Source organism: Streptosporangium sp. NPDC023825, from assembly GCF_040639575.1.
Lineage (GTDB): Bacteria > Actinomycetota > Actinomycetes > Streptosporangiales > Streptosporangiaceae > Streptosporangium.
Window position 1 is genome coordinate 57,672 of the sequence record NZ_JBFAAE010000028.1, and the last position, 45,755, is coordinate 103,426.

Annotated in this window: 45 protein-coding genes (1 of these 45 only partly in view); 26 read left to right on the forward strand and 19 right to left on the reverse strand. The window is 71.7% G+C overall.

Annotated features, from left to right (window positions below):
• Positions 1–398, forward strand: partial view of a hypothetical protein gene (locus AB0G15_RS23890; RefSeq protein ID WP_362843541.1) — the 3' portion only. It extends 235 nt beyond the left edge of the window; only the last 398 of its 633 coding nucleotides appear in the window; the start codon falls outside the window, past its left edge; it ends in the stop codon at positions 396–398.
• Between the two features lie 137 nt (positions 399–535).
• On the opposite strand, the gene AB0G15_RS23895 is transcribed toward AB0G15_RS23890, so the two are convergent.
• Positions 536–940: a RidA family protein gene (locus tag AB0G15_RS23895; RefSeq protein WP_362843544.1), complete on the reverse strand. Its 405-nt coding sequence runs from the start codon at positions 938–940 to the stop codon at positions 536–538.
• Between the two features lie 160 nt (positions 941–1,100).
• Between AB0G15_RS23895 and AB0G15_RS23900 the strand changes: the two genes are divergently transcribed.
• The 4 genes from AB0G15_RS23900 (at position 1,101) to AB0G15_RS23915 (ending at position 4,024) form a co-directional block, all read left to right on the forward strand.
• Complete coding sequence (locus AB0G15_RS23900) at positions 1,101–1,496, forward strand: metalloregulator ArsR/SmtB family transcription factor (protein WP_362843547.1); 396 nt, start codon at positions 1,101–1,103, stop codon at positions 1,494–1,496.
• Positions 1,429–1,911 (forward strand): SRPBCC family protein, encoded by a 483-nt coding sequence (locus tag AB0G15_RS23905; protein ID WP_362843550.1) that lies wholly within the window; start codon positions 1,429–1,431, stop codon positions 1,909–1,911. Before AB0G15_RS23900 ends, AB0G15_RS23905 begins: the two co-directional genes overlap by 68 nt.
• Positions 1,898–2,470 carry a TIGR03086 family metal-binding protein gene (locus AB0G15_RS23910; protein WP_362843553.1) on the forward strand — a complete coding sequence of 191 codons (573 nt, stop codon included), beginning with the start codon at positions 1,898–1,900 and terminating at the stop codon, positions 2,468–2,470. Before AB0G15_RS23905 ends, AB0G15_RS23910 begins: the two co-directional genes overlap by 14 nt.
• Positions 2,471–2,569: 99 nt before the next feature.
• Entirely contained in the window at positions 2,570–4,024 is a 1,455-nt protein-coding gene (locus tag AB0G15_RS23915) for a glycosyltransferase family 39 protein (protein ID WP_362843556.1), read from the forward strand.
• Positions 4,025–4,066: 42 nt separating this feature from the next.
• Here AB0G15_RS23915 and AB0G15_RS23920 read toward each other — a convergent pair whose 3' ends face one another.
• Both AB0G15_RS23920 and arfB read right to left on the reverse strand, forming a co-directional pair.
• Positions 4,067–4,510, reverse strand: coding sequence for an NUDIX hydrolase (locus AB0G15_RS23920; RefSeq protein WP_362843559.1), 444 nt, complete (start codon positions 4,508–4,510; stop codon positions 4,067–4,069).
• A 102-nt stretch (positions 4,511–4,612) separates the two neighbouring features.
• A complete protein-coding gene (gene arfB, locus AB0G15_RS23925; RefSeq protein WP_362683289.1) occupies positions 4,613–5,035 on the reverse strand; it encodes an alternative ribosome rescue aminoacyl-tRNA hydrolase ArfB in 423 nt (140 codons plus the stop codon).
• Positions 5,036–5,284: 249 nt separating this feature from the next.
• On the opposite strand from arfB, the gene AB0G15_RS23930 reads away from it, so the two are divergent.
• From AB0G15_RS23930 to AB0G15_RS23940, 3 genes are all read left to right on the forward strand, one after another.
• Complete coding sequence (locus AB0G15_RS23930; protein ID WP_362843562.1) at positions 5,285–6,118, forward strand: hypothetical protein; 834 nt, start codon at positions 5,285–5,287, stop codon at positions 6,116–6,118.
• A gap of 185 nt (positions 6,119–6,303) precedes the next feature.
• Positions 6,304–7,875: an alkaline phosphatase D family protein gene (locus tag AB0G15_RS23935; protein WP_362843565.1), complete on the forward strand. Its 1,572-nt coding sequence runs from the start codon at positions 6,304–6,306 to the stop codon at positions 7,873–7,875.
• A 176-nt stretch (positions 7,876–8,051) separates the two neighbouring features.
• Positions 8,052–8,582 (forward strand): hypothetical protein, encoded by a 531-nt coding sequence (locus AB0G15_RS23940; protein WP_362843568.1) that lies wholly within the window; start codon positions 8,052–8,054, stop codon positions 8,580–8,582.
• Positions 8,583–8,615: 33 nt separating this feature from the next.
• Here AB0G15_RS23940 and AB0G15_RS23945 read toward each other — a convergent pair whose 3' ends face one another.
• A complete protein-coding gene (locus tag AB0G15_RS23945) occupies positions 8,616–9,830 on the reverse strand; it encodes an ROK family transcriptional regulator (RefSeq protein WP_362843571.1) in 1,215 nt (404 codons plus the stop codon).
• Positions 9,831–9,960: 130 nt separating this feature from the next.
• Entirely contained in the window at positions 9,961–11,061 is a 1,101-nt protein-coding gene (locus AB0G15_RS23950) for an amidohydrolase family protein (protein ID WP_362843574.1), read from the reverse strand.
• Positions 11,062–11,153: 92 nt separating this feature from the next.
• Between AB0G15_RS23950 and AB0G15_RS23955 the strand changes: the two genes are divergently transcribed.
• Positions 11,154–11,906: a helix-turn-helix domain-containing protein gene (locus AB0G15_RS23955; RefSeq protein ID WP_362843577.1), complete on the forward strand. Its 753-nt coding sequence runs from the start codon at positions 11,154–11,156 to the stop codon at positions 11,904–11,906.
• Between the two features lie 81 nt (positions 11,907–11,987).
• Here AB0G15_RS23955 and AB0G15_RS23960 read toward each other — a convergent pair whose 3' ends face one another.
• From AB0G15_RS23960 to AB0G15_RS23970, 3 genes are all read right to left on the reverse strand, one after another.
• Positions 11,988–13,409: an FG-GAP repeat protein gene (locus AB0G15_RS23960; RefSeq protein WP_362843580.1), complete on the reverse strand. Its 1,422-nt coding sequence runs from the start codon at positions 13,407–13,409 to the stop codon at positions 11,988–11,990.
• 131 nt (positions 13,410–13,540) lie between these two features.
• Positions 13,541–14,725, reverse strand: a complete 1,185-nt coding sequence (locus AB0G15_RS23965) for a transposase (protein ID WP_362843583.1) — start codon at positions 14,723–14,725, stop codon at positions 13,541–13,543.
• Entirely contained in the window at positions 14,668–15,141 is a 474-nt protein-coding gene (locus AB0G15_RS23970; protein ID WP_362843586.1) for a transposase, read from the reverse strand. Before AB0G15_RS23970 ends, AB0G15_RS23965 begins: the two co-directional genes overlap by 58 nt.
• Before the next feature lie 151 nt (positions 15,142–15,292).
• On the opposite strand from AB0G15_RS23970, the gene AB0G15_RS23975 reads away from it, so the two are divergent.
• Positions 15,293–16,522, forward strand: a complete 1,230-nt coding sequence (locus AB0G15_RS23975; protein WP_362843589.1) for a cytochrome P450 — start codon at positions 15,293–15,295, stop codon at positions 16,520–16,522.
• A gap of 3 nt (positions 16,523–16,525) precedes the next feature.
• Here the strand turns inward: AB0G15_RS23975 and AB0G15_RS23980 are convergent, their stop codons facing one another.
• A complete protein-coding gene (locus AB0G15_RS23980) occupies positions 16,526–17,953 on the reverse strand; it encodes an MFS transporter (protein WP_362843591.1) in 1,428 nt (475 codons plus the stop codon).
• A gap of 254 nt (positions 17,954–18,207) precedes the next feature.
• On the opposite strand from AB0G15_RS23980, the gene AB0G15_RS23985 reads away from it, so the two are divergent.
• The 5 genes from AB0G15_RS23985 to AB0G15_RS24005 are packed head-to-tail and all read left to right on the forward strand — an operon-like array spanning position 18,208 to position 23,557.
• The gene (locus tag AB0G15_RS23985) at positions 18,208–19,179 is read left to right on the forward strand and encodes an STM4015 family protein (protein ID WP_362843594.1); all 972 of its coding nucleotides are present in this window, start codon (positions 18,208–18,210) and stop codon (positions 19,177–19,179) included.
• Entirely contained in the window at positions 19,176–20,468 is a 1,293-nt protein-coding gene (locus tag AB0G15_RS23990; RefSeq protein ID WP_362843597.1) for an STM4014 family protein, read from the forward strand. The genes AB0G15_RS23985 and AB0G15_RS23990 overlap by 4 nt, the downstream gene beginning before the upstream one ends.
• Before the next feature lies 1 nt (position 20,469).
• Positions 20,470–21,276: an STM4013/SEN3800 family hydrolase gene (locus AB0G15_RS23995; protein ID WP_362684352.1), complete on the forward strand. Its 807-nt coding sequence runs from the start codon at positions 20,470–20,472 to the stop codon at positions 21,274–21,276.
• Entirely contained in the window at positions 21,267–22,700 is a 1,434-nt protein-coding gene (locus AB0G15_RS24000; RefSeq protein WP_362843600.1) for an STM4012 family radical SAM protein, read from the forward strand. The genes AB0G15_RS23995 and AB0G15_RS24000 overlap by 10 nt, the downstream gene beginning before the upstream one ends.
• Positions 22,697–23,557 (forward strand): STM4011 family radical SAM protein, encoded by an 861-nt coding sequence (locus tag AB0G15_RS24005; RefSeq protein WP_362843602.1) that lies wholly within the window; start codon positions 22,697–22,699, stop codon positions 23,555–23,557. Before AB0G15_RS24000 ends, AB0G15_RS24005 begins: the two co-directional genes overlap by 4 nt.
• 29 nt (positions 23,558–23,586) lie before the next feature.
• Here AB0G15_RS24005 and AB0G15_RS24010 read toward each other — a convergent pair whose 3' ends face one another.
• Complete coding sequence (locus AB0G15_RS24010) at positions 23,587–24,213, reverse strand: helix-turn-helix domain-containing protein (RefSeq protein WP_362843605.1); 627 nt, start codon at positions 24,211–24,213, stop codon at positions 23,587–23,589.
• 41 nt (positions 24,214–24,254) lie between these two features.
• On the opposite strand from AB0G15_RS24010, the gene AB0G15_RS24015 reads away from it, so the two are divergent.
• Positions 24,255–24,977 carry a hypothetical protein gene (locus AB0G15_RS24015; RefSeq protein WP_362843608.1) on the forward strand — a complete coding sequence of 241 codons (723 nt, stop codon included), beginning with the start codon at positions 24,255–24,257 and terminating at the stop codon, positions 24,975–24,977.
• 81 nt (positions 24,978–25,058) lie between these two features.
• Here AB0G15_RS24015 and AB0G15_RS24020 read toward each other — a convergent pair whose 3' ends face one another.
• The 3 genes from AB0G15_RS24020 to AB0G15_RS24030 form a co-directional block, all read right to left on the reverse strand.
• Entirely contained in the window at positions 25,059–25,991 is a 933-nt protein-coding gene (locus AB0G15_RS24020; protein WP_362843611.1) for a class I SAM-dependent methyltransferase, read from the reverse strand.
• A 264-nt stretch (positions 25,992–26,255) separates the two neighbouring features.
• A complete protein-coding gene (locus AB0G15_RS24025) occupies positions 26,256–26,870 on the reverse strand; it encodes a TetR/AcrR family transcriptional regulator (RefSeq protein WP_362843614.1) in 615 nt (204 codons plus the stop codon).
• 53 nt (positions 26,871–26,923) lie between these two features.
• Positions 26,924–27,580 (reverse strand): helix-turn-helix domain-containing protein, encoded by a 657-nt coding sequence (locus AB0G15_RS24030; protein WP_362843617.1) that lies wholly within the window; start codon positions 27,578–27,580, stop codon positions 26,924–26,926.
• Between the two features lie 94 nt (positions 27,581–27,674).
• Here AB0G15_RS24030 and AB0G15_RS24035 point away from each other — a divergent pair, with 94 nt between their 5' ends.
• Entirely contained in the window at positions 27,675–28,046 is a 372-nt protein-coding gene (locus AB0G15_RS24035) for a DoxX family protein (protein ID WP_362843620.1), read from the forward strand.
• Between the two features lie 66 nt (positions 28,047–28,112).
• On the opposite strand, the gene AB0G15_RS24040 is transcribed toward AB0G15_RS24035, so the two are convergent.
• From AB0G15_RS24040 to AB0G15_RS24050, 3 genes are read right to left on the reverse strand one after another with little or no spacing between them, the layout of a single operon-like run.
• Positions 28,113–28,766: a biliverdin-producing heme oxygenase gene (locus tag AB0G15_RS24040; RefSeq protein ID WP_362843623.1), complete on the reverse strand. Its 654-nt coding sequence runs from the start codon at positions 28,764–28,766 to the stop codon at positions 28,113–28,115.
• A gap of 60 nt (positions 28,767–28,826) precedes the next feature.
• Positions 28,827–30,068: an acyltransferase family protein gene (locus AB0G15_RS24045; protein WP_362843626.1), complete on the reverse strand. Its 1,242-nt coding sequence runs from the start codon at positions 30,066–30,068 to the stop codon at positions 28,827–28,829.
• Positions 30,061–30,801 carry an alpha/beta hydrolase gene (locus tag AB0G15_RS24050; RefSeq protein ID WP_362843629.1) on the reverse strand — a complete coding sequence of 247 codons (741 nt, stop codon included), beginning with the start codon at positions 30,799–30,801 and terminating at the stop codon, positions 30,061–30,063. Before AB0G15_RS24050 ends, AB0G15_RS24045 begins: the two co-directional genes overlap by 8 nt.
• Before the next feature lie 258 nt (positions 30,802–31,059).
• Here AB0G15_RS24050 and AB0G15_RS24055 point away from each other — a divergent pair, with 258 nt between their 5' ends.
• On the forward strand, positions 31,060–31,587 hold the full coding sequence (locus tag AB0G15_RS24055; RefSeq protein WP_362843632.1) for a GNAT family N-acetyltransferase: 528 nt from the start codon (positions 31,060–31,062) through the stop codon (positions 31,585–31,587).
• Positions 31,588–31,753: 166 nt separating this feature from the next.
• On the opposite strand, the gene AB0G15_RS24060 is transcribed toward AB0G15_RS24055, so the two are convergent.
• Together AB0G15_RS24060 and AB0G15_RS24065 are read right to left on the reverse strand one after the other, a co-directional pair.
• On the reverse strand, positions 31,754–32,410 hold the full coding sequence (locus AB0G15_RS24060; protein WP_362843635.1) for a response regulator transcription factor: 657 nt from the start codon (positions 32,408–32,410) through the stop codon (positions 31,754–31,756).
• A gap of 25 nt (positions 32,411–32,435) precedes the next feature.
• Entirely contained in the window at positions 32,436–33,785 is a 1,350-nt protein-coding gene (locus AB0G15_RS24065) for a histidine kinase (protein ID WP_362843638.1), read from the reverse strand.
• Positions 33,786–34,154: 369 nt separating this feature from the next.
• Here AB0G15_RS24065 and AB0G15_RS24070 point away from each other — a divergent pair, with 369 nt between their 5' ends.
• From AB0G15_RS24070 to AB0G15_RS24095, 6 genes are all read left to right on the forward strand, one after another.
• Positions 34,155–34,964 carry a cellulose-binding domain-containing protein gene (locus AB0G15_RS24070; protein ID WP_362843640.1) on the forward strand — a complete coding sequence of 270 codons (810 nt, stop codon included), beginning with the start codon at positions 34,155–34,157 and terminating at the stop codon, positions 34,962–34,964.
• Between the two features lie 281 nt (positions 34,965–35,245).
• Entirely contained in the window at positions 35,246–37,615 is a 2,370-nt protein-coding gene (lon, locus tag AB0G15_RS24075; protein WP_362843643.1) for an endopeptidase La, read from the forward strand.
• 413 nt (positions 37,616–38,028) lie between these two features.
• The gene (locus AB0G15_RS24080; RefSeq protein ID WP_362843645.1) at positions 38,029–38,991 is read left to right on the forward strand and encodes an ATP-binding cassette domain-containing protein; all 963 of its coding nucleotides are present in this window, start codon (positions 38,029–38,031) and stop codon (positions 38,989–38,991) included.
• Complete coding sequence (locus AB0G15_RS24085; protein ID WP_362843648.1) at positions 38,988–39,644, forward strand: methionine ABC transporter permease; 657 nt, start codon at positions 38,988–38,990, stop codon at positions 39,642–39,644. Before AB0G15_RS24080 ends, AB0G15_RS24085 begins: the two co-directional genes overlap by 4 nt.
• Positions 39,645–39,813: 169 nt before the next feature.
• Positions 39,814–40,407, forward strand: a complete 594-nt coding sequence (locus tag AB0G15_RS24090) for a hypothetical protein (RefSeq protein ID WP_362843651.1) — start codon at positions 39,814–39,816, stop codon at positions 40,405–40,407.
• Between the two features lie 237 nt (positions 40,408–40,644).
• A complete protein-coding gene (locus AB0G15_RS24095) occupies positions 40,645–42,180 on the forward strand; it encodes an acyl-CoA synthetase (protein WP_362843653.1) in 1,536 nt (511 codons plus the stop codon).
• 121 nt (positions 42,181–42,301) lie between these two features.
• On the opposite strand, the gene AB0G15_RS24100 is transcribed toward AB0G15_RS24095, so the two are convergent.
• Positions 42,302–42,772, reverse strand: a complete 471-nt coding sequence (locus tag AB0G15_RS24100) for a MarR family winged helix-turn-helix transcriptional regulator (protein ID WP_362843656.1) — start codon at positions 42,770–42,772, stop codon at positions 42,302–42,304.
• A gap of 243 nt (positions 42,773–43,015) precedes the next feature.
• Here AB0G15_RS24100 and AB0G15_RS24105 point away from each other — a divergent pair, with 243 nt between their 5' ends.
• The gene (locus AB0G15_RS24105; RefSeq protein WP_362843659.1) at positions 43,016–44,125 is read left to right on the forward strand and encodes an FAD-dependent oxidoreductase; all 1,110 of its coding nucleotides are present in this window, start codon (positions 43,016–43,018) and stop codon (positions 44,123–44,125) included.
• Between the two features lie 199 nt (positions 44,126–44,324).
• Positions 44,325–45,695 (forward strand): trypsin-like peptidase domain-containing protein, encoded by a 1,371-nt coding sequence (locus AB0G15_RS24110; protein ID WP_362843662.1) that lies wholly within the window; start codon positions 44,325–44,327, stop codon positions 45,693–45,695.
• Positions 45,696–45,755: the final 60 nt, after the last annotated feature.

The window sequence follows — 45,755 nt, forward strand, 5'->3', positions numbered from 1 at the left end:
CGATCCCCTCGCTCGACGCCGAGCCGGTGGACGAGGCCGAGGCGGGCCGCACCGTCGCGCTGCTGAGGGCGGCCTGGGAGCTCTTCGGCGAGACCGCCGCCACCTCGCCGGAGGAGTTGCGCAAGGGCCCGCGCGGCGGCGGCAGGGACCGCGACAAGATGGCCGCCCACGTCGTCAACGCCGAGCGCGCGTACGCACGCAAGATCGGTGTCCGCCACAAGCCGATCCGCGAGCCCTCGGCCCTGGCGGCGATGCGCGCCGACCTCGTCGAGGTGCTGTCCCTGCCCTCCGACGGCCGTCCGCCGGTCCCCGGCGGCTGGCCCGCCCGCTACGCCGCCCGCCGGATCGCCTGGCACGTCGTCGACCACCTGTGGGAGATGGAGGATCGCCGCGCCTAGCGGGTGTTCGATCCCGCGAGTTCCGTCCGGCCGTGGTTTCCGGCACCTCGCCAGGCCGGAGGGTCTCGCGGGTGAGCGGTGGTGGCCATGAGCGCGATCGGCGGGCCGAGGGCGTCGGTGGCCGTACCGCGCCCGGATCAGCCCGCGGCCGTCACCTCGATCTCCACCAGCCATTCGCTGACGAGCGTATGCGCGACGATCGCGGTGGTGGGAACGACACGACCGTTCAGCGCCCTCACCCGGGCCGCCGCGTTCGCCTCGGCGTAGGAGGCGTCGCGCAGATAGCTGGTGAGCCGGACGATGTTGTCCACGGTCATGCCGGCCGAGGCCAGGATCGCGCGCAGGTTGGCCCAGACGAGGTCGAGCTGTTCGTCGAGCGTGGCTCCGGCGGCACCCGCGGGATCCAGCCCCATCGTTCCGGAGACGAACAGCAGCCGTTGCGCGTCGCGGACCTCCATCGCGTGCACATAGTCATCGGTGCTGGCGTACACCCCGTCCGTCGGGTCGTGCGTGACGATCTCGATCCTCGGGTTCGCTGTCATGGAGGGGATCTTGTCAGCATCCGGCCGTCCTTGCCAGGCGATATCCAGCCATGAGCGCCCGGCGTGCGTCGGTGAGCAGCACTTTCAACCGGGAGGTTGACGAATGGATGATCTCCGGACTACCGTTCTTTCAACCATTGGGTTGAAAGGGAGAGGGTCAATGACCGCGGACGCGCTGTCCCAGGTCTTCGCCGCCCTCGCGGATCCGACCCGGCGCGACATGGTGGCCCGGCTCTCGGAGGGCGACGCGACCGTGAGCGAGCTGGCCGAGCCCTACCGGATGACGCTGCAGGCCGTCTACAAGCACCTGCGGGTGCTTGAGGACGCCGGGCTCGTCAGCCGGCCGCGAGGGCCGCAGCCCCGGTCGGTGCGCCTGGAGGTCCAGGTCCTCGACCTGATGGACACCTGGATCGAGCGCCACCGGGCCCGCGCCGAGCAGCGCTACCGCCGCCTTGACGCCGTCCTGGAGACGATGAAGGGAGACGAGCATGAACAGGATCACGGAGACGGTCATCGAGGCCGATCCGAGGTTGCCGATCATCCGGACGACCCGTGACTTCGCGGCGACGCCCGGGCAACTCTTCCGGGCCCACACCGATCCCGTGGTGTTCGCCCGTTGGGTGGGTCCCGACGCCATGGACACCCGGATCGAGCACTGGGACGCGTCCACCGGCGGCAGCTGGCGGTACGTCTCGACGCGCGACGGCACGGAGTACGGGTTCCACGGCTGCTTCCACGAGGTGCGGCCGGACCGTATCGTGCAGACCTTCACGTTCGAGGGCGACCCCGACGGAGTCGCGCTGACGACGTTGTGGCTGGAGGACCTGGGCGGCGGCCGTACGCGGCTGCGGACGCAGTCGCTGGTGGACAGCTTCGAAGGCCGCGACGCGTGGCTGCGCTCCGGCATGGAGGCCGGTGTCGAGGAGGGGTACGCGAAGCTGGAGAGGATGGCCGCCGATGGCGCTGTCTGACCGCCCGGCGGAGCGGCACCGGCAGGTCGCCGCGCTGTTCACGGACCGCGTCCGCGGTACCGGGTCCTGGGACGCGCCGTCCCCGGTCGACGGCTGGGCCGCCCGCGACGTCGTGCGGCACCTGACCGGATGGTTCCCCGGGTTTCTCGCCTCCGGCACCGGCATCGACCTGCCCCGCGGACCGTCGGTGGACGAGAACCCGGTCCTCGCGTGGCAGGTTCACCGCGACGGCGTGCAGGCGATCCTGGACGATCCGGAGACGGCACACCGGGAGTTCACCAACCCGCGCATCGGCCGCCTGTCCCTGGAGAGCGCGGTCGACCGGTTCTACACCGCCGACGTGTTCATGCACACCTGGGATCTCTCCCGGGCCACCGGTCAGGACGACCGGCTGGACCCCGGCCTCTGCGCCCGGCTCCTCGGCGAGATGGAGCAGATGGAGCAGGTCATCCGCTCCTCCGGCCATTACGGCGCCCGGGTCGAGGTGCCCGGCGACGCGGACGTCCAGACCAGGCTGCTGGGTTTCATCGGCCGGGACCCGTTCTGGACGGGGCGGTGAGATCGGGGCGGTGACGGTGGCGATGGCGGTGACGGTGGCCGTGACGCCGCGCCGGGCTGTCGCGTCGGCCGCGTTCATGGTGTGAAATAGCGCGATGTGATGGGTGTTGCGGAAAAGGACAGGGTTCGGCCCCGTGAGCGGTCCCGCCTGCCGGAGGCGACACCGGCGGTGGCGGCGATGCTGGTCGGGCTCTGGGGCATCACCACGCCCTCGTTCTGGCGTGACGAGTCGGTCAGCACGCTGGCCGCCGCGATGCCCATCGGCGACCTGTGGCACCTGCTCGGCAGCATCGACCGGGTGCACGCGCTCTACTACCTCATCCTCCGGCCGGTCGCCGCGGTCTCGACCGGCGAGCTGGCCATGCGCCTGCCCTCGGTCGTCGCCACGGCCGCCGCCGCGTACGGCATCACGGTCCTGGGCAGGACGCTCGCCACCCCGGGGGCGGGCCTTCTCGCCGGACTGCTCTACGTCGCGCTGCCGATGGTGAGCCGGTACGCCCAGGAGGCGCGCAGCTACGCGATCGTGACGGCGGTGGCCGTCCTGGCCACCTGGGTGCTGGTCGAGGCGACGCGGCGGTCGGGCCGCCGGTGGTATCTGGCATACGGGGCCTGCCTGGTGCTGCTCGGCTGGTTCCACGTCTACGCGCTGCTCCTGATCCTCGCGCACGTGGTGACGGTGCTGTGGTGGCGTGTGTCGTCGCCGTCGCCGTCGCCGTCGCCGTCGCCGTCGTTCCGGCCCGATGTGGCGTGGTTCGCCGGAGGGCTGGCCGTGGCCGTGGCCGGGATCGCCCCGCTCGCGTTCCTGGCGGCCGGTCAGCGCGAGGCGCAGCTGTCGTGGTTGAAGCCGTCGAAGCTCACCGACGTCGCCTGGTTCGGCGAGGAGGTGGCGGGCACCGTGGGGGTGGCGCTGCTCCTGGTCGCCCTCGTGCTCCTCGGGACGTTCGCCGACAGGCGGCTGACGGCGGTCGCGCTGCCCTGGGCGCTGCTGCCGTTCGTGTCCATGGCGATCTCCACCGTCCATCCCGTCTTCAACCCGAGATACGTGCTCTTCGCCGTCCCCGCGACGGCGCTGCTGGCGGGAGCGGGCCTGAGCGCCGTGCGACCCCGGGCCCTGGGCTGGATCGGGCTGGTCCTCGTCGCGGCGCTGACCGTCCCGACGCACCTGACGATCCGCGAGCCGGACAGGCGGCCCGACAACCTGCGCGACATGGCGGCCACGCTGCTGGCCAGGCAGCGCCCCGGCGACGCGGTGCTCTACGTGGGGGAGAACCGGCGCCTGTTCGCCGCCGTGTACGAGGACGCGTACCGGAACCTGCGCGACCTCACCCACGCTCCCGGCCGGCGCACGCCGAGGACCGCCGCGCAGTTCACGGCCGCCCTGGAAGGTGTCGAGCGCGTCTGGCTGGTCACCGGCGGCAGGAAGCACAAGAGCAGGGACTTCGTGGAGGACGACGAGCGCTATCTGGCCCTGATGGCCAACCGCGACTTCACCCTGGAATCCACCGATGACTTCGGCTACTCGTGGTTCGGCCTCTACGTCCGCAAACGGCGCTGATCCCGGTCCCGGTCCCGGTCCCGGGCCTTCGGGCGCGGAGGGTCAGGCGATCAGGCCGGGCAGGCGGGTGGCGGCGTCGGCGAGGTAGGCGCCGAGCTCCGGGGGGACGATGTTGATGGCGGAGATCTCGGCCGGGTCGAGCGGGAGCCGCACCACCTCGTACTCGCCGCGGGCCGGGTCGTCGAACTCGGGGCCGCAGCGCAGCGCGGGGTCCATCGAGACCAGGCGGCAGCCGTAGACGTGCTGGGTCTTGACCCCCTCGTCGCGCAGGCACTCCAGGGTGGTCAGCGGGGTGACACCGGAGACGACGGCGCCCAGCTCCTCCATGACCTCGCGGTGCAGGGTGTGTTCCAGGGAGGCGTCCTCGGGCTCGACGTGGCCGCCGGGAATGGACCAGTAGAGCTCCTTGCCGGGAACCGTGCGCCGGAACACCACCAGCTGGTCGTCGTCGAGGAGGACGGCGCGGACGCTCGGCACGGCAGACATGGGGCCATTGTGTCACCGCCGCGGCGGCACGACCCTCATCCGGGCAGGGGGATCCGGGATTCCCCTACGGCACGGGCCCCCGGGGGAGGCGGAGACGAGGCTCTAGTGGTGGTCCCTGCGCAGCCGCTTGAGGTCGGAACGCTGCTTCTTGGCGGCGATCCGCCGCTCGACCGCGCCCCTGCTCGGCTTGGTCGGGCGGCGCTTCTTGGGCGGCGGGGCGATCGCCTCGCGCAGGATCTGGGCCAGGCGCATCTCCGCGGCCTCGCGGTTGCGCAGCTGGGAGCGGAACTCCGAGGCGGCGATGGTGATCACCCCGTTCACCAGGCGGGGACCGAGGCGTTCGAGGGCGCGGGCCTTGAAGACGGGGCCCAGCGTCTCGGTGGCGGCCAGGTCGAAGCTGAGCTCGACCCGGCTGTCGGTGGTGTTGACCCCCTGACCGCCGGGGCCGGAGGAGCGGGAGAACCGCCAGCCGAGCTCGGCCTCGGGGACCGAGACCGAGCCGCTGATCTGGAGCGGACCGGGCATGGCGGTGACTTCCTTCTCACGGGGGTGTGCGTGTCTCCAGGGTACCGAGGAGCCAGGAGCGTGGATCAAATGGTTTTATGCCCAGTTTGGTCCAGATTGATGATTTTCGAGTCGTGGCCGGAGCCGCCTCGGCCTTGTGGCGCGAGGTTCCCTTCCGCCACAGTTGCCCGGGGGGCACACATCTGCCCGAAGGCACATGTGGTCAAGCATCCGCGATGGCAGGGCATCCGAAGCAGGAGGCGGGGGCGTATGAACACGATCGTCGGCGTGCACGGTATCGGCAAGTACCGCTACTACCGCGACGCGGGTAACTCGGTCGGCGGCGCCGCCCTCGCGATGCGCGACAAGTGGGACCGCTACCTGCACAAGGGCCTGACCGGCGGCAGGCCGCACGCCAAGGAGCGCTACGTCACCGAGATCGCCTACTACGCCCACCTGCTGGGCGAGAGCAAGGACGACTCCGTACGCGCCGTGCGGAGCATGGACGTCGGAGCCCAGGAGGTCTTCGTCGCCTGGGCCAAGCAGCTCGACACGGTGGGGGAGGGGCTGACCGGCGCCCTGCACCGGATGACCGGCTGGCTGCTGGACCGGCTGGAGGTCAACGCCGCCGACTTCGCCGCGTTCTTCTGCCCCGAGGTCGCCGCCTACCTGGCCGCCGGGGGCGAGACGCGCGCGAAGTGCCGGGCGGCCGTGGCCGAGGTGATCAGGCGGAACCGCCCCAAGGTGGTGATCGCGCACTCGCTGGGCAGCGTGGTGACGTACGAGACGCTCTGGGCCAACCCCGACCTGGAGGTCGATCTGCTGATCACCCTCGGCAGCCCGCTCGGCATGCGCAACGTGATCTTCGAGCGCCTGGTGCCCGCCCCGGTCAACGGCTGGGGCGAGCGCCCCCGCAAGGTCAAGAGGTGGGTCAACATCGCCGACAAGGACGACATCGCGGCGATCCCGCCGGGCCTGAGGGCCTGCTTCACCGGGGTGGACCAGGAGGCCCTGGTCGATCTCGACTGGATCGACTTCCACACCGTGGAGAAATACCTGGGCTGCGGCGCCCTCACCCCGCACCTCAAGCCCTACCTGGGCTGACCCCGCCGCGCCCGCCTCCCCGCCGCGCGGTCACCGGCGGGAGGCCGGTCCTTCGCCGTGACGTCGCCCGGAGGTCGGCCGTTGTTCAATCACCCTGGGTAAGGCACTCGTCTGTGTGGCGGCTGTTCACCTCGCCTTGATGCGCAGGCCACGGCCAGGAAAGCTGGAACGGCTGCACTGATGGCGTGGAGCAGAAGCCGTCACGCAGAGTGTTCCTTTCCGTCGCCGCCGCGGGTGCGGGCGGCCTGTTGCTGACCGGGGCGGGGCTCGGCCCCTCCCGGATGCCCTCCCGGGCCCTCGCCCGTGACCCGTTCACCCTCGGCATCGCCTCCGGCGACCCGTCGCAGGACGGCGTCGTGCTGTGGACCAGGCTCGCCCTCGACCCGCTCGGCCCGAACGGCCGGGGCGGCATGCCGGTCAGGGACGTGGACGTCGAATGGCAGCTCGCCACCGACGAGCGGTTCTCCCAGGTGGTCCGCGAGGGCACCGAGACCGCGCGCTGGAAGCGGGCGCACAGCGTCCACGCCGAGATCGACGGGCTGGAGCCCGGCCGGGAGTACTTCTACCGCTTCCGCGCCGAGGGCCACCTGTCGCCGACCGGCCGCACCCGTACGGCCCCGTCCGCTGTGTCCTCGTTGGCCTCGTCGTCCTCGCTGACCTTCGCCGTCGCCGCCTGCGCCCACTACGAGCACGGCTTCTACACGGCGTACCGGCGGCTGGCCGAGCAGGACCCGGAGCTGGTCGTGCACCTGGGCGACTACATGTACGAGTACGCCCCCCAGGGGTACACGGCGCTGGGCGGCAGCGTACGGCAGCACACCTGGGGCAAGTGCGCCACGCTGGCCGACTACCGGATGCGCCACGCGCAGTACAAGAGCGACCCCGACCTGCAGGCGGCGCACGCGGTCGCGCCGTGGCTGGTGGCCTTCGACGACCACGAGATCGAGAACAACTGGGCGGGGGACGTCTCCAGTTCCGGCGCCCCGGCGTTCGCCCGGCGCAGGGCCAACGCCTTCCAGGCGTACTACGAGAACATGCCGCTGCGCAGGACGAGCGTGCCCGGCGGGGCGTCGATGCGGGTGCACCGCCGGGTCGACTGGGGACCGCTGGCCCGTTTCCACCTGCTCGACACCCGGCAGTTCCGCGACGACCAGGCGTGCGAGGACGGGCTCAGGTCCGGTTGCGACGACCGGCTCGCGACCGGCCGCACCCTGCTCGGCGAGGACCAGCGGCGCTGGCTGCTGGACGGCCTCGCGAGCTCGGACGCCCACTGGAACCTGGTCGGCCAGCAGATCCTGATGGCCCAGCGCGACTCCAAGGTCGGGCCGGGCACCGAGGTCAACATGGACTCCTGGGACGGCTACGCCGCCGAGCGCACCCGCCTGCTGACGGGTTTCCGCGATTCGGGCGCCTCCAACCCGGTCGTGCTGACCGGTGACGCGCACATGCACCACGCGGCGGACCTGAGGCTCGACTTCGACGATCCCGACTCGCCCCGTGTGGCGGTGGAACTCGTCACCTCCTCGATCGCCAGCGACGGCGACGGCTACCGGGACGAGGGCCGCATCGCAGAGACGGTCGCGGAGAATCCGCACATCTCCTATCTCGACCAGCGGCGCGGCTACGTCGTCTGCCGGGTCACCCAGGAGGAGTTGCGCGCGGACTTCCGCACGCTCGACTACATCAGCAGGCGCGGCGCCCCCGCGAAGACCGGCGCCCGCTTCACCGTGCCGTCGGGGCACGCGGCCCTGACCTGAAAACGAGTCGCCCAGGCACGCGGTTCTGAGCTGAAACGAGTCGCCGGGGCACGCGGCCCTGGCCTGGAAACGAGTCGCCCGGGCACACGGCCCTGAGCTGGAACGTCCCGTCGGACAGGCGGCTCTGACCTGAAACGTGAGAGGAATTCTGGAAGATTTATTGGATGATGCCGCTTATGAGTCCCCTCGCCACGAGGCTCACCGCCGCGGCACTCGCCGCGGCGCTGGGCGGTACCCTCCTCTCCCCGACCCCTGCGACAGCCGCCGGATCCGCTTCATCCGCCGCACCCGCGGTCGCGCCCGCCGCCGCGGCGTCCTCCGACTTCGGATACGTGATCACCTTCCCCAAGCACGTCCACCGGGGCGGATCCCTCGTCTACTCCGTCAAGGTCCGCAACAGGAAGGCCCGCGGCCAGCACTACGTGGCGCTCGTCGGGGACTTCTCGAAACGCTTCCGCAAGATCCGGGTGATCTCCAAGCCGCGCAGCGTCAAATGCTCCGTCAAGGGCCGCAGCCTGTCCTGCTGGATCACCTCCCTCGACCGGGGCGACTCGACGACCGTGCGGATCCGGGCCTGGGCCGGTTCGCGCCGGGGCACCGCCACCGCCACGTTCGGCGTGATCGCCACGTCCGACGCGGACGCCGACATCCGCAAGCTCCGCAAGGAGATCAAGCGCAAGATCAAGGCCAGTACGCGCATCCGCTGACCGGGCCCCGCCCCTTGTCCCGGGAGCCGGGGGTCAGATCCCGGCCCGGTTCCGGGGGCGCGGGGCGGCGCCGTTCGGCCTCGCGGCCGGGTTCGCCTGCAGGAGATCCTCGATCACGAGGGTGGCGGCGCCCAGTGCCACCGAGTCGACGCCGAGACGGCCCAGGCCGATGGAGACCGTCTTGTACGGCTGCGCCAGGCAGTTGTCCGCGACGACCTTCCTGATCCTCGTCAGCAGGTGCTCGCCGAGCAGCACGCCGGCCCAGCCGCCGATGATGATCCGCTCGGGGTTGAACAGGTTGATCAGGTTGGCCAGTCCCACGCCCAGGTAGGTGACGGTCTCGTCGATGACGGGGGAGCCCGCGGCCACCAGCGCGGCCAGCGCGGCCTGCTCGTCGACGGCCTCCGTCCAGACCCCGGCACGTTCCAGGATGCCCCTGGCCCCCACGTACGCCTCCAGGCAGCCCTCCCCGCCGCAGCGGCACCGGTGCCCGCCGATCATGATCTTCGTGTGGCCCCACTCGCCGGCGCTGCTGTTGGCCCCCAGGTAGGTGGCTCCGTCGGTGATGATGCTCGCCCCGACCCCCGAGCCGATCAGCACCACCACGGCGTGCCTGGCCCTGCGCCCGACGCCGAACCACAACTCGGCCTGTCCCATCGACGTGGCGCCGTTGTCCACGAAGAGCGGCAGGTCGGTGCCCGCCCGCAGCAGCCTGCCGAGCGGGACCGCGTCCCACCCGAGGGTCGGGGCGTGGATCAGGGCGTCGGGCCCCGTCTCGACGACTCCCGGAACCCCCACCCCCACGCCGAGCACCCGCTCCCTGGGCACGCCGCTCTCGCCGAGGACCACGTCGATGCCCGCGAGGATGTGGCGGACGACCTGATCGACGTCGTGCCCGGCCGGGCGCAGCGGATACTCGGCCCTGGCCTGCCGGTTCATGTCCAGGTCGAAGAGTTCGACGCGCACGTGCGTCTCGCCGACGTCGACGCCGACGGCGTAGCCGTGGGTGGTGTTGACCCGCAGCAGCACCCGGGGCCTGCCCCCGTCGGAGTCCGCCAGACCGGCCTCGACGATGATCCCGCTCGCGAGCAGGTCCCCCGTCACGTTGCTCACGGTGGCGGGGCTGAGCCCGATGGTCTCGCTGAGCTCCTGGCGGCTGGCGGGCCCCTCGAAGTAGAGGGCGCGCAGCACGATCGCCCGATTCCCCCGGCGCAGATCGCGGACGGTCCTCTGCTGTGCGTCGAACATGCCCATCATCTTAGGTAGCGGCGTGAATCAAGCGGCCGGCATCCTTCTCCCGCCTTCTCCCGCCGGTGGAGGCTCATGTCGATCAGGCCGGTCCGAGCCTCTCCCCGCGCACCTCGGCCGGTCGTCGTGGTCAGCGGCCGGTCGAGGCGGACCGCCGGGCCGGGCCGTGCTCGCCGCGCGCCGTGACCGCCCTGACGTGCCCGGTCAGTTTCTCCCAGTTGCCGGACCCGATCGCGGCCTTCTCCTCGTGGCTGAAGGGAGCCTGTTCGAGGAACGAGCGGGCGACCCCGCCGGCCGTGTCGAGGAAGGGGAATCCGCCGGGCCGGGTCCCGAAGGTGTAGGGGTAGTCGGTCGAGTACATCATGCGCTCGGTCCCGACGACCTCCGACGTCCACCTCATGTAGCGCTCGCTGACCGTCCCGCTGCCGCATACCCAGAAGTTCCGCGTGAAGTAGTCGGCGAGCGGGCGCTCCAGCTTGGCGTTGTGCGCCATGACCCCGGTGTGGTCGAGGTAGAACAGGACGACCTCGCCCCAGTGCCCCGCGATCACCTGCAATCCGGGATGCCGGTCGAAGACGCCGGAGAAGATCATCCGTAGATACTGGACACCCAGGTCGTAGTACCAGCCCAGGCCCGCCGTCGCGAGCCCCATCCCAGTACTGCGGCCCGGCCCGGCTCCGTCGTCGAAGCCCGAGTAGTAGGCCTTGAGAACCTCGGGGACCGGAGTCTGGGGATGGAAGTGCAGCGGCACCCGGAGGCGCTCGGCCGTGGCGTACAGGTCGTCGAACTCCGGGGCGTCGGCCAGCTTGTCCCCCGTGCGGCCGTACAGCATCGCACCGGGGAGGCCGAGCCGGGTCACCGCGCGTTCCAGCTCGGCCGCGGCGGCCTCGGGAGCCGCGGTGGGGATGGCGGCGAAGGCCTGGAACCGGTCGGGCCGCCCGGTGACGATCTCGGCCAGCGTGTCGTTGACCTCTCGGGCCACGCCGACGGCGTCCTCGGGCGCGAGGTTCTGCACGCCCGGCGAGGCCAGGGACAGGACCGCGACATCGATGCCCTGGTCGTCCATGTCGGCGAGACGCGCCTCCCCGACGTCCCGCAGCCGCCGCGCGAAGGGCTCGTCGCCGAAGCCGAGCTGCGGGATTCGCGGCACACCCGCCCTGGCCCACGCGTCGAGCAGCGAGGGCAGGGCGACGTGTTCCTCAAGTGCCACGATCTTTATCTTGTCCGGCATTCCGTACCTCTTCACCTGTTGTTTCCATTGGAATCACTATTACCGTATCACTGAAATTATCAATGGAACCACCGGTGCGGTATCGTTGGAAAATGGCATCGAGTTCACAAGGCGAGGACGGCGGGGCCGCCGCCGGGTCCGACACCGCGGCCCTGGGCCGCGAGCAGCTCCGGCAGCGGATCATCGAGGCCGCCGCCGGCCTGCTGGCGCGCGAGGGGCGCGACGCGGTCACCACCCGCGCGGTCGCGGTCGCGGCGGGAGTGCAACCACCGGCCATCTACCGCCTCTTCGGCGACAAGGACGGGCTGCTCGACGCGGTGGCCGAGCACGGCTTCGCCGCGTTTCTCAAGACCAAGCACGTCGATCCGGAGCCGCGTCATCCCGTCGAGGACCTGAGGGCCGGCTGGGACCTGGCGGTCGAGTTCGGCCTGGCCAATCCCGCGCTGTACACGCTGATGTACAGCGAGCCCGCGAAAGAGACGTCGGCCGCCTTCAAGGCCGGCATGGAGATCCTGATGGGCCGTATCCGGCGCCTCGCCGTCGGCGGCTGGCTCCGCGTCGACGAGGAACTCGCGGTCACGCTCATCCACGCCACGGCGCGCGGTGCCGTGCTCACCTGGCTGACCCTGCCCGAAGACCGGCGCGACCCGGCCCTGCTGACCACTCTCCGGGAATCCATGATCGCCGCCGTGACCACCCGGGAGCCCGCCGTGCGGGACCCGGGCCCGGCCGGCGCGGCCCGCGCCCTGCGCGCCGCGCTGCCCGAACAGACGGTCCTCAGCGGCGCGGAACAGCGTCTGCTGACCGAGTGGCTGGACCGCCTCGCCGCCGTCCAGGCGAGGTAGCCCGGGTCGTCCGGGACGTGGAGGTCCCGCCACCGCGGGCCTCCGCCGTTGCGGGCCTCTGTCACCGGGAGTTGCGGGCCTCTACCGCCGGGAGGACGGGCCCGCGAAGGCGTAGCCGAACAGGGTGTCGCCGGGAGCGCCGGTCAGGGGCTTCGCCGACGACGGGCGGACTCCCGGGTAGGAGCCCTTCCGCACGGTCCCGCGCAGCAGGGTGAGCCTGCCGTCGCCCGGGGCGGCGACGACCAGGCCGCGGCCCGCGACCGTGGCCAGGGCCGCGCCGAAGTCGCCGCCCTTCCCGGTGACCAGCAGGTTGTGGTTCCGGGTGAGGCCGCCGGAGCGGGTTCCCGCGAGCACCTGGACGGCGTTCTCGCCCGGCACCCCGATCGCCAGCTCGTCGTCGCCGTCGCCGTTCAGATCCCCGGCGGCGAGGGCGGCGCCGAAGCGGTCGAAGTAGCGCGGCTCCCCCTTCAGGGAGCGCTGCGACCAGGACTCGGAGCCCGCCGTGCGCAGCCCCGAGCCGGAGCCGTAGACGACGTGCACGGTGCCGTCGCCGTAGTCCATCGCCCGCTGGTTGTCGCTGAGGCCCTCGCCCGGCACGCCGATCGCCAGGTCGTCGCGGCCGTCGGCGTCGAAGTCGCCGGTGGTCAGGGCGGTGCCGAAGAAGTCCCAGACCTCGGCGAGGCCGCCGATCCCGGGGGTGTCCTGGGTGAGCACGGTCGCCCTGCGGCTCCGGACGTCGAGGACGGTGACCGAGCCCTGACCGTTCTTCAGCAGCGTGTCCGCGGGCGCGCCCACGGCGATCTCTGCCCGGCCGTTCCCGTCGAAGTCGCCGGTGGCGAGCACCGCGCCGAACTGGTCGGTCTCGCGCTCGCGCTGCCCCACCCAGCCGGTCTCCTGCGTGATCATGTACGGCTCGCGCCCCTTGAGCCCGTACACCCCGACCGCGCCGCCGCCCAGCCCGGGAGCGCCGATCACCAGCTCGTCGTCGCCGTCGCCGTCCAGGTCCCCGGCCGCGAGCGCGGCGCCGAACCGCCCAGGCTCGCGCTTACGGCCCAGGTCCCCGGCGTCGATCAGCTCGCCGGGCCGCAGGCCGCCGGGCGAGCCGTGGAACAGCTGCACGGCGCCGTCGCCGTCCTCTCCCGGCCGGGAGCGGTCCTCCTCGGAGACGCCCACGGCCAGGTCGGCGCAGCGGTCGCCGTCGAAGTCGCCGGTCGCCAGCGCCGAGCCGAACGAGTCCCCGGTCTCGGCCTCACCGGGCACCCCGGGGTCGTCCTGGGTCAGCTTCCCGGCGGTGCGCATGCCGTACAGCACGGTGACCGACCCCGCGCGGGCGTGGCCGCCGGTGCGGGTGTAGGGAGCGGCGACCGCGAGATCGGCCCGCCCGTCGCCGTCGAGGTCGGAGGGCACGCCGGAGCACGCGGCGGCCGAGGCATGGGACGGGAAGGGGGAGGCGGGGACCAGCAGGAACGCGAGGACCGCGGAGGTGAGGAGCGAGGCTCTCATACCTGTCATGGTTTCCGGTGATTCGGACACGCGGCCCACCGGGACATGAAATCCACATGGCCGGTACGCATAAAGAGCATGCCAGGATTGACGACGTGACTCTTCCGCTCCCTGAAGGGAGCGGCTTCTCGCTAAGCCGCTTTCGCAGCCTGACGAAGGGCAAGCCCTGCCCTGAGGATGTTGGTCGCCGCGTTCACGTCGGCGTGCGCGACGTGTGCGCACCGCTGACAGTGAAACCCGGCTTGGGTGGGGCGGTTCTCCTTCGCACAATGCCCGCATCGGGCACAGATGCGGGAGGTGTTGGCGGGATTCACCGCGATCAGCTCTCGACCGGCGCTTTCAGCCTTGTGCGACAAGATCGTCAGGAACACCCCCCAACCCGCGTCCAGGATGCTGCGATTGAGACCGGACTTGGCCGCCACGTTGGTGCCGGGCGCTTGGAGCGTGCCAGACGCCGAGCGGGTCATGTTCGCGATCCGCAGGTCCTCGCAGGCGATGACGTCGTAGTCGCGGACCAGGGCGAGTGCGGCCTTGTGCGCGCCGTCGAGGCGTTGACGGCGGACCGTGCCGTGCAGGGCGGTGACGCGGGCCACCGCCTTACGGCGCCGTGTGGAGCCGCGTTTCTTACGGGCGAGGTCCCGCTGGGCGGCGGCGAGACGCTCGGCGGACGCGGAGAGGTGGCGGGGGTTGGTCAGGTGCTCGCCGGTGCTGGTGGTGATCAGCGAGGCCACGCCCAGGTCGATCCCGACGGATGCGCCGGTGGCGGGCAGCGCCTCGGCGGGCACGTCGTCACACGACAAGATCACGTACCAGCGGGGGCCTTCTCGCTTCACGCCGATCGTCTTGAGGGTGCCGCGCACGGCGCGATGCCGGTGGACACGGACGTGGCCGATGCCCTGCAGGCGGACGAACGTCGCTGTGGGGTGTTCGGGCTGGGAGTCCCACCGGCAGCCGTCGCCGTCCTTGGGCCATTCGACGGTGTTGAACCGTCCCTTGCCCTTGAAGCGGGGAAACCCCGGTGTGCGCCCGGCCTTGACGCGGGCGAAGAACGCCGCGAACGCCTTGTCCAGACGGCGCAGGGTGGCCTGCTGGGAGGAGAACGACCACCGGCCCTGGCCGTCGGGGTCGTCGGCGCGGATGTGCTTGAGGTCGGCGGACTGGTCGCCGTAGCGGATGCTCACCTTCGCCTTGGCATAGGCGGTGCGGCGGTGCTCCAGCGCGGCGTTGTACAGGGCGCGGTGATCGTCCGGGCATGCCGTCAGCGCGGCGGCCTGCCTGGAGGTCGGGCGCAGCAGGAACGTGAACGACCTACGCATGGCCGATGCCCTTGGGAGCGCGCTCGTGGTGCGTGTCGAGGCAGCGCCGCACCGTCTGGGCCGACATCGCGCCGACCGCGGCCACAGCATACGACCGCGGCCACAAGGTGGGCAGATGGGAGCGCGGGTGCAAAAACTCGGTGCGCGGGTGGCGGGAGGTGAGGCCCCTGAACCCGCCGGCCACGAAATGAGGGCACGTTCTTTGGGGGCGGCGTGGCGAACAAGTGCACGTGGTCGGGCCTCACCTCCAGCGCCACGACCTCCCGGCCGTGCTCGGCGGCTTGGGCGTTGATCAACTTCTCCGGGCGGTCTTTGACCCGGACGCCCGGAACGGGGCGGCGGTACTTCGGGCACCACAGCACGTGGTATCCGAGGTCGTACGCCGCACCGGGGGAGGTGCGCACCTGACGAGTCACACCGGCATTACAACAGCATCATCTATCTGACACGCGATGAACGGAGAACTCTGATGCGCGGACCCGACCGGTCAAGGCACGCGCGGGCCTTGGAGGCCCTTCCGCCCCCGATTCCGTCGCCTGAAGGCGACAGTCCCCTCGGGAGAATTTGATGGAAATCGACCTGGCCGACCTGGGATTCTGGCGGCGGCCGCTCAAGGAGCGGCATGAGGCGTTCGCGCGGCTTCGGGATCTCGACAAGCCGGTGTTCTTCGAGGAGAAGCGGGTCCCGCTGCTCCGCTCGGGCAAGGGTTTCTACGCGCTGGTCCGGCACGCCGACGTGGTGGAGGCCAGCCGCAACGCCAAGGTGTTCTCCAGCGAGCCCGGCGTGACCAGTCCCGAGCCGCCCGGCTGGGTCAAACACGTGTTCGGCGAGTCCATGGTCAACATGGACGACCCCCGGCACGCCCGGCTGCGCCGCATCGTCTCCCGCGCGTTCAGCCCGAAGATGCTGGCCAACCTGCAGGGCGACATCGACGCCGCGTGCGCGCGGATCGTCGACGACGTGATCGCCTCGGGGCCCGGCGACTTCGTCGGCCAGGTGGCCGCCAAGCTGCCCATCCACGTCATCTGCGACATGATGGGCGTCCCCGACGACGTGCGGGCCAAGGTCCACCAGCACGTCGACATCTCCACCGCCTACTCCGGCGTGCGGCCCAGCCTGGCGCACACCGTCAGGATGGCCGCCCAGAACACGCTCGCGCTGCTCGCCCTGCAGCGCCTGGTGATCGACCTGGGCAAGGAGCGCGCGCGGGAGCCGCGGGGCGACCTCGTCTCGGCGCTCGTCACCGCCAACGTCGACGGCGAGCGGCTGACCGACCGCGAGCTGGGGTCGTTCTTCACGCTGCTGCTCGTGGCGGGCAACGAGACGGCCCGCAACACCATGGCGCACGGCATCAAGCTGCTGACCGACAACCCCGAGCAGCGGAGCCTGCTGGCCGGAGACTTCGACGCGCACATCGGCGGCGCGATCGAGGAGATGGTCCGCCACGTCTCGCCCATCATGCAGTTCCGCCGTACCGTCACCGAGGACTACGACCTGCGCGGCCTGCACCTGAAGGCGGGCGACAAGGTCGTGCTCTTCTACGGTTCGGCCAACCGCGACGAGACGGTCTTCCCCGACGCCGACCGGTTCGACATCACCCGCGACACCAAGCCCCACGTGGGCTTCGGCGGCCCCGGGCCGCACTTCTGCCTGGGCGCCAACCTCGCCAGGCAGGAGATCAAGGCGATGTTCCGCGCGCTGTTCACCCGGCTGCCGGAGATCCGCTCGGTCGGCGAGCCCGAGCTGCTGGTGTCCAACTTCGACAACAGCGTCAGGAGCCAGGCGTTCACCTTCTGAGGTTCACTTGCCCGGCTGCGGGGCCGTCACCGGGCAGCCCAGCTTCGTCTCCTCCTGGATCAGCACGTTCTCCCGGATGGTGAGGAAGGTGATCAGCGCGGCGACGCCCAGCATCGCCGCGCTGATCAGCATCGTCGTGTGGAATCCGGCGGTGAAGATCTCGGGGGAGTCGAAGGCGTCGCCGGTCAGCCCGGCCAGCGGGGGGATCGCGGCCACCGCGAGCAGCCCGCCGGTCCTGGCGACGGCGTTGTTGACGCCGCTGGCCACCCCCGCATGGCGCTCGGCGGCGGTGGCCAGCACCGTCGCGGTGAGCGGCGCGACCGCCGCCGACAGGCCCAGCCCGAACAGGGTCGCCGGAAGCAGCACGTCCACCACGTACGACGAGCCGGGGCCGATCCGCGACATCAGCAGCAGGGCCCCGGCGCAGACCAGGATGCCGCCCGTCATCGGCAGCCGGGGCCCGAGGCGCTTGGCCAGCTCGCCCGCGCGCGACGACAGCAGCAACATCAGGATCGTCACCGGGATCATCGAGGTCCCCGCCACCACCGGGGAGAAGCCCGCCGACACCTGCAGCTGGACGACCAGGAGGAAGAACACCACGCCCATCGCGGCGTACATGATGAAGGTGACGACGTTGACCGCGGTGAACACCCTCGAGGAGAAGACCTCGACCGGTACGAGCGCCTCGGGCGAGCGCCTGATCTCCAGCCAGACGAACGCGGCGCCCAGCAGCACGCCCGCCGCGACCGGGACGATCTCCAGGTCGATCAGGCCGTAGGTGATCCCGGCCAGCGCCAGCGCCGCCAGCACCGCGCCCAGGACGTCGAACCGGCCGCCCGCCGAGGCGTTCCTGCTCTCCGGGACGTGCCGTACGGCGACCGCCACGACGAGCGCCGCGAGCGGCAGGTTGATCAGGAACACCCAGCGCCATCCGGCCGTCTCCACCAGCCACCCGCCGAGCAGCGGGCCGATGGCCGCGGCCACCCCGCCCAGGCCCGACCACGCCCCGATCGCCCTGGGCCGGTCCCCGCGGTCGAAGGAGGCCTGGATGATGGCGAGGGATCCCGGGGTGAGCAGCGCGCCGCCGACGCCCTGCAGGGCGCGGGCCGCGACCAGCGTCTCCACGTTGGGCGCCAGGCCGCACAGGGCCGACGCGACGGCGAACCAGACGACGCCGACCAGGAAGACCTTGCGCCTGCCGTACCGGTCCCCGAGTGATCCGCCGAGCAGGATCAGGCCCGCCAGGGTGAGGGTGTAGGCGTTGACCGTCCACTGCAGGCCGGCCATGTCGGCGCCGAGATCGGCGCCGAGCGAGGGCAGGGCCACATTGACGACCGTGCCGTCCAGCATGGCCATGCCGGAGCCGAGCACGGTGGTGAGGAGAACCCAGCGGCCCTTCGCGGAGGCGAAACGGATGTGACCATTGTCCATGCCGTTCATCATCGCCGACCGCGCGTACTGGCCTGACCGGTGTCAGAGCCCCCGCGAACGCCTCCGGAGGCGATCACGCGAGCGGCCCCGGAAGGATCTCGCCGGTAATCCCGTGGGCGTTTTCGGAAATGGTCGCGGAGGATCCGGGCAGGGCTCCGGAGGATCAGGGGAGTGACCTCGGCGGTACGGCCGGAAGTGTCGCGCGCCTCTGGTAGGACGGTCGTGACACAGTCGAGCCTGACGGGGAGTCTCCGATGGACCACACAGAGTTGGACCACACAGAGTTCAACGACCACGTCGACGGTCTCTACCGGGGAGACTACGCGGGCCTGCCCATCGTGAGCCTGCGCCCTCCAGGCGCCCCCCACCCCCCGGCCGGCGAGGCGGCGTGGCGCGTCTCGGTCCGCGTCTACGACGCCAAGGAGACCTTCGAGGAGCACTTCGCGCGCTTCATCGAGACCGTCGACACCGCCGAGGTCAGGGCGCTCATCGTCGGAGGCTGGGAGGACGCCTACGAGAAGGAGGCGTCGGCTCCCGTCCGGCTGCTGGCGGAGAGCGCGGCGCGCTTCCCCGCCCTGCGCTCGCTCTTCTTCGCCGCGATGCCGCAGGAGGAGTGCGAGATCTCCTGGATCCAGCAGAGCGACGTCACGCCGCTGCTGGAGTCCTTCCCGCTGCTGGAGCGGCTGGAGGTCCGGGGCGGGACGGGCCTGGAGCTGCGGCCGGTCCGGCACGAGCACCTCAGGGTGCTGCGCTTCGAGGCGGGCGGGCTGCCCGCCTCCGTGGTCAGGGGGGTCGGCATGAGCGAGTTCCCCGCGCTCGAGTATCTGGAGGCCTGGCTCGGCACGAGCGAGTACGGCGGCGAGACCACCGCCGCCGACCTGGAGAACATCCTGTCCGGCGAGAGGCTGCCCGCGCTCAGGCACCTGGGGCTGCAGGACAGCGAGATCCAGGACGAGGTCGCCGCCCTCGTCGCCTCCGCCCCCGTCGTGGCCCGGCTGGAGTCGCTCTCCCAGGCGATGGGCGTGCTCACCGACCGGGGCGCCGAGGCCCTGCTGTCGGGACAGCCCCTGACCCACCTCACCCGCCTGGACCTGCACCACCACTACCTGACCGACGCCATGGTCGGGCGTCTCACGGCGGCGTTCTCCGGCTCCGGCGTCGAGCTCGACGTGTCCGGCCAGAAGGAGGCCGACGGCGAGTGGCGCTACGTCGCGGTCGCCGAGTGACCACGATCGCCGCCGGTGGCAGGCCGGGAGACCGGCGGGTGCCCGCGATCGCCGCCGGTGGCACTGACGGCGACCGTCGAGTCCCCGCGATCGCCGTCGTCGGCACGCCGGGAGACCGGCGGGTGACCATGTTCGCCGACGCCTGTGCCCGGCAGGGGCTGGCCGAGCCCGCCGTCGTGCCGTGGACGTCCGTGCTGCGCGGCGAGGAGATCGGGATCGAGCCGGGGACGCTCGTACGGATCGACTCGCCCGGGGAGGACGCCGAGGCGGACGCGCTGCTGCGCGGTCCCGGCGAGCCGTCCAGGGTCGGCGGCGGCGCCCGCTGGCACGCCGGGTTCGTCGCCGGGGCCGACCGGGTGCGCCGGGCCGTGGCCGCGACGCCGGGGGCCGTGCTGCTCGCCGACGTCGAGGACGTGGCGGTGATGTTCGACAAGCGGTTGTGCCACGCCAGGCTGTCGGCGGCCGGGGTGCCGGTGCCGCCGGCCCTCGCCGGGCCGGTCGGCGGCTACGCCGAGCTGCGCGAGCGGATGGGCGAGGCCCGCTGGGGCCGGGTGTTCGTCAAACCGGCCCACGGCTCGTCGGCCTCCGGGATCATCGCCCTGCACGCGTCGGGCCGCCGGGTCAGGGCGGTGACCTCGGCGGAGCCGGTCTCCGGCGAGCTGCACAACTCCCTGCGGCTCAGGTGTTACGAGGACGAGGCCGACCTGGCGGCGATCGTCGACCTGCTGGCCCGGGACGGCCTCCACGTCGAGCGCTGGTTTCCCAAGGCGAGCGTCGGCGGGCGCGCGATCGACCTGAGGGTGGTCGTCGTGGACGGCACGCCCACCCACGCGGTCGTCCGCGCGAGCCGCGGGCCGATGACCAACCTCCACCTCGGTGGCGTACGGGGTGACCTGAGCATCGTTGTCGCCGGCCTCGGCCCCCGCGGGTGGGAGCGGGCCCTGGAGATCTGCGCGCGGGCGGCGGCCCGCTTCCCCGGGAGCCTGGCCGTCGGGGTCGATCTGATGATCGGGGTCGACTGGCGGGAGTTCGCGGTGGCCGAGGTCAACGCGTTCGGCGATCTGCTCCCCCGCCTGGAGGGCCTGCCCGGTAGCGGGGCCGAGGGCCTCGACACCTACGGCGCCCAGGTCCGCGCGATCCTCACCCGGCACGCCCCGGCGAAAGACCGGTACGTCCCGGCGGGGACCAGGTGCGCACCGGTGAAAGAGCGGCGCACCCCGGCGGAAGACCGGTACGCCCCGCGAGAGGCCGGCACGCCCCGGCGGGAGAGCGGGAGGCCCCGTGCGTGACATGAACGAGGTGGTGGGCAGCCACGACCTGCTGCTGGTGACGCTCGACACCCTCCGGTACGACGTGGCGGAGGAGCTGATGGCCGCCGGGCGGCTGCCCACCCTGGCGCGGGCGCTGCCCGGCGGGCGCTGGGAGCGCCGGCACAGCCCGGGGAGCTTCACCTACGCGGCGCACGCCGCGATCCTCGCCGGTTTCCTGCCGACCCCCGTCGCGCCGGGACCGCACCCCCGCCCGTTCGCCGCCGCGTTCCCCGGCAGCGAGACCACGGCCCCGGGCACCTGGGTGTTCGACGCCCCCGACCTGCCCGCGGGGCTGGCGGGAGCGGGCTACCACACGGTCTGCGTCGGGGGCGTCGGGTTCTTCAACAAGCTGACCCCGCTCGGGTCCGCGCTGCCGGGGATGTTCGCCGAGAGCCACTGGGAGCCGGGGTTCGGGGTCACCGCGCCCGCCTCGTTCGAGGCGCAGATCGCCCGCGCGGAGCGGGCGGTGGCGGGAGCCGACCGGCCGGTCTTCCTGTTCGTCAACGTCTCGGCGCTGCACCAGCCCAACTGGTTCCACCTGCCCGGGGCCACCCGCGAGCACGGCGACAGCCGCCGGAGCCAGGCCGCCGCGCTCGAATACGTCGACCGGCACATCGGCAGGCTGTTCGCGCTGATGAGCGACCGGCGGCCGGGATTCGCGATCGTCTGTTCCGATCACGGCACCGCCTACGGTGAAGACGGATACACCGGGCACAGGATCGGTCACGAGGTCGTCTGGACCGTGCCCTACGGGGAGTTCACGATGGAGCGGGGGCAATGGCGATGAGCGCGGGTTCCGGCCGGGTGCCGCGGACGGCGGACGGCGGGCGCGCCGCACCTCCCGTCCTGCCCCTCTCCGCGGCGTCCCCGGCCGCCGACGCCCCGGCGGAGGCGGGCCCGTACCAGGGCTACGTCTACGCGTACCCGCACAAGACGGCCTACCGGCCGCTGGACCCGCGGCCGTCGCTGGCCGAGGTGTGGGCGGGGGAGCCCGTCGAACGCCTCTTCCTCTACCTGCACATCCCGTTCTGCGAGATGCGCTGCGGGTTCTGCAACCTGTTCACCAGGACCGGCGCCCCCGAGGAGCTCGTCGCCGCCTATCTCGACGCGCTGGAACGCCAGGCGGGCGCCGTACGGGACGCCCTGGGCGATCCCCGCTTCGCGGCGGCGGCCGTCGGCGGCGGCACGCCGACCTACCTGAGCGCCGCCGAGCTCACCCGGATGTTCGACCTCACCGAGCGGATCACGGGCGCCGACCTGCGGGCCGTGCCGATGTCGGTGGAGACCTCCCCGGCGACCGCGACGGCCGACCGGCTCGCCGTCCTCGCAGAGCGGGGGGCGACCCGCGTCTCGATCGGCGTGCAGAGCTTCGTCGACGCCGAGGCCCGCGCGGCGGTCAGGCCGCAGCGGCGGCGGGAGGTCGAGACGGCGCTCGGCCGGATCCGCGAGGCCGGGTTCGAGGCGCTCAACATCGACCTGATCTACGGCATCGACGGGCAGACGGAGGCGTCCTGGCGTCACTCGCTGGACGCCGCGCTCGCCTGGAAGCCCGAGGAGATCTACCTCTACCCCCTGTACGTCCGCCCGCTCACCGGCCTCGGGCGCCGTGCCCGCGACTGGGACGACCACCGCCTCACCCTCTACCGCCAGGGTCGCGACCATCTGCTCGCCGCCGGGTACGAGCAGGTCTCGATGCGGATGTTCCGGCTCCCCGGGCGCGCGAGCCCGGCCGAGTACACCTGCCAGAGCGACGGCATGGTCGGCCTCGGCTGCGGTGCCCGCTCCTACACCTCCGGCCTGCACTACTCCTACGAGTACGCGGTCGGCGCCGGCCAGGTGCGCGCGATCATCGACGACTACGTGCGCCTGGCCCCCGGGGAGTTCGCGGTCGCCAACGTGGGGTTCCGGCTGGACGACGACGACCGGCGCCGCCGCCATCTCATCCAGTCGCTGCTCCAGGCCGACGGTCTCGACCCCGTCGCCTACCGCGACCGTTTCGGAGCCGGTCCCGAGGCCCACTTCGGCGCGGAGCTGGAGCGCCTGGCGGCGCGGGGCCTGCTGGAGCTCGACGCCCCGCCGCCCGGGGGCGGGAGCGCAGAGCCCGGCCGGCTCCGGCTCACCGCCGAGGGCCTGGCCCACTCCGACGCGATCGGCCCCGCGCTGTTCTCCGGCAGGGTCCGCGCCCTGATGGCCCGATACGAGGACCGGTGACGACGCGGGTGGGCGAGCTGACGATCCTCTACCGGGGGCCGCTGGCGAGCTGCGACTACGACTGCCCCTACTGCCCGTTCGCCAAGCGGCGCGACGATCGCGGGCAGCTGGCGAGGGACCGGGCGGCGCTGGAGCGGTTCACCGCGTGGGTGGCCGGGCGGGACCACCCGGTCTCGGTGCTGTTCACCCCCTGGGGCGAGGGTCTCGTCCGCTCGTGGTACCGCCGGGCGATGGTCGAGCTGAGCCACCTGCCCCACGTGCGGCGGGTCGCCATCCAGACCAACTTCAGCTGCCGGCCCGGCTGGCTGGCCGAGGCCGACCTGGACACGCTCGCCCTCTGGGTGACCTACCACCCCGGCCAGGTCCGCTACGAGCGCTTCCTCGGCCGCTGCCGTGACCTCGTCGCGCGCGGGGTCCGCTTCAGCGTCGGCGTCGTCGGGCTGCCCGAGCACCTCGGCCAGGCCCGCCGTGTCCGGGCCGACCTGCCCGGGGAGGTGTACGTCTGGGTGAACGCCGCGGAGGGCGCCGTCTACACCGATGACGAGGCGGACGCCTGGACGGCGATCGACCCGCTGTTCCACCACAGCCGGACGCCGCACCGGAGCGCGGGCCTGCCCTGCCGTACCGGAGACAGCGTGATCTCCGTCGACGGCGAAGGCACCGTGCGGCGCTGCCACTTCGTCCCGGCCGTGCTCGGCAACCTCTACGACGGCACGTTCAGCCCGAGGGCCGCGGCATGCCCGGCGGTGATGTGCGACTGCCACATCGGCTACGTGCACCTGGAGACGACCGGCCTCTACGACGTCTTCGCCGGGGGGATCCTGGAGCGGATCCCCGCCCGTCTCCCGCCGGGCTGAGCGGCTGCCGGGCCGTCGCGGAGGGGAGGTCAGCGCAGGAGCTCGCGAGCCAGTGCCTCGCTCCACCACCGCTCGACGCGGTCGGGTGACCAGCCGCGTTCGACGGTGAGCGTGGTGTAGACGTCGATGTTGCACAGGGCGGCGTAGACGTCGACGGCGGAGCGCACGTCCAGACCACGTCGCAGGACGCCGTCCGGCCAGGACGAGAACACCAGCTCGCGGGTCCTGTCACCCTGTCCGCGGCCCTCGCGGTAGGCGGCCGCCAGCTCGGGCTCGGTGCGGGCCGCCTCGCGGACCAGCGCGATGACGTCACCGGCGCGTTCGAACAGCCGCCGGTCGTAGGCGGCCATCGCCGCGAGCTGCCGCCCGGGATCCGCCGCCGAGGCCTCCAGCGTCTCCAGCATCCGCGGTACGTCGGCCGACAGGTCCGCCGCGTCCGCCAGAGCCCGGGTCAGCCCTGCCTTGTTCCCGTACGCCGCGTAGACCGTCGGCACCGAGACTCCCGCCTCGCGGGCGACCTCCCGCACGGTCGTCGCCGCCCACCCCTGGGAGACGAACAGCCTGCGGGCGGCGCCGGCGATCTCCACCCGGGTCTCCCGCGCCTGCGTCGCCCGGCGCAACGAGTCGTAACGGCGCCGGTCCGGCTCTGCGTTCACCGGTTCCCCCTCAATGACTTTACGACGCTTATAATGAATATATGTTGCGTAAATCTCACGGAGAGGCCGCCCTCGGCTTCCCCCGGATCACCGGCATCGCCGCCATCGGCTTCGCCGCCACGATCGTCCTCGCCAACGCGATCATGGTGCCCGCGGGCCTGCCGCTCACCGGTGCCGAGATCGGCGAGGTCGACGCGTTCTTCGGCACCCGGGGCGACGTCGTCGCCGTCGCGTCCGCGCTCACCCCCGCCGCCTGGCTGCTGGCCACGCTGTTCGGCGCGGGTGCCGTCTCCGTGCTGCGGCGCTTCGAACGCGGCCGGGACGAGGCGTGGTCACTGCTCGGATTCACCGGCCTGGCCCTGCAGAACGTCACCTTCGCCGCGGTCATCGCGATCCGCCTCGCGCTCACGTCGACGACCGCGCGGCACAGCTCCGTGACCGGGGGACTGTGGGTCCTGCACGACGCGCTGTTCACCCTCAACGGCACCTTCCTGGCCCTCGCCCTGATCGGCCTGTCCGTCGCCGGCCTGCGCGCCGGTCTCATCCGGCCGTGGCACGGTACCGTGGGGCTGATCTCGGCCGCGCTGCTGTTCGGCTCGGCCACCCTCACCCCGCTGGTCGTCGACCGCACCGGACCGCTCGGTCTCCTGGGCCTCGCCGGCTGGCTGATGTGGGTCGTCTGGATCGTCGCGTACGGCGTCACCCTGATCCGCCTGAACCAGACTGATCCTACGGGGAGCGTTCCGGGCGCCGGCCGACCGTGACGACGCCGCCGGGCGGAGGCACCCGCGCGGGCAGGCCGGGCGATCGTGAGCGATCCGGCGGCGACAGGGGCGACGTCCGGATCAGGCGCGTCCGCGTCGGGCGACCCTGCGGGTCCACCGCACGGCACGCCGCACCACGGGACCGGCCAGGCTGATCTCCGAGGTGGCCTTCTTCAGGGCCTGGGTCGCGGCCCGTGACTCCGCCATCGCCTTCCTCAGCTCCGCCGTGGTGCGCTGGAGCTCCTCGCCGAGCTTCCTCAGCGTGGCGGCGTCACCCGCGGGAGGCGCGGGTTTCTTGATCTGGTTGACTCGGACGAGTTCCCAGCCGTCGAACGCGTCCGTGGTGTGCCACAGGTCCTCGCGGGACTCCAGCCAGCGCAGCAGGCGCTCCCGGACCGGGGCCGCGTCCCCCCAGGTCGCGTAGAGCTTCTGCGTGCTGACGCAGATCGGCGCCAGGCCCAGGTTCGCCACCGCCTCCCAGACGGCCATCGCCACCCCGGGCGTGTGCACGCTCCGGTAGTCGTCGAAGACGACTATCCCGTCGGGACGCAGGACCTTCCTGGCCGACATGACGTCCTGTCGTACGTGTACGTACAGGTGCGAGGCGTCCACATGGACGAACCTGCACGACTCGGCCGCGACGTGGTCGAGGACGATCGAGGTCGGGCCGTGCACGATCCGCGGGAGCGCGTCGTGGAAGGTGAGGTAGTTCTCCTCGAACCTGTCCCGGGTGAGCGCGGAGTAGGACCGGCTCGTCTCGGCGTCGTTGGCCGCCTCGGGCGCCTCGGACTCGAAGAGGTCGCAGACCGTGAACACCTCACCGGGACGCGCGTGCGCCCCGATCATGACCGCGCTCTTGCCGAGGTACGTTCCCAGCTCCAGCAGGTCGCCGGGGGAGTTCTCCGTGGCCTGCCCGGACAGGATCCATTCGAAGAGCCGCTGGTCGGTGCCCCAGAACCAACCGGGGATCCGGTCGAGTGACTTCGGGGTGATCTCTGCCTTCACTGCTGACATGGGCGGACCCTAGCAACCGGGAAGGGCGGTCCGGCGAGTGTTGGCCTGATGGTCGCCCACGGTGTGCCCGCACGACACGTGGCCGTCGGCCGCCGCTCACCCGGTGGCCCGCGCCGGCTCTCCCGCACCGGCTGACCTCGGGGAGTCCTGCTCCGCCGGAGGGCCGGACGTCGGAGAGGCCGGACGGTCCCGGCCGCCGGCACGCGTACGGCCTGGGGAGGCTCAGCTCCCGTCAGGGGACGCTCGGAGAGCCCAGGCCTGGGCTCAGATCCCGTCGGGGACGCTCGCGGAGCCCAGGCCGCGGAGCACGAAACCGGAGACGATCCTCTCGGCCTCCTCGGGCGTCACCTCGCCGCGGAGCAGCGGCATCCGCTCGGCGCCGATGACGGCGAGGATGATCCGGGCGGCGGCGGCCACGTCGGGGGCCCGGAAGTCGCCCGACGACACGCCGCTGTCGATGATGCCGGTCAGGATGCGCTGCATCGGCTCGACGTGGTCGGCCAGGCGCTGGTAGGCGTCGGGGCCCAGCGCCGCCGACAGGTCGGCGGGACCGGGATGGGGGTGGGCGAGCAGCCCGTCGAGCTGGAGCCTGACGAAGACCCGCAGCCGCTCGGCGGGCGAGGCCCGGCCGGGCAGCTCCCGCTCGTAGCTGTCGATGAAGTAGTGCGTCACCCGCTCGGTGAAGGCGAGCAGCAGCGCGGCCTTGTCCGGGAAGTAGTTGTACAGGACGGTGCGGGTGATCTCGGCCTCGTTCGCCACGTCGGTCATGGAGATGGCGTCGATGCCCTGGTCCCGGGAGAGACGCGAGACCGCCCGCAGGATGCGATCCTGGGTCTGGAGGCGGTGCTCGCCGATGGTCGCGGCCGAAATCCGGGGCATGGCCCCATGGTCGCACAGCACCGGCACCTCGTCAGGCGGGGCCCGGGGCGGGGTCAGCGATGGAGACGGGCCGTGAGCATCGCGTTGCGCATGTCCTCGGCGCTGGGGGCCGGGGGGAGCGGCGGGGCGGCCCGGTCGGCGCGGCCGGCGCGGCACGCGTCGAGGATCAGGCCGATCAGCCGCCGCCACGCCTCCGGGGCGGCGCAGCGCGTGGAGCCGAGCACCCCGGCGTTGGCCATCATGATCAGCATCAGGTCCTGGCCGGTGAAGTCGGCGCGCAGCGTCCCGGAGCGGCGGGCCCGCTCGATCACCCGGTCGACCGCCGCCAGCGCCCGTGCCCTCGGCGACTCCAGCGCCGCCCCGGGGAAGCAGGAGGTGAGACCCTCGGTCACCCCCTGGTCGGCGGCCTGCATGCCGCAGATGTGCTCGACCAGCCCGGCGAACCCCTCCCACGGGTCGCCGGCGAGTTCCGCCGCCTCGGCGGCCTCGACGAACTCGGTCATGCGGTCGGCCAGGATCGCCTCGATGAGCGCCTCGCGGTCGGGGAAGCGCCGGTAGAGGGTGGCGATGTTCACCTCCGCCCGGCGGGCGATCTCCTCCAGGGGCACGTCGAGCCCCCCCTCGCGGAACGCGACCCGCGCCGCCGCCACGATCCGCTCCCGGTTGATCTCGGCGTCCTTGCGCAATCCCCGCCTCTTGCACGCGTCCATGTACCGATTCTACAAAGCGAAGGCCATCCTGCGGTTATGCTACGGTAGCCCCCCAAGCGAAGGGTTGCCTTCACTTATCCCCTCGGAGAACACCATGAACGTCGCCCTTTGGCTCGTGCAGATCCTGCTCGCCGGAGCCTTCTTCTTCGCCGGTCTCATCAAGGCCACCAAGTCCCGCGAGAGCCTGTCGGGCCAGATGCCCTGGGTGGAGGACTTCTCGGACGGCCAGGTCAAGATCATCGGCATCCTCGAGGTGCTGGCCGGGATCGGTCTCGTCCTGCCCGCCGCCACCGGCATCCTGCCCGTCCTGACCCCGATCGCCGCCGCGGCCCTGGTGATCACGATGATCGGCGCCCTCGTCGTGCACCTCCGGCGCAAGGAGTATCCGGGGATCGTGGTCAACGTGGTGCTCCTCGTGCTGGCCGCCTTCGTGGCCTGGGGCCGCTTCGGTCCCTACTCCTTCTGAGGCGAGGCGGGCGAGCTCCTTCCGGGGCGAGGCGGGCGAGGTCTTTCTGAGACGAGGCGGGCGAGGTCAGGCGGCGAGCCCGGACCGGGCCACCCGGCCGAGCTCGCCCAGGACCTCGGTGTTGAGCTGGTACGCGAGCCTGGTCTCGCGGATCAGCCGCCCCTTCTCGGCCTCGTTCAGGGGGAGCGCGTCCAGCCGGGCCCGGTACTCGTTCTTGAAGCGGGGCAGGCTGCCGATCCCGTCGAAGAGGTAGAAGTCGACGCCGCCGCCCGGCTGGTAGCCGTAGATCTTCTGCAGTTCCATCCGGATGAACTGCCCGCCGGACAGGTCGCCCATGTAGCGGGTGTAGTGGTGGGCGACGTAACCGCCCGGCCAGGTGGCCGCCTGGTTGATGCGGGCGACCAGGGTCAGGGTCGGCTTGGACGGCTCGATCCTGGACCTCCAGCCGGACCCGTAGATCGTCTCCAGGTCGCGGACCAGTGCCTCCTCCCGGTAGAGCTCGGGAATGACGAACGGTGCCGCGACGGGATCCGCGGCCAGCGAGCGGGAGGCGTTCTCCAGGGCCACGTAGGCGAAGTAGTGCTGGGCGACCATCTCGCCGTAGGCCTCGGGGCTGAGGTCGCCCGCCATCAGCGCCTTGAGGTAGCTCTCGTCCTCGGCGGACTCGTGATCACCCCAGGTGGCGTTCCTGAGGACTTCGGAGAAGGGCGCTTCGCTCATGATCACTCCGCGACGAGGAAACCTTTTATGACGCAGTGTCACAAAAACCACGCCACCTCGTCAAGCCGATGACGACACCCTGTCATTAAATCGCCTGCGCGTTGACCGGAGAAGCCAGGCGAGCGCCAGAACCGCCGCGAACACCGGGAACCAGCCCAGCCGGTGCAGCAACCAGACCGGTTCGTCGGGCACCGCGAGAAGGCCGGGCACGTCGCCGAAGCGCAGGGCGGCGACGGCGAGCACGACCACCGCGCTCTGGTGCCACAGGAAGAGCGTCATCGCCGACAGGTTGGCCAGCGCGACCCCCGCCCACAGCAGGGGACGCCGCATCAGCCGGGCCAGCGGCGCGCGGACGAGCAGCGCCAGCCCCACCTGGGCGAGGCCGAAGCAGACCGCGGCCAGGCTGGGCGGGCTGAGGTTGGAGACCGCGTGCCCGGTCACGCCCACCATGCTCGCCGGATACCCGGCCCCGCCGACCAGCAGCGCCGCCCCGGCCGCCCCGCCGGCCAGCAAACCCGCCGCCGTCCGGCGCGAGCCGAGCATCCCGCGAGCCCAGGCGATCCCCAGCGCGTACGGCACCAGCCACCCGGCCGCCAGGTTCGCCCACCCGATCCAGGCGGGGGCGCCGAGCCGGAACCTCGCCAGGTCCACCCCGAGCACGACGGCGAACGCCACGGCGGCCGTGACGCCCGGGTGCGCGCGCAGGAGGAGGGGGGTGACGGCGGTCAGTGCGGCGAAGACGGCCAGGAACCACAGCGGCCCGATCGCCGGGACCAGCATCGCCCTGATCGTTCCCGCCGAGGTCCCGCGCAGCGCCATCCCCGCCGCGATCCCCGCCCAGACCAGGACCAGCGGCACCGTCGGCCCCAGCAGCCTCCCCATCCTGGCCCGCACCCAGATTCCGGCCCGGTACGCGCCGCCCCCGGCCTCCTGGCGCGAACCGCGGGCCGCCCCGGGGCACGTACCGCTCGATGGGGAGTCCGGCCCGCGCGTCACCGCTGAGTGGAAGGGCTCGCGGGCTCTCGGCGCGCGCGCCGCCGAGCGGAGGCCGCGCGCCGCCGCGTAGCCGCCGACGAAGAAGAGCACCGCCAGCGTCTGGAACACCCACGACAGCGGCGTGAACCCCGGCAGGTGGGCGAGCGGGCTGGACAGGTGAACCGCCCCCGCCGCGCCCGGCGCCCACGCCGTCACCAGCCAGTGCCCCAGCACCACGCCCACGATCGCCAGCGCCCGCAGCGCGTCCACCCCCCGGTCCCTGCCTTCGGGGGTGGACGCCTCGATCCCGGCCGCGAGACTAGCCACGGGACACCTCGCCGCCACGGCCGAGCGCGATCAGGGTCAGGTTGCGCAGGGACTCGCCGCCCGGTCGGAGATACTCGCTGTGCCCGGCGGAACCGGTACCGAACAGGCGGGCGCCGAAGGCCGGGGCGGCGGGATCGGGACCGAAGCCGAGCGGCCCGACCCTGAGCTTGGGCACCCTGCGCATCCAGTCGCCGGCGCCGCTGCCCGCCCACAACCGGGTGCCGCCCAGCTCGGCGGCCGACGAGACGCCCAGCCCCGGGCTGCCGAACACGGCCGTGTCCGCGACCCCGGAACCGGGCACGGCCCCGGCGCACACCACCGAGCCGTAGCTGTGACACAGCAGGCTGACCCGTTTTCCTTTGAGCGTCCCGGTGACGTACCGCCGCAACTCCACCGCACCCCGTTCCGCGGCCTCCCCGGTCATCACGCCGAGGCTGAGCGTCGCCGGGCTGTCGTAGCCGAGCCAGGCGACCACCGCCAGCCTCGCCCCCGGGTCCAGCGCCCGCGCCTCGGCCAGCAGCGCCCGCGCCCCGCCCCCCGGCGTGCTGTACGGCCTGGCCCTGCCGCCGTCGAAGGTGGCGGCCGTGGTGTCGGAGCCGGGGACGACGACCGCGACGTGCTCGGCCGTGCCGAGATCGCCGTAGACCCGCACCACCCGGTCGCCCGCGGGCGGCGGGACCGTCACGTAGGCGAGCGCCGCGGCGGCGGCCACGGCGAGCGAGCGGCGGAACATGGGAGCCTCCTGTCCGGTCTGAGGAACCGGACAGAACGCTAGGAATCACGGCTTGTAACCCGCGTCACCCCGAGGCGGTCACCTTCCTCGTCCCCCTCGGGGGCCAGGAGGGTGACCCGTGCCCTTCCGGGGCGGCCCTGTGCCGGCCCCGTGCCGGATCCGTGCCGCCTCCACGCCGCTTCCGTACCGGGGTGATCCCGGGCCGATCTCGTGCCGGGGGACGCCGCCGTGCGCGGGCCCGGCGATAAACTCGGCCGGATGGAGACGGAACGGTTGATCATGCGCAGATGGCGGGAGGACGACCGGGAGCCGTTCGCGGCCCTGAACGCCGACCCCGAGGTGATGGAGCACTTCCCGGCCCCGCTGACCAGGCCGCAGAGCGACGCCATGGTCGGCAGGATCGAGCGGGCCTTCGACGAGCACGGCTACGGGCTCTGGGCGCTTGAGGTCAGGGAGACGGGCCGGTTCATCGGCTTCACCGGGCTGGCGTGGCAGCGGTTCGAGGCGCCCTTCACCCCCGCCCTGGAGGTGGGCTGGCGGCTGGCCAGGCACGCCTGGGGGCACGGGTACGCCGTCGAGGCGGCCAGGCGGGCCGTCGCCGAGGGCTTCGCGGTGGCCGGGGTGAACGAGATCGTCTCCATGACGCCAGTGCGCAACGCGCGCTCGCGCGGGGTGATGGAACGGCTGGGCATGGCCCGCGACCCGGCCGACGACTTCGACCACCCGGCGGTGCCCGAAGGCCACCCGCTGCGCTCCCACGTCCTGTACCGCCTCGGGCGACCGTAGCGGCGGGCGCCTCAGGGAGCGGGACGCCGGAGGTTCCGTTTGAAAGCTCGCGCGTTGAAAGCCCGCGAAGGTCGCAACACCGGGGAAGCCACGACCTCCCTTCGATCCCGCCGCTGTCCTGGCTTCGCGCCGCGTCCCGGCCTGGACGACGGGCCGTCTCCGGGCTTCACTCGCCCGGCCGGACCAGGCCCGTCTCGTAGGCGTGGACGATCGCCTGGGCGCGGTCGCGCAGGTTCAGCTTCGCGAGGATCCGGCCGACGTGGGTCTTGACGGTCTGCTCCGACAGCACGAGCTCCTCGGCGATCTCCTGGTTGGACCTGCCCCGCGCGATGAGGGTGAGCACCTCCGTCTCGCGCTCGGTGATGTCGTCCAGCCGCCCGCGCGGGCGGCTCGGGCCGATGCGGGCGAACTCCGCGATCAGCCGCCTGGTCACCGAGGGCGCCAGCAGCGCCTCCCCGGCCGCCACCACCCGGACCGCCTCGGCGAGCTGCTGCGCGGAGGCGTCCTTGAGCAGGAACCCGCTCGCCCCGGCCCGCAGCGCCTCGTACACGTAGTCGTCGAGGTCGAACGTCGTCAGGACCAGGATCCTCGGCGGGGGGTCGACGGACCTCGTGATCTCCCGAGTCGCCGCGAGGCCGTCCATCACCGGCATCCGCACGTCCATCAGCACCACGTCGGGCCGCAGCTCGGCCACCCGTGTCACGGCCTCGGCGCCGTTGGCGGCCTCGCCGACGACCTCGATGTCGGGCTGCGAGCTCAGGAACACCGTGAAACCGGTCCGTACCATGCCCTGGTCGTCGGCGATGAGCACCCGGATCGTCATCGAAGCTCCTTGAACAGGGAGGGGGTCATGCGTCCTCGGTGATCGGCAGTATGGCGGTGACCGCGAAGCCCGTCCCGGTCGGGCCAACCCAGAGTCTCCCGCCGAGCACGGACACCCGTTCCCGCATCCCGACCAGGCCGTGTCCCATGTGTCCCATGTGTCCTGGTTCCTTGGAGGATCGGTGCCCGGCACTGTTCGTCACCTGGACGTGCAGCTCGGCGCCGTACCGGGCGACCTTCAGCGAGACGGTGGAGCCGGGGGCGTGCCGCATGGCGTTGCTGAGCGACTCCTGGGCGATCCGGTAGGCGGACAGGCTCACCGCCGTGGGGAGCCCGGCCAGGTCACCGATGAGTTTGAGCGTCACGTCGAGCCCGGCGGAGCGCGCGGTGTCGACGAGCTCCTCCAGGCGGCCGAGGCCCGGCTGCGGCGCGGTGTCGGCGAGCCCGTCCCCCTCCCTGAGGACGCCCAGCACGCGGCGCATCTCGGTCATGGCCGCGAGGGACAGCGCGCGGATCTCCTTCAGCCCCTCCTCCAGGCGCCGCGCGTCCCCGGCCGCCTGCAGCGGGACGGCCTCGGCCTGGATGGCGATCACCGACATGTGGTGGGCGACGACGTCGTGCAGCTCCCTGGCGATCCTGGCCCGCTCCTCCAGCGCGGCCTGGCCCGCCAGGGCCCGCTCGCTGCGCCGCTCCTCCTCGGCCAGCAGCCCGGCGGCCAGCCGCCGGGTACGCACGTTGTAGCCGAACAGGACGGTCACCGAGACCGTGCCGACGACGAGGGCCATCGAGTTGGGGTGGATCATCCAGGCGCCGAGGAACGAGACGATCCACACGCCCACGGTGATGTGCCGCTCGCTGCGGACCGCGGCCGCGTAGACCACGAGTATGTACATGATCGAGGCGGCCGCGGTGTAGGGGACCTCGTGGAGGAACTGCCGCGAGACGACCGTCCCCAGGGGAACGAGCAGGAAGGCCGACCGCCAGGCGGCCAGCGGCCACCGGTCGCGCAGCGCGAGCGGCAGGGAGAAGGCCAGGGCCGCGAACATGAGCCCCTCCTGGTCGAGGGAGGAGCGGGCCGTGGCCGCCTCGGTCTGGAGGTAGGACAGGCCGCCGCCGAACAGGACGAAGGTCAGCGCCAGGTCGCCCAGCAGGACCAGGTCGATCCGCTGGAACGGCAGCAACCCCAGGGCGCGCGGCACGCGGCGGGTGAGGCGGCGTGATCGGGGACGGGCCGGGTCGGGCACACCGGTCACCAGCGCCTCGGTGAGCGGGCGGGCCAGCCGTACGGCGGGTTCCCACGCCCGCCGCGTATGTCGTGCCAGGAACTGCCGCGCGGGGCTGGGGATCACCCGGATCAGCGTAGGCGGCGCGGCCATGACCCGCATCCCACCAGGGGGTGACCTCCGACATACGACCGGGGAGTGAACCCGCGCCGTCCGGTGGGCTCGGACCGTGCCCGGACCGGTTCGCCGGTCGCCCCACACGCCGGATCGCCTTCCGGGCGGAGCCGCGAAGGACTTCCGGGCGGAGCCGCGAAGGATTCCCTGGCGGAGCCGCGAAGGAGAGAGGAGCGGCCACGCCCTCGCTCTCCTTGGGGTGTTCCCCGTGCACCCGCCGTCGCTGAACGTTTCATCGGCCGGCACCGTTCACCAGGCCATCCGGCCGTGGTGGCGGCGCGACGTTGACCGGTTCCGTCCGGAGTGTGATTTTCGTGGAAAGGATCGATCATTGAAGGGGGCACATCGATGCGGATAACGACATGGCTGGCCGGCTGGGTCGGCGGGGGAGTGACGGCCGTCGCTCTCGTCTTCCTGGCGGCCGGAAACGCCACGGCCGCGCCGTCATCGGCGCCGGCGGCCTCTCCGTCCCCCGCCCCCCCGTGCCGTACGGCGCCGCAGACCCCGGCGCCCTCCAGCACCCCGCCGACCGCGCCGGGAGCGCCGACGGTCGTGAGCGTCATACTCACCCAGGCGCACCTGAGCTGGACCGCCTCCACCGATCCGCACGGCATCGCCTGCTACTACGTGTACGAGAACAGGAACGGCACGGCCGTCCGGCTTGCCACCCTCCAGCCCGCGGTCACCGAGACGACGATCTTCTTTCCGTTCCCCCCGCGCGGCATCCCGTTGGAGGTCCACCACGTGTACGTCGTGGCCGTCGACACGAAGGGCGAGGTGAGCCCCCCATCCGCGACGACGGCCGTCACGATCTACAACGACCTCCCCCCGGAGCCCGGCACCTGCAGGGTGAAGTACGACTCCTGGAAGTGGGGCAACGGGATGAGCGCGAACATCAGGATCTCCAACAAGGGCCTCGTGCCCCTCGCCGACTGGCGGCTCACGTTCACCTTCGCCGACTCCGGACAGCGGGTGACCTCGGGCTGGGGGGCCACCTGGTCGCAGACCGGGAGTGCGGTGACGGCCGCGAGCCTGCCCTGGAACAAGGACCTCGCTGCCGGGGAGTCCCTGGTCGTCGGCTTCCAGGGCACCCACACGGGCGCCAACCCCACCCCGACCCTCTTCCGGGTCAACGGGATCCCGTGCTTCGAGGAGTGAGGAAGGGGGCCGGCCCGACGCCCCGTCCTCGCTGAACGGTCAGGGCCTGTCCTACGGCGGAACCGGAGGTCCGGCCGGGTGAAGGCGCGCTGTCCGTCCCCCCTGCGGGGGCGTGCGCCTCACCCGGACGGACCCGGAACAGTGCGCTCCCGGGGGACGCCGACTCATCCGAACAGGCATGATTACACGATTACGATCGCTCACAGCGAACTCGCTCAACCTCGGGAACATTCTCCGGCTCCCATTAATTGAGTGTGTATAACTCAACCCTTGGAGTTCACATGAGTGAGAGCTTGATCCTCCCGGTCCTGCCGCTCGACGACGAGGTCGTGCTGCCGGGCATGGTGGTCCCGCTTGACCTGTCGGAGACCGAAGTCCGGGCCGCGATCGACGCGGCACAGGCTCTCGCTGACAACAAGCCGGAGGTCCTTCTCGTTCCCCGGATCGACGGCAGATACGGCTCGGTGGGCGTGCGGGCGATCGTCGAGCAGGTGGGCAGGCTCCCCGGAGGCGAGCCCGCGGCCGTGGTGCGCGGTGTCGACCGGGTCCGCGTGGGCACCGGCACGACCGGCCCCGGCGCGGCCCTGTGGGTGCAGGCCACCCGCATCCCCGCCGTCGCGGCGGGTGAGCGCGCCCACGAGCTCGCCAAGGAGTACAAGGCGCTGGCCACCACGATCCTGCAGAAGCGGGGCGCGTGGCAGGTCGTCGACGCGGTCAACCAGATGGACGACCCCTCGATCCTCGCCGACAACTCCGGTTACGCCCCCTGGCTGAGCACCCCGCGCAAGGCCGAGATCCTCCAGACCGCCGACCCGGCCGACCGTTTGGAGAAGCTGGTCGAGTGGTCCCGCGAGCACCTGGCCGAGCTCGACGTGGCCGAGACGATCCGCAAGGACGTCCAGGAGGGCATGGAGAAGCAGCAGCGCGAGTTCCTGCTCCGCCAGCAGCTCGCCGCGGTCCGCAAGGAGCTCGCCGAGCTGAACGGTGACACCTCCGCCTCCGAGGAGGAGGACTACCGCTCCCGCGTCGAGGCCGCCGACCTGCCCGCGAAGGTGCGCGAGGCCGCGCTCAAGGAGGTCGACAAGCTGGAGCGGACTTCCGACCAGTCTCCCGAGACCGGCTGGATCCGCACCTGGCTCGACACCGTCCTCGACATCCCGTGGAACGACCGGACCGAGGACTCGTACGACATCGCCGCGGCCCGCGCCGTCCTCGACGCCGACCACACCGGCCTCGACGACGTCAAGGACCGCATCATCGAATACCTGGCCGTCCGCGGGCGCAGGGCCGAGAAGGGCCTCGGCGTGGTCGGCGGGCGCCGCAGCGGCGCCGTGCTGGCGCTGGCCGGTCCCCCCGGAGTCGGCAAGACCTCCCTCGGCGAGTCCGTGGCCCGCGCCATGGGCCGCAAGTTCGTCCGCGTCGCCCTCGGCGGCGTGCGCGACGAGGCCGAGATCCGCGGTCACCGGCGCACCTACGTCGGCGCCCAGTCCGGCCGGATCGTCCGGGCCATCCGCGAGGCCGGCTCGATGAACCCGGTCGTGCTGCTCGACGAGGTCGACAAGGTCGGCTCCGACTACCGGGGCGACCCGACGGCCGCGCTGCTGGAGGTGCTCGACCCGGCGCAGAACCACACCTTCCGCGACCACTACCTGGAGGTGGAGCTCGACCTCAGCGACGTGCTCTTCCTGGCGACCGCCAACGTGCTGGAGGCCGTCCCCGGCCCGCTGCTGGACCGCATGGAGATCGTGACGCTCGACGGCTACACCGAGGACGAGAAGGTCGCCATCGCCCGCGACCACCTGCTCCCGCGCCAGCTCGACAAGGCCGGCCTCACCGCCGAGGACGTCACCCTCGGCGAGGACGCGCTGCGCAAGCTCGCCGGCGAGTACACCCGGGAGGCCGGGGTCCGGTCCCTGGAGCGCTCGATCGCCAGGATCCTGCGCAAGGTGACGGCCAACGTCGCGCTCGGCGAGAGCGAGCTGCCCGTGACGGTGGAGGACCTGGTCCCCTACCTGGGCCGCCCGCGCAACGTGCCGGAGTCCTCGCTCCCCGAGTCCAGCCAGCGCACGTCGGTGCCCGGCGTGGCCACCGGCCTGGCGGTCACCGGGGCGGGCGGCGACGTCCTCTACGTGGAGGCGTCCCTGGCCGACCCCGAGACCGGCGACACCGGCCTGACCCTGACCGGCCAGCTCGGCGACGTCATGAAGGAGTCGGCCAGGATCGCGCTCTCCTACCTGCGCTCGCGGGGCGCGGAGCTGGAGCTGCCGGTCGCCTCCCTCAAGGACCGCTCGGTGCACGTCCACTTCCCGGCCGGAGCCGTCCCCAAGGACGGCCCGTCCGCGGGCGTCACCCTGATCACGGCCCTGGCCTCGCTGCTCTCCGGCCGCCAGGTCCGCGCCGACGTGGCCATGACCGGTGAGGTCTCCCTCACCGGCCGGGTGCTCCCGATCGGCGGGGTCAAGCAGAAGCTGCTGGCCGCCCACCGGGCGGGCATCACGACCGTGCTGATCCCGGCGCGCAACGAGCCCGACCTGGACGACGTCCCGCAGGCCGTGCGCGACGAGCTCACCGTGCACACGGTGAGCGACGTGCGCGAGGTCCTAGAGATCGCGCTCACCCCGGCCAAGGTGGTCCAGCACACCGCCGCCTGACCCGCGTCCCCCCGGCGGCCCGCCCTCTTCCCGGAGAGGGCGGGCCGCCGGCCGTACCCGGGTGGTTTCTGTTGCGGCGATCCATACGCCGCCGAACGGAGAGAGTGCGACGGATACGAGCAGGCGGATCGTCACGCCGATTGACCGGATGATTCGTTCATCTGGCTGACGCCGTACGGGGAGACCGAGGGCCGCTTCTACGCGCCCGGGGAGAGGATGCGGGCGATCAAGGAGGACTTCGCCCAGCGGATCGTCCCCCTGCGGGACCCGTACCGGTGATGACCAGGCATCGCCGGGAGCGGGCGGGTGCGGCCGCGGGCGGTCCCGCCGGAGGCGGGCGTTCGTGACCGGTGATCGGTTTCACATAACATGTCGGGAATGAGGGCAAAGCAAGGGCGTGTTGGGGACCAGCTGTGATCGATGTTTCGGGCCTGAGGAAGGTCTATCAGGATCGGGGCCGAGAGGTGGTCGCCGTCGACGGCGTGGATCTCCACGTCCGCGAGGGTGAGATATTCGGCGTGCTCGGGCAGAGCGGCGCCGGCAAGAGCACCCTGCTGCGCTGCGTGAACCTGCTGGAGCGACCCACCTCCGGCACCGTCTCGGTGGCGGGCCAGGAACTGACCTCCCTGCGCGAGGGCGACCTGCGCAGGGCCCGGCAGCGGATCGGGATGATCCACCAGCACTTCGCACTGCTCTCCTCCCGCACGGTCGCCGGGAACGTCGCCTTCCCGCTGGAGGTCATGGGGGTGGCCAAGGCCGAGCGCGCCAGGCGTACGGCCGAGCTGCTGGAGCTGGTCGGGCTGGCCGACAAGGCCGCCGCGCACCCCGCGCAGCTGTCGGGCGGGCAGAAGCAGCGGGTCGGCATCGCCCGCGCGCTGGCCGGAAGCCCCCCGGTGCTGCTGTCGGACGAGGCCACCTCGGCACTCGACCCCGGTACCACGCAGTCGATCCTGGCCCTGCTCAAGCGCCTCAACCGCGAGCTCGGCCTGACGATCCTGCTGATCACCCACGAGATGCACGTCGTCAAGTCGATCTGCGACTCGGTCGCCGTCATGCGGGACGGCCTGGTCGAGGAGTCGGGGACCATCTCCGAACTGATCTCCAGGCCCGGCTCCAGGCTCGCCGCGGAACTGTTCCCCCTGCCGGAGCCGGAGCCGGGCCACGTCACGATCACCTTCACCGGGCAGGCCGACGAGCCGGTGGTGTCGCAGGTGGTCCGCAAGTTCGACGTGGACGTCAACATCCTCGGCGGAGCCCTGGAGGAGGTGGCGGGCGTCTCGACGGGACGGCTGCGCCTGCTCGTCACCGGTGACGAGCGCGCCGCCGCGCTCACCTACCTGGCCGAACGCGGCCTGCTCGTCGAGGAGGCCCGATGACCTGGGAAGAGATGTTCCCGCTGCTGATGGAGTCGACCGGCCAGACCGTCCAGATGGTCCTGTGGTCGACCCTGTTCACGGTGATCCTCGGCCTCCCGCTCGGGGTGGCGCTGATCGCCACCGACCGGGGCGGGCTGTTCCCCTCGCCCGCCCTCAACCGGGTGCTCGGGCTGGTCGTCAACATCGGCCGCTCGCTGCCCTTCATCGTGCTGATGATCGCGATTCTCCCGCTGACCAGGCTGATCGTCGGCACGACCATCGGCACCATCGCCTCGGTGGTCCCGCTGACGCTCGGCGCGGCGCCGTTCTTCGCCCGGCTGGTGGAGACCGCGCTGCGCGAGGTCGGCAGGGACAAGGTGCAGGCGGCCCAGGCCATGGGGGCCGGACGCGTGACCATCGTCGGCAAGGTCCTGCTGCCCGAGGCGATGCCCGGCCTGGTCGCGGGGCTCACGGTGACCGTGGTCGCGCTGATCTCGTACTCGGCGATGGCCGGGGCGATCGGCGGGGGAGGGCTCGGGGACCTGGCGATCCGCTACGGCTACCAGCGCTTCGAGACCACGCTGATGATCGTCACCGTGGTGGTGCTGGTCGCCGTCGTGCAGATCGTGCAGACCCTGGGAGACACCGTCGCCCGCCGTCTCGCGCGTAACTGACCGGATTGTCACGCTGATCATTTAACTTCATTTCATGATTTATCCGGTAAGGAATCTGATTTGATCATTGGCTTGGCCTGGTGTTTCAAGTGAAGTGAAAGTCAGGGGCAATCGGCGCATCGTACAACATGTGTGTCAGAATCCTCACTCCCGAGAGGAACCCCTCAAAATGCGATTCGCCAGCCGAATCCTGTTGGGCGCCGGTATGGCCGCCCTTCTCGCCACGGGCGCCCCGGCGATGGCCAACGCCGAGACCGCGACCCCCGTCCAGACCGCCGCCGCGACCCCCCACTTCGTCGACTCCTGGGGACCGTACTACTCCGGTGACGAGAAGGCGGAGGCCGAAGGCAAGGTCGCCGTGGAGAAGAAGTCACAGAAGCACTGGTACTGGAAGAAGTATTCCAAGATCGTCAAGAAGTGCTACTGGCACAAGGGTGAAAAGAAGTGCAAGTGGGTGAAGCAGTGGTTCAAGAAGCGCGCGTGGAAGTGGGAGCACGAATACCACTACACCGTCGGTAGCAAGCTCACCAACCACAAGTGGTGGAGCAAGCCCAAGCACTTCTGTGCGTGGGAGACCTTCAGGGTCGTGGGCTTCGACGGCTCGTCCACCTTCAAGAGCTTCAAGAACTGCTCCAAGAAGCCCGCCTACTACTCCTTCTCCGGCACGAACGCCGAGCACATCTACGTCAAGGTGAGCCGGGGCAACCACGGCCACCCCAACGGTTACCAGAGTGGCTGGGAGCACATCTACAGCCACGCCTGATCCGCACGGCCGAGGCTCCCCGGAACACGGCCACGCTGCGCACGGCCCGAGCTCCCAGGAGTACGACCACGCTGATCCACCCGGCCGGGACCCTCCCGGGTACGGCCACCTCCGATCCACCCGGCCAGGACTCTCCTGAGGCCTGAGCACCCCTGGGCCGCGACCTCACGCGAGGTCGCGGCCCAGTCGCGTGCGGGCGCTTCTCACCGAACTTCCCGCCGAGTAATGTTCGGTTTCATGCACCCGGGAGCGATCGCAGCAGTCTCGCCCGACAAACCCGCTGTGATCATGGCGGGCTCCGGGAGGGTCGTCACCTACCGCGAGCTGGACGAGGAGTCCAACCGCCTCGCCCGTCTCTTCCGCGCCGCCGGGCTGCGACCGGGCGACCACATCGCCTTCATGCTGGAGAACCACCCGCTGTTCCTGGTGGTCGCGTGGGCCGCGCACCGCTCCGGCCTGTACTACACCGCGATCAGCCCGAGGCTGAAGACCGACGAGCTCGCCTACATCGTCGACAACTGCGAGGCCCGGATCTTCATCTCCTCGGCCGCCCTCGCCGACGTGGCCGTCTCCATCGCGGACCGCACCCCGGGCGTCGGGCTCAGGCTCATGCTGGACGGCGTGGCCCCCGGCTTCGAGTCGTACGAGAAGGCCGTCGCGGCCCACCCCGCCACTCCGGTCGAGGACGAGTGCCAGGGCGTGGACATGCTCTACTCCTCGGGCACCACCGGACGGCCCAAGGGCGTCAAGCCCACCCTCTCCCAGGCCCCGCTGGACACGCCCGGGCCGCTGCTGCAGCTCATCCGGTTCCTGTTCGCGCCCTCCGCCGACAGCGTCTACCTCTCCCCGGCGCCGCTCTACCACGCCGCCCCGCTGCGCTACTGCATGTCCTTCCAGCGCCTGGGCGCCACGCTCGTCGTCATGGAGAGGTTCGACCCCGAGCAGGCGCTCGCGCTCATCGAGAAGTACCGCGTCACCCACTCGCAGTGGGTGCCGACCATGTTCATCAAGATGCTCAAGCTGCCCGAGGAGACCCGCGCGCGCCACGACCTGTCGTCGCTGACCTGCGCGATCCACGCCGCGGCCCCCTGCCCCGTCCCCATCAAGGAACGGATGATCGACTGGTGGGGCCCGATCATCCACGAGTACTACGCGGGGACCGAGGGCAACGGCTTCCTGTACGTCGGCTCCCAGGACTGGCTCGGCCACAAGGGGACGGTCGGCCGCCCGCTGCTCGGCGTCATCCACGTGTGCGACGAGGACGGCAACGAGTTGCCGCCGCGCGAGCACGGAACCGTCTACTTCTCCGACGGCCCCCAGTTCGTCTACCACGGCGACGAGGACAAGACGCGGGCCTCGCGCGACCCCCAGGGCCGGGGCTGGACCACCCTCGGGGACATCGGCTACCTCGACGAGGAGGGTTTCCTCTACCTCACCGACCGCCGCTCCTACGTGATCATTTCCGGCGGGGTCAACATCTACCCGCAGGAGGCCGAGAACGTCCTGTCCGTCCACCCGAAGGTGGCGGACGTGGCCGTCTTCGGCGTCCCCGACGAGGAGATGGGCGAGCAGGTCAAGGCCGTCGTCCAGCCGGTCTCCATGGACCTGGCGGGCCCGGGGCTGGAAGCCGAGCTGATCGAGTACTGCCGGTCCCAGCTCGCGCCCTACAAGTGTCCCCGGTCGGTCGACTTCCGCGAGGAACTGCCCAGGCACCCCACGGGAAAGCTCTACAAGCGCCTCCTGCGCGACGAGTACCGGGCCGCCGGCTCCTGAGCCGTCCGGAGGCGGTGCCTTCAAGTACCTGATCGACGGGCTCGCTCGCGACGGGTGAGGTTCGCGTGCGGCGGCCGCAGGGGAACCCGTGCGGCCGGTCCCCGATCCGCACCCCGGGCGGTCACTCCTCGGTGCAGGCCTGTTTCTCTTCCTCGGCCGAGGTGTTGATACGGCTGAGAAGCCCGTAGAGCTGGACGATCTCCTCCTCGTCGAGGCCGGAGCACAGCTCCCGTTCCATCGCCGTGAGCGCCTCCTGCACCTTGGTGAGCGCGTCGGCTCCCGCGGCGGTCATCTCCACGATGTGGCGGCGCCGGTCGGCGGGGTCGCGGCGGCGCTCGGCGAGCCCGTCACGCTCCAGGTCGTTGAGGATCGCCACCAGCACGCTGGGATCGACCGCCAGCGCCTCGATGAGGGCCTGCTGGCCCATGGGGCCGTTGTCGTCGAGGTTCATCAGCGCGACGGCGTGCCTGGGGGTCAGGCCGGTCACCCCGAGCGCCTGACGCATGCGGATGTTCGTGACGGTGCCGTGGCGGGCCAGGAGCATGCCGAGGCGATCCACGGCCCTGGGCGGCCGGACGTCCTCGACTTCCATGCTCGTACCGTAACACGGGCGAAATGATCGAAGCGCATAGATAGTTGATTGGTTTCAACGATATGTTAGTGTCAACGACATGCCGGACATCCGCATCGGCACGTACGACCTGCTCAGAGCCCTTTTCGGGGTCCCGGTCGGTGTGCCCGCCGTGAGGTGACCCGGTTCGACCGACGGCCGTTCGGGTCCGCGACCCGTGCCGATCACCGTGATTACGCACCAGAAAGAGATCGGGAACCTGTGATGAGCGATACCGCACCCACCTGGCAGCCCACCGTCGTCGTGGTCGGCGGAGGCTACGGAGGCGTCCGCGTCGCCAAGGCGCTCGACGACGTGGCCGACGTCGTGCTCGTCGACCCCAAGGACGCCTTCGTGCACAACGTCGCCGCGCTGCGGGCCCTGGTGGACCCGGCCTGGCTGCCGCGCATCTACTTCCCGTACGACACCCTGCTCACCCGGGGCCGGGTGGTCCGCGACCGGGCCGTCAGCGTCGACTCCAAGCGCGTCGTCCTCGCTTCCGGCGAGGAGATCGCCGCCGACTACATCGTGCTCGCGACCGGCTCCTCCTACCCGTTCCCCGGCAAGAGCGACGCCGTCGAGACCGAGGTCGCGCACCAGAGCTACCGGGCCTCGCACCAGGCCCTCGCCGCGGCCGACGGGGTGCTGCTGCTGGGCGCGGGCCCGGTGGGCCTGGAGCTCGCCGGAGAGATCAGGGCCGTCTGGCCCGGCAAGCGCATCACCGTCGCCGACATCGGCGACGACATCCTCCCCGGCCCGTACAAGCCCGAGCTGCGGGTCGAGCTCCGCCGACAGCTGGACGAGCTCGGCATCGAGCTGCTGCTGGGCAGCCCGCTGCGCGAGGCGCCGCCGACCGAGCCCGGCACCGCCGAGACCTTCACCGTGACGACCGAGGCGGGCACGGAGGTCACCGCCGACATCTGGTACCGCTGCCACGGCACCATGCCCCTCACCGGATACCTCGCCGACGACCTAGCCCCCGCCCTCACGGCGAGGCGGCTCGTCGAGGTGACCCCCGAGCTGCGGGTGGTCGGGCAGGACAGCGTCTTCGCGCTCGGCGACATCACCACCCTGGGCCCGCCGATGGCGGCGCACGCGGGAATGCAGGCCGAGGTCGTCGCCGCGAACATCCGCGCCCTCATCACCGGCGAGGGAGAGGTCGGGGTGTACGAGCCGATGCCGCCCGTCATCGTGGTGCCGCTCGGCCCCGAGCGCGGCTCGGGCCAGCTCCCCGGCCAGGACGGCGTCCTCGACGGCCCCGCCGCCGCGCAGATCAAGGGCGGCAACCTGCTGATCGAGAACCAGGCGGAGGTCTTCGGGGCCGGCGGGAAGTAGCCGCGAAGTGTCCGCCCGGTGATTTCGAGTGATCGGGACCCTCGCTGAGCACGGCGGATAAAGCCGTTGTCAGAGGATCCCGATCACCGCGATCAGGCTCTTAACCAGGTCTTATACGCGGTCGGGCATTGTTTTCAGTAGCCGGTGACCGCCGGCCGCCACCCCGTTCGATCGGGGGACGTAGGACGTGGGGGAAGACATGGACCCGAACAGGAATGAGCAGCAGGACACACCGGCCGAGGCGACCCCCGGGAACGACGGCTGGACCCAGTTCGGCAAGGTGCCGCCGCGCGCCGGCGCCTACCGCGCCGCCGCCGACACCGGACCGCAGCCGACGCTGATCCACCCGGTGCCGGAGCAGCTCGCCGCCGAGGGGCTCGGGGGAGCCGGAGGGGCCGGGGGGCTCGGGGGACACCACGGGGGACCGGGGGCGGTCCCCCCGCGGCGCGGGCGGCTCAGCGCCGGGCAGAAGGTAGGTGCCGGTCTCGCGCTGGCGGCCATGGCCGTCGGTGGCGGGGTCACGGGGGCCTTCGTCGCGACGAGTCTCAACAGTGGCGCGGTCGCCCAGGTCTCGTCGGCCGGCCCGGTGGTCAGCCCGGTCGGCAACGCGACCACGGTCGCCGACATCGCCCAGGCCGTCCAGCCCTCCGTGGTGTCGATCGAGGTCAGGACCGCCGCCGGCGGGGGCGAGGGGTCCGGGGTGGTGCTGTCGGACGACGGCCTGATCCTGACCAACAACCACGTGGTGGAGGCCGGCGGCCAGGGGGGCCCGGGCAGCCAGGTGACGGTCAAGTTCAGCGACGGGAAGTCCGCCACCGCGAAGATCATCGGAACCGACCCGGCCACCGACCTCGCGGTCATCAAGGCGGAGGGCGTCTCCGGTCTCACCAAGGCCACGCTCGGCGACAGCGACCGGCTGAAGGTGGGGGACTCCGTCCTCGCCATCGGCAGCCCGCTCGGCCTGTCCGGCTCGGTCACCGCGGGGATCGTCAGCGCGCTGAACCGTACCCTGACCGTCGGCGGCGACCAGGGCCGGCAGCAGCTCCCGCCCGGCTGGGGCGACCAGCGGCAGAGCGGAGGCGGGAGCACCACCATCGGCGGCGCCATCCAGACCGACGCGGCGATCAACCCCGGCAACTCGGGAGGGGCGCTGGTCAACGCGGCCGGACAGGTGGTGGGGATCAACACCGCCATCGCCACCAACGGCGGGGAGGGCAGCATCGGGGTCGGCTTCGCCATCCCCATCACCACCGCCAACCAGGTCGCCCAGCAGCTCATCGAGAGCGGCAAGGTCTCCCACGCCTTCCTGGGCGTGAGCGTGACCGACGCCACCGGGGACGCGGGCGGCGCCCTGGTCGGCCAGGTCACCGAGGGAAGCCCCGCGGCCAAGGCGGGAATCCAGCAGGGCGACCTGATCACCAAGATCAACGACACGGCCGTGGACGAGGCGGCCACCGTGGTCGGAGCCGTCCGCGGCTTCAAGCCCGGCCAGCAGGTGACCATCGCCTACGTCCGCGACGGGCAGCCCGGCACCGTCACCGTGACCCTCGCCGAGAAGACCGGCGAGTAGGTCTCGGCGCGTAAGGCTCAGGGGCGGGCGCGCCGCCGGGGTCGTGGACATGTCCACGAC

Excerpts from the sequence above, each read along its gene's own strand:
- AB0G15_RS23895 (WP_362843544.1), bottom strand. The coding sequence starts at position 940 with ATGACAGCGAACCCGAGGATCGAGATCGTCACGCACGACCCGACGGAC.
- AB0G15_RS23900 (WP_362843547.1), top strand. The coding sequence starts at position 1,101 with ATGACCGCGGACGCGCTGTCCCAGGTCTTCGCCGCCCTCGCGGATCCG.
- AB0G15_RS23905 (WP_362843550.1), top strand. The coding sequence starts at position 1,429 with ATGAACAGGATCACGGAGACGGTCATCGAGGCCGATCCGAGGTTGCCG.
- AB0G15_RS23910 (WP_362843553.1), top strand. The coding sequence starts at position 1,898 with ATGGCGCTGTCTGACCGCCCGGCGGAGCGGCACCGGCAGGTCGCCGCG.
- AB0G15_RS23915 (WP_362843556.1), top strand. The coding sequence starts at position 2,570 with ATGGGTGTTGCGGAAAAGGACAGGGTTCGGCCCCGTGAGCGGTCCCGC.
- AB0G15_RS23920 (WP_362843559.1), bottom strand. The coding sequence starts at position 4,510 with ATGTCTGCCGTGCCGAGCGTCCGCGCCGTCCTCCTCGACGACGACCAG.
- arfB (WP_362683289.1), bottom strand. The coding sequence starts at position 5,035 with ATGCCCGGTCCGCTCCAGATCAGCGGCTCGGTCTCGGTCCCCGAGGCC.
- AB0G15_RS23930 (WP_362843562.1), top strand. The coding sequence starts at position 5,285 with ATGAACACGATCGTCGGCGTGCACGGTATCGGCAAGTACCGCTACTAC.
- AB0G15_RS23940 (WP_362843568.1), top strand. The coding sequence starts at position 8,052 with ATGAGTCCCCTCGCCACGAGGCTCACCGCCGCGGCACTCGCCGCGGCG.
- AB0G15_RS23945 (WP_362843571.1), bottom strand. The coding sequence starts at position 9,830 with ATGTTCGACGCACAGCAGAGGACCGTCCGCGATCTGCGCCGGGGGAAT.
- AB0G15_RS23950 (WP_362843574.1), bottom strand. The coding sequence starts at position 11,061 with ATGCCGGACAAGATAAAGATCGTGGCACTTGAGGAACACGTCGCCCTG.
- AB0G15_RS23955 (WP_362843577.1), top strand. The coding sequence starts at position 11,154 with ATGGCATCGAGTTCACAAGGCGAGGACGGCGGGGCCGCCGCCGGGTCC.
- AB0G15_RS23960 (WP_362843580.1), bottom strand. The coding sequence starts at position 13,409 with ATGAGAGCCTCGCTCCTCACCTCCGCGGTCCTCGCGTTCCTGCTGGTC.
- AB0G15_RS23965 (WP_362843583.1), bottom strand. The coding sequence starts at position 14,725 with ATGCGTAGGTCGTTCACGTTCCTGCTGCGCCCGACCTCCAGGCAGGCC.
- AB0G15_RS23975 (WP_362843589.1), top strand. The coding sequence starts at position 15,293 with ATGGAAATCGACCTGGCCGACCTGGGATTCTGGCGGCGGCCGCTCAAG.
- AB0G15_RS23980 (WP_362843591.1), bottom strand. The coding sequence starts at position 17,953 with ATGGACAATGGTCACATCCGTTTCGCCTCCGCGAAGGGCCGCTGGGTT.
- AB0G15_RS23985 (WP_362843594.1), top strand. The coding sequence starts at position 18,208 with ATGGACCACACAGAGTTGGACCACACAGAGTTCAACGACCACGTCGAC.
- AB0G15_RS23995 (WP_362684352.1), top strand. The coding sequence starts at position 20,470 with ATGAACGAGGTGGTGGGCAGCCACGACCTGCTGCTGGTGACGCTCGAC.
- AB0G15_RS24000 (WP_362843600.1), top strand. The coding sequence starts at position 21,267 with ATGGCGATGAGCGCGGGTTCCGGCCGGGTGCCGCGGACGGCGGACGGC.
- AB0G15_RS24015 (WP_362843608.1), top strand. The coding sequence starts at position 24,255 with ATGTTGCGTAAATCTCACGGAGAGGCCGCCCTCGGCTTCCCCCGGATC.
- AB0G15_RS24020 (WP_362843611.1), bottom strand. The coding sequence starts at position 25,991 with ATGTCAGCAGTGAAGGCAGAGATCACCCCGAAGTCACTCGACCGGATC.
- AB0G15_RS24025 (WP_362843614.1), bottom strand. The coding sequence starts at position 26,870 with ATGCCCCGGATTTCGGCCGCGACCATCGGCGAGCACCGCCTCCAGACC.
- AB0G15_RS24030 (WP_362843617.1), bottom strand. The coding sequence starts at position 27,580 with ATGGACGCGTGCAAGAGGCGGGGATTGCGCAAGGACGCCGAGATCAAC.
- AB0G15_RS24035 (WP_362843620.1), top strand. The coding sequence starts at position 27,675 with ATGAACGTCGCCCTTTGGCTCGTGCAGATCCTGCTCGCCGGAGCCTTC.
- AB0G15_RS24040 (WP_362843623.1), bottom strand. The coding sequence starts at position 28,766 with ATGAGCGAAGCGCCCTTCTCCGAAGTCCTCAGGAACGCCACCTGGGGT.
- AB0G15_RS24050 (WP_362843629.1), bottom strand. The coding sequence starts at position 30,801 with ATGTTCCGCCGCTCGCTCGCCGTGGCCGCCGCCGCGGCGCTCGCCTAC.
- AB0G15_RS24055 (WP_362843632.1), top strand. The coding sequence starts at position 31,060 with ATGGAGACGGAACGGTTGATCATGCGCAGATGGCGGGAGGACGACCGG.
- AB0G15_RS24060 (WP_362843635.1), bottom strand. The coding sequence starts at position 32,410 with ATGACGATCCGGGTGCTCATCGCCGACGACCAGGGCATGGTACGGACC.
- AB0G15_RS24065 (WP_362843638.1), bottom strand. The coding sequence starts at position 33,785 with ATGGCCGCGCCGCCTACGCTGATCCGGGTGATCCCCAGCCCCGCGCGG.
- AB0G15_RS24070 (WP_362843640.1), top strand. The coding sequence starts at position 34,155 with ATGCGGATAACGACATGGCTGGCCGGCTGGGTCGGCGGGGGAGTGACG.
- lon (WP_362843643.1), top strand. The coding sequence starts at position 35,246 with ATGAGTGAGAGCTTGATCCTCCCGGTCCTGCCGCTCGACGACGAGGTC.
- AB0G15_RS24085 (WP_362843648.1), top strand. The coding sequence starts at position 38,988 with ATGACCTGGGAAGAGATGTTCCCGCTGCTGATGGAGTCGACCGGCCAG.
- AB0G15_RS24090 (WP_362843651.1), top strand. The coding sequence starts at position 39,814 with ATGCGATTCGCCAGCCGAATCCTGTTGGGCGCCGGTATGGCCGCCCTT.
- AB0G15_RS24095 (WP_362843653.1), top strand. The coding sequence starts at position 40,645 with ATGCACCCGGGAGCGATCGCAGCAGTCTCGCCCGACAAACCCGCTGTG.
- AB0G15_RS24100 (WP_362843656.1), bottom strand. The coding sequence starts at position 42,772 with ATGGAAGTCGAGGACGTCCGGCCGCCCAGGGCCGTGGATCGCCTCGGC.
- AB0G15_RS24105 (WP_362843659.1), top strand. The coding sequence starts at position 43,016 with ATGAGCGATACCGCACCCACCTGGCAGCCCACCGTCGTCGTGGTCGGC.
- AB0G15_RS24110 (WP_362843662.1), top strand. The coding sequence starts at position 44,325 with ATGGACCCGAACAGGAATGAGCAGCAGGACACACCGGCCGAGGCGACC.